Raw genomic sequence first — 41,151 nt, 5'->3', positions numbered from 1 at the left:
GATTGCCAAGCGGGTTGTCGGGCATTTGCTGTTCGGCCACCCGGGCAATGGACCCTTGCACAGCGGGCAAGCCACCTTGTGGCCCATGGCGGCCACTGCACGGCCTTCGACGGTGTAAAACGGAAAGCCTTCAAGCACGGTGCCGCCGTGGCTGGTGGTGTCGCCTTGGCGAATCATCAATGGCATGGTTTAACTCTTGTTCAGTCAATAACCAAGCAAGCTAACATGCCGAGTTTTGGATTGAAAAAGGTGTCACCACAAGCGGTGGGGTTGGGTTGGTTCTGGGTTAACCCTGACGCTTGCGTCTGCGCACCACCGCAATTCGAACGCCAACATTCCAGGCTAGCCGCACACTGAAGTAGCCCAGTATCGACAAGGTCACCATCAGCGCGGGCAGGCCCACTGCCAGCGAGGGGCCCATGGTCCACATCCAGTCCAGAATGGCGCGGGTGGAATCCCCCCAGGCGGACCAGTTCCAGTCGGGTGCGGGCTGAATATTGACCTGGCCCATTCCGCCAAGAAGAAGGTCACCATAAGCCACTGCAATCAGGTACAAAGGCACAATGGTGATCGGGTTGGTGTACAGGGTGACCGCAAACGCCACAGGCATGTTTACTTTCGCCACGAGCACCCAGATCAGCGAACCAAATATTTGAAATGGGCCAGGGATCAACCCGCAAAACAGGCCCGCAGCCACGCCGCCCGCAATACTTTTGCGGTTCAATGCCCAAATGTTGGGGTGCCCCAAAAAGCGTTTGAATGGCCGCGCCCACGCCAGCCGATCGAAATGATCAGGCGTGGGCAGGTACTTGCGAATTTTCCGACGAAACATGGCAAACTTTAAAGTATGTGGACCGACACGCACCTTCATCTTGATGCTTCTGAATACGACAGCGACCGCCTTGCGGTGGTTCAGCGTGCGCGTGAATTGCATGTTAACCGCTTTGTGCTACCGGCTGTGGGTGCATTCAATTTTGACACCGTAAAAGAATTGGCCCACAACACGCCAGGCGCGGTGTACTGCCTGGGCATACACCCCATGTTTGTGGACCGGGCACACGACGACGATTTGCTGACCCTTCAGAACAAAATCAAGGAATCATTCAGCGACCCAAAATTTGCAGGCATTGGTGAAATCGGTTTGGACGGCTTTGTGCCCGGCCTGAACTGGGACAAGCAAGTGCAGTTTTTTAATGCCCAGCTGAAACTGGCGCGCGACTTTGATTTGCCCGTGGTGATGCATGTGCGCAAAGCCCAAGACCCGGTGTTGAAAAGCCTGCGGGTGTACAAGCCATGCAGCGGCATTGCCCATGCATTCAATGGCAGCTTTCAACAAGCCGAACATTTTTTGAACCTGAACATGTGCTTGGGATTCGGTGGGGCCTGTACATTCACTCGCGCACTGCAACTTCGCCGATTGGCCGCTGAACTTCCCGAACATGCGATTGTGCTTGAAACAGATGGGCCCGACATTGCACCCGAGTGGATCAACAAACAACGAAACTCCCCGGAACACCTGCCGCGAATCGCAGAAACAATCGCGCAGCTGCGCAAGCTGACACTGCAAGAACTTTCCCGCCAAAGCGAAAGTAATGCAGAGCGGGCGCTGCCCGCACTCGCCCTGCAAGGCTAATCAAACCCATCACCCAAATTCAGTCACCATTGGCAAAATTACAAGCCTTGGTGCAGGCTCTTCGGCTTCAATTCATGCCATGGCCTTCAACCCGTGCCTACCCTGTCGCTGTTCACTCTGGCTTACCTGCTCAGCCTGCTGCTGTTTCACAGCCAGGCCGAATTGCCTTGGGTGTGGCACAGCATCAACCAACAGATTGGCAGCACCAACACAGTTCTGCTTGCGTGGGCTGGGTTGTGCTTTCTGCTGGGCCAGCAAAGTGGTGTGTGCAAGTCAAAAACTGAAACGATCATCTGGATTGCGCTTGGGCTTGTTACCGCACAACTCTGTGCTGGGGTTCAGGCTGCAGCACACCAACAAGCGCAAATCCCCCTGCACTGCAACAAGCAAATTATTGAATCCGAATTCAAACTGATTGAAAAAGCATTTCGCGACAAGGGTTCACAAACATGGATTGTCCAGCACACCCCGCACAATCCGCAAACACTCAGCGCCTGCCTGAAACCCGGCGCACGATTGCAAATATTCATTGAGAAAGCAGATGCCTACACCTCCCTTCTGCCTGGTCAGCACTTCAAGGCGAGCATTCGAATCAAACCACCCAAGGCACCTTTGCAACTGGCAGGTTTTGATGTGCACCGGCACTGGTTTGCCAATCAAATTGCGGGCACTGCCCAACTGAAAAGCGGCATTCAAATACTGCTAACCGATACACCCACAAACCCCGTGGTGTGGATGGAACGCTTGCGGCTGCACATCGCAAACTGGATTGTGTACACCTTGCAGGACCATCCGGAACAGGGCTTGGTGCTGGCCATGGTGGTGGGCGATCAAGGCTTGATCAGTGTGGAAGACCGCGAAATGTTCAACAACACAGGCATTGCCCATCTGGTGGCCATTTCCGGCTTGCACATCACCCTGTTTGCCATGCTGGCTGGCAAGGGCATGGGGCTACTGTGGCGGCGTTCAGCCTGGCTGTGCCTTCGTATTCCGGCACCGTTGGCTGGCAGCGCATTTGGTTTGCTGTTTGCATTGCTTTACGGGCTCGTTGCCGGTTGGGGGGTGCCTGCACAACGCACCGTGTTCATGCTGTTTGCACTGTTTGTGGGGCAATTGCGCGGCGGCATGCAAAGCAGTTGGGACACCTTCTTTTTGGCGCTTTTCCTGACCTTGGCCTTCGACAACTGGGCTGTGCTGGACGCCGGTTTTTTACTGTCTTTCGGCGCAGTGGCTGCGCTTGTGTTTGTAACCCAAGGGCACATACACGTGATCAAACCGCAGCATGAATTCATCGCCAATGCATTCAAGGCGCAGTACAGCGTCACCATTGCATTGCTGCTGCCATGCGCAGTGCTGTTTAACCAGCAATCCATCATCAGCCCTGTGGCCAATGCCTTGTCCATTCCGTGGATGAGTTTTGTAAGCACCCCACTGGCGCTGTTGGGTGGGCTGCTGCAACAAACATGGGCAGCGCTGTTGGCGGCAGACAGCCTGGCATTGCAGCGCAACTGGTTAAGCGCCTTCAACGAACTCAGCTGGGCGGCTTTGCCCATTCACAATCAACCGGGGTGGATCAATATTCTGGTGGCGCTGGGCAGCATCATTTTGCTGCTTCCACCGGGAATTATTAGCCGATGGATTGGACTGGCGTTGGTGGCTTTACTGGCCTGGCCCGCACCACGCCCTGCTGAAAACGACTTCTGGATGACGGCGATGGATGTGGGGCAAGGCACGGCCATCGCCATTCAAACCCGCAACCACCTGCTGATTTACGACGCAGGGCCAGCCTTCAATGAACGATCAAATTCCGCCCGGCGTGTTCTGCTGCCGTGGATGGCAGCGCACAACTACCGACATGCCGATCTGTTTGTGCTGTCGCACGACGATGCAGACCATTCAGGCGGCGCTCCGCTTTTCATCACCAAGGCACCCCCTTTGAAATTTGCATCATCCATTCCCGGCAACCACCCCTTGTATGAATTGGCCACGCAAAAACGTAGCGCGATCGAGAACTGCCACCGCATGAACAACTGGACATGGAATGGCGTGCTGTTTGAACCCATTGGCCTTGACACCCCCGCCGATGCACCACACAAACTACTGGCCAAAAACAACCAAAGCTGCGTTCTGAAGGTAAGCAATTCACTGCACAGTGTGCTGCTGACCGGCGACATCGAAGCCATTTCAGAAATGCAGTTGCTAATCCAACACGGTACTGAGAAACTGCACAGCAAAGTACTGCTGGTGCCACACCATGGCTCTAAAACATCATCGACCCTGCCCTTTCTTCAAGCAGTTCGACCTGAAATCGCCTTGATTCAGGCAGGCTGGAAAAACCAGTTTGGCCACCCGCACAGGCAGATCACTGAACGATACGAATCGAGCAACATCGAAGTGTTCAACACAGCCCAAAATGGTGCAATGAAATGGACATTCGGGCACAACAATCCAAACCCGCAGCCGATCCATGCCAGTGAAGCAAGGCAGCGCTATTGGCACATGCACGAAAGCAGTGCAAAAGCCCACCAAGACTGATAACTTTGGAGCTGGGCGCGGCACATTCATCCTGCATGCACTTGGCATGCTTCTTGTTACTCCAACAGAATACGGAACAGGAACAAACAACTTATGTCAGTAACACCTTTCGATGAAATGCTCGGGCCTGGCGGTGAAATTCGCCCGCATTATCAGGACTTTTCCCGCTGGCTCGACATGCAAGCCCCGGAAAAACTACAAAACAAGCGCGCCGAAGCTGACCTTATTTTCAGAAGAGTAGGAATTACATTTGCCGTGTATGGCGAAGAATCGGGCACAGAACGGCTGATCCCCTTTGACATCGTGCCACGGGTCATCAAGGCATCTGAATGGAAAACCCTGGAGGCCGGTCTTCGCCAGCGTGTTCAAGCCCTGAACATGTTTTTGAAAGACATTTACAACGAACAGAAAATTCTGGCAACGGGCATGATCCCACCCGAGCAGATTTTCAACAACGAACAGTACCGCCCTGAAATGCAGGGCGTGAAAGTGGCAGGCGACATATACGCCCACATTGCCGGGGTGGATGTGGTGCGTGCAGGTGAAGGCGAGTTTTATGTGCTGGAGGACAACTTGCGCGTGCCTTCTGGCGTAAGTTACATGCTGGAAAACCGCAAGATGATGATGCGCCTGTTCCCGGAACTGTTTGCCCGCAACCGTGTGGCCCCGGTTGAACATTACCCCGACAACCTGCTGGAAAACCTGCGCTCGGTTTCACCACAAAACAGCAACGAGCCCACCGTGGTGTTGCTAACCCCTGGCATGTACAACTCGGCTTACTTCGAGCATGCATTCCTTGCCCAGCAAATGGGCATTGAGCTGGTGGAAGGCAAAGACATGTTTGTGGACGAGGAAATGTTGTACATGCGCACCACCCAAGGCCCCACACGGGTGGATGTTATTTATCGCCGGCTGGATGACGACTTCATCGACCCACTCGCATTCCGGGAAGACTCACAACTAGGTGTACCCGGTTTGCTGTCGGTGTACCGTGCGGGCAATGTCACGTTGGCCAACGCAATTGGTACTGGCGTGGCCGACGACAAATCGATCTACCCCTACGTGCCTGATTTGATTCGCTTCTACCTGAGCGAAGAACCAATCATTCAAAACGTGCCCACCTGGCAGTGCCGCAAGCCCGACCACTTGAAGGAGGTGTTGGCCAAACTGCCTGAACTGGTTGTGAAAGAAGTACACGGCGCCGGTGGTTACGGCATGTTGGTGGGCCCGGCTTCCACAAAAGAACAGATTGAGCATTTCCGAAAAAAACTGGTGTCCGATCCAGCCAGGTTCATTGCCCAACCCACTTTGGCTTTGTCCACTTGCCCCACTTTTGTGGAATCGGGTTTGGCACCACGCCACATTGATTTGCGCCCTTTCGTGTTGTCGGGCAGCAAGGTCAGCCTGATCCCCGGCGGACTAAGCCGCGTTGCATTGCGTGAAGGATCACTTGTGGTGAACAGCAGCCAGGGCGGCGGCACCAAAGACACTTGGGTACTGGAACGATGAGGAGCAAACATGCTGAGTAGAACCGCTGACCACTTGTTCTGGATGGCCCGTTACATTGAACGTGCCGAGAACACCGCACGCATGCTGGACGTGAACGTGCAAACAGCCCTGCTTCCGCAAGATCCAGGGAACGCTGAGCAAGGCTGGCGGGCCATGCTGTCGATTTGCGAATTGACGGAAGCATTTTCAGAGCGCCACACCGAGGTAAGTGCAGAATCGGTGATCGACTTCATGGTGAAAGACCCCAACAACCCGTCCAGCATTTACTGTTGCCTGCAGGGTGCCCGTGAAAATGCACGTGCCGTGCGCGGCGCATTGACCACAGAAGTTTGGGAAACCAACAACACCACCTGGCTTGAACTGAAAAAAGTATTGTCTGAAGGCATAGTTGAACGCGATCCATCTGAATTTTTTGAGTGGGTGAAATTTCGCAGCCATTTGTCGCGCGGCGTCACCATCGGCACCATGCTGAAAGACGATGCCTTTCGCTTCATTCGCCTGGGTACTTTTCTGGAACGTGCCGACAACACCGCCCGCCTGCTGGATGTGAAATTCCACAGCATGCCCTTTAGCCCCCTGGCCAACTTAAGCGCCGCCGATCCGCATGCCGATTATTACCACTGGGCTGCTATTTTGCGCTCGGTGTCGGCGTTCGAGACTTACCGCAAGGTATACCGCGATGTCATCACGCCTGACCGCGTGGCCGAGCTGCTGATTCTGCGTGACGACATGCCACGTTCATTGCTGGCGTCATTGAACGAGGTGTGCGCAAACCTGGAGATGATAAGAAACGACTATTCCGCCAACACAGAACGCCGCGCGGGCAAACTGCGCGCAGAGCTTTTGTACAGCCAGATCGACGACATTTTACAGATGGGCCTGCACGCCTACCTGACCAACTTTCTGGAACGCGTGAACGATTTGGGCAACCGCATCAGCAAAGATTTCCTGGTGCCGCTTGAGGCATGAAACTACGCATTCAACACCACACCACCTACCGCTACACCTGGCCCGTGCTGTACAGCATTCAGCACGTACGCCTTACCCCGCAAGCAGGCAACCAGCGCATTGTCGACTGGAAGGTAAAAACCCCTGCAAAGCAACACAGCGCGCGCGATCACCACGGCAACACGGTGCTTACTTTTTCTGTGAACCATCAGCACCGTGAATTAACCGTGCAATCGAACGGGCAGGTTGAACTTGACGCGCTGCGCGATGGTTATTTACCTGCAGAATTGAAGGCACTCAACCCACTGGTCTATACACCCACCACCCCACTGACGCAGTTCAATCAGGAAATGGAAGAATTCGCAAGCTTCGTGAGCGACACCCACATTCCCTTTGCACACCGCATGCTGACACTGGCCCATGCCGTGGCAGACCGGGTGGCGTACACCAAAGGCAGCACCACAGTGGCCGATTCAGCCATGCAGGCATTTGAGAACGGTCAAGGTGTTTGCCAAGACCATTCACATGTGATGCTGGCGTGTCTGCGCGCGCACGGCATTCCCGCTCGCTATGTGAGCGGTTATTTTTTCAATCCCAATGTTGAGCAACACGACAGCCATGCCTGGGTGGAAGTATTTGACGAAAAAAGGCAACAGTGGCTGGGCGTGGACGCAACCCACAAAGCACTGGTGCACGCGAACCACTGCCGCCTGGCGGTGGCAAAAGATTTCATTGGTGCATCGCCGGTGCGTGGCATACGCACTGGGGGCGGGCAGGAAAGCCTTGATGTGCAGGTGACCATAGAAAGGGTTGGCTAGCTCGCCTGGTAGTTCGAGTGGTCCAATCGGCTTGGCTTTCAATTACTCAATTGCCGGTTAACAGCGCACTCGTCGTGGGTCACTTGCTGCCGATTGCGCATCAAACCCGCGGTGACCCTTCAAGTTCAGATCGGAGGTCACCGTTCAGGTGCGACACAAGTAACCCACGCCGAATTGGCTTGAACCTGGCACACTACTGCGCCACCCATCCGCCATCCATGTTCCACGCCGCGCCACGCACTTCCTGCGCATCGTCTGAACACAGAAACACCACCAGCCCGCCAAGCTGCTCAGGCGTTACAAATTCCAGTGAAGGCTGTTTCTCGCCCAGCAATCCAATTTTCGCCTGTTCAATCGAAACACCTTCTTTCTGCGCACGCGCGTCCACCTGTGCCTGCACAAGCGGCGTAAGCACCCAGCCTGGGCACACCGCATTGCAGGTGATGCCGGTTTTTGCGTTTTCCAATGCAACCACCTTGGTCAAACCCACAATGCCATGCTTGGCCGCCACATACGCCGACTTGTTGGCCGATGCAACCAAGCCGTGCGCCGAAGCAATGTTTACAATTCGCCCCCAATTGCGTGCCTGCATGCCCGGCAACACCAGGCGTGTTGTGTGAAACGCCGCGCTAAGGTTTATCGCAATCACCGCATCCCATTTTGCAGGGTCAAAACTTTCAACCGGCGCAACATGCTGAATGCCCGCGTTGTTCACCAGTACATCCACGCTGCCCAGCAGGGCTTGCGTGCTTGCCACCAAATCTTCAACCTCAGAAGGCTTGCTCAAGTCTGCTCCGTGATAACCCACCTTCACGCCATGCACAGAAATACTTTGTCTGGCTGCGTCAATCTGTTCGGGGGTGCCAAAACCATTGAGCATCACATTCACGCCCTTGGCGGCCAAACGCTGGGCGATACCCAAACCAATTCCACTGGTCGACCCTGTGACCAATGCATTCATGTTCTTAAAATCCACAGAGGAACCTCTTTCAATAATAAAACTCTGAAATACTGATCAAAACAATTACACGGAGGGTATTGAACAATGCTGACAGCGCGCTTTCACACCGTGCAATGGCTAAGCCCAACTGGCCTTCACAAACTAGCCTACCGCGAATGGGGCGATCCCGACAACCCACATGTACTGCTGTGCGTGCATGGCCTCACGCGCAGCAGCGCCGATTTTGAGGACCTTGCACAAAACCTGGGTCATGATTTGCGTGTGGTGGCCGCAGACATGCCAGGCCGAGGTGCGTCCGACTGGTTGCCCGACCCCACCCAATACGCAGTGCCCACCTACGTGAACGCCTGCGTGGCCTTGGTGGCCCGCTTGAACCCGGGCACACTGGACTGGCTGGGCACATCGATGGGCGGTTTGATCGGCATGGGCTACGCCAGCTTGCCAAACAACCCCATCCGCAAACTGGTCATGAATGATGTAGGCCCCACCCTGAACTTTTTTGCGCTGCAACGTATTGGCGACTATGTCGGCAAACCCATTCATTTTCAATCACTTGAAGATGCACGCACATACATTCGAACCATTTCCCAACCATTCGGCCCGCACAGCGAAGCCCAATGGAACGCATTGACAGATTCCGTACTGGTACAGAAAGACGGTCATTGGACAACCCACTACGACCCTGCCATTGGGCAGTCCTTCCAGAACCTGTCAGAATCTGCCACCCACTTGAATGAAACTGCGCTGTGGGCAGCCTATGACGCCATCAAGGCCGAGACATTGGTAGTGCGTGGGGAACATTCGGATTTGTTAAGCCACAAAACTATAGAGGAAATGCGTCAACGTGGCCCAAAACCGCACGTTATCGAGGTGACCGGCGTGGGCCACGCGCCTACTTTCATGCAGAACGATCAAATTCGCATGGTTCGTGATTTTTTGTTTTAAACTGGTTTCATTAAGTTTACCCAAGCACCTATGGTTTCAGTTTCTTCAACATTGGGTTCAGAAAAAAAAGGCACTGCTTCAGCACCTGCCTTGGTGTTACTGAACAAATTCGACGCTGCGCGCGTTGAGGAAGCACTGAACTACGCGCGCATTCATGCCGCGGACCGTGTTCTGGACACGCAGGAGTCCGCCATTGTTCACATGCTTGCCGTGGCCGATCTTCTCGCCGAATTAAGGGCAGATGCCAACACCCGGATTGCCGGTGCGTTAGGCCCCCTGGTGTTCTTTGACAAACACCTTGAAAGCCACATGGAGAAAAAGTTTGGCGACGAGGTGGGCCGCATGCTGGCCAGCCTGCGCAAGCTGTTCAAAATGCGCTCGATGGTGGGGCCAAGCGCCACCCGCAACACGATTGAAACATTGCGCTGGGCCGATCAAATTGAAACACTGCGCAAAATGTTGCTGGCCATGTCCACCGACATTCGCGTCATCATGATTCGCCTGTGTTCACGCTTGCAAACACTGCGACATTTCACCAGCCACGACGACATCAAGAACGAAACAGGTTCACTGTGGCCCTATGCAATATCGCATGCGCAAGAAACACTCGATCTGTACGCGCCCCTGGCAAACCGCCTGGGTCTGTGGCAATTGAAGTGGGAACTTGAAGATTTGTCCTTTCGCATATTGCAGCCCCGCACCTACAAAAACGTAGCGAAAATGCTGGATGAAAAACGCACTGAACGTGAAGCGTTCATTGAGTCAGCCATGGCCTGCATCAAGGAAAACCTGCTGCTCTCAGGCATTCACTGTGAAATCACGGGCCGCCCCAAACACATCTACAGCATCTGGAACAAAATGCGTGGCAAGGGCCTCAGTTTCGACAAGTTGTACGATGTACGCGCCTGTCGCGTAATTGTAGACACAGTCGACGACTGCTACACCACCTTGAGCATCGTTCACAATTTGTGGACCCCAATCCCCGAAGAATTCGACGATTACATCAGCAAGCCCAAACCCAATGGCTACCAAAGCCTGCACACCGTGGTGCAGGACGAAACCGGCAAAACGCTCGAGGTACAAATTCGTACAGAATCCATGCACCAGTTCGCGGAATACGGCGTGGCTGCGCATTGGCGCTACAAGGAATCGGGAAAAGACGGCTACACGGGTGAAAGCCGTGCAGAAGGCCAGTTTGAAGAACGCATTGCCCTGCTGCGGCAGCTGTTGGCCTGGCAAAAAGACGTGACCGACACCATGGGTGAAGCCAGCGACTGGGCGCAGGAAATGAAAACGAGCGCCCTGAATGACAGGGTGTACGTGTTCACGCCCCACGCCAAAGTGGTTGAACTGCCCACGGGCAGTACACCGCTTGATTTCGCCTACCATGTGCACACCGAACTGGGCCACCGCTGCCGTGGTGCAAAAGTAAACGGGCAAATGGTGCAATTGAACACACCGCTGGACAATGGGCAAACCGTTGAAATTGTCAGCGCACGTGGCGATGCCGCCACAGGGCCATCGCGTGACTGGCTGAACCCGACGCAAAAGTATTTGGTCAGCCACCGGGCACGCCAAAAAGTAAAACAATGGTTTGCGCAACAAGAGCGCAAGGAAACCCTGGAACGGGGCCGTGCAATTGTTGAACGGGAACTGCAACGCATCGGGCAAACAGCCCAAAACCTGGACACACTGGCGCACAAGCTGGGGTTCGACAAACCCGACGACCTTTACGTGGCACTGGCCCGCGAAGAAATTCGCCCGCGTGCCATTGAAAACGCGCTTCGCAGTGATCAGCCCCCAAGCGGCCCATTGTCAGAAGAAGAACAACTCGAAGTTCTTAACAAAAGAAAATCGGGCAGCACCGCCAAGGAATCGGGCGTACTGGTGGTAGGTGTCAGCACATTGATGACCAACTTGGCGCGCTGTTGTCGCCCTGCCCCGCCCGACCCCATCATCGGCTTTGTAACCCGCGGCAAAGGTGTATCCATTCACCGCCTGGGTTGCTCCAATTTGGCCGAAGTCATGCGCCGCCAACCAGAACGGCTGATTGAAACAACCTGGGGTGAATCTTCAGGCCTGCATTACCCTGTAGACATTGCCGTGACAGCCAACGACCGCCAGGGACTGCTGCGAGACATCACTGAAGTATTTTCGAAAGACAAAATCAACGTGATCGGCGTACAAACAGAAACCCAGCGTGGCGTTGCCAAAATGCAGTTCACAGCGGAAGTAGGCAGTGGTGAACAACTGCGTGGGGCGCTCAGCCACCTGCTGGAAATCAATGGCGTGTTTGAAGTAAGGCGCCGCTGAAAGTCGCAACTGCTTTCATGACTCAGGAAGGATCTGCCAGGCCAGACCCATTCTGTTCCACATACGAAGCAGCCAGTGTCCGCAAAAGATGATTTTGTGAATTCATCTGCCGGGCACCCGAGGGTTTCCTGCGCGTGTAGTTGCCCTGCGCATCCATGGTCCAGGCCAGAATATTGTCAGCCAACAACATTTTCAAACCCTCGTCGATTACCCGTTTCTTCAGCTTCCTGTCAGTAATCGGAACCGCCAATTCCACGCGGCGGAAGAAATTTCGGTCCATCCAGTCTGCGCTGGAAATGTAAACCTCTTCATCCCCATCGTTACTGAAATAAAACACGCGGCTGTGTTCCAGCAAACGCCCAACAACTGACCGAACCGTGATGTTCTCGCTCAAACCCGGCACACCAGGGCGCAAGGCACATACCCCCCTCACAATCAAATCAATTTTTACGCCGGCCTGTGAGGCGGCATAAAGCTCGTTGATCAAATGTGGTTCCAGCAGCGCGTTCATGCGCGCCATGATGCGGCACTTCTTGCCAGCCTTGGCCAGCTCCGCTTCCTTGCGCACCGCAATCACCACGTTGCTGTGAAGGTTGAACGGGGAATTCCAGATTTTATTGAGCTTGCGAGCACGGCCCAAACCCGTGAGGTGGTTGAACACCTCGTGCACATCATGCCCCAGTGCTTCATCGCACGAAAACAAACCAAAATCGGTGTAAAGCCGTGCTGTTTTTGGGTGGTAATTGCCAGTGCCCAAGTGCACATACCGACGCAACAACACCTTGCCGGTTTCCGTTTCCTCCCGGCGCACTACCATCAGCATTTTGGCGTGGGTTTTCTGTCCCACCACGCCATACACCACATGGGCCCCCACACGTTCAAGCTTCGATGCCCAATTGATGTTGGCTTCTTCATCAAACCGCGCCATCAGTTCCAGCACCACGGTCACCTCTTTGCCGCTGCGCGCCGCAGCCATCAGGCTTTCCATCAACACAGATTCGGTACCTGTGCGATAAATGGTCTGCTTGATGGCCACCACGTCCGGATCAGTTGCTGCCTTTTTAATAAACTCAAGCACCGGACTGAAGCTTTGATAGGGGTGATGCAGCAACACATCGCCCTTTTGAATGGCTTTGAAAATATCAGGCTGTTTGATCAACGCCTCAGGACGACCGGGCGTAAACGGTGTGAATTTCAAATCCGGGCGATCCACCCACTCGGGCAGCTGCATCAGCCGCACCAAATTCACAGGCCCGTTCACGCGGTAAAGAGCCTGTTCAGGCAAGCCGAACTCCTTGAGCAAACGGGCTGTCATGTCTGGCGTTGTTTGATCTGACACCTCCAGGCGAACAGCATCGCCAAAGTGGCGCTGCGACAACTCCCCCTGCAAGGCCACGCGCAGGTTGGTGATTTCTTCTTCATCCACATACAGGTCGCTGTTGCGGGTCACACGGAACTGATACACGCCATGCACTTCCATACCCGGAAACAATTCCGGAATGAAAGCCTGCAGAATCGAGGTCAGCATCACGAAGCCATGTTCATAACCAGACAGGTGCGACGGCATGCGAATCAATCGCGGCAAAGCTCGAGGTGCCTGCACAATGGCCACATTCGACGCGCGCCCGAATGCGTCGTGCCCTGTCAACTCGACTGCAAAATTCAATGACTTGTTCAGCACCCTTGGAAACGGATGCGCAGGGTCCAGACCAATTGGCGTGAGCACCGGCAACACTTCGTGCCTGAAATACTGGCGAGCCCAATGCGCCTGCTCTTCGTTCCAGGTGGCAAGGGTCATCAAGGCAATGCCCTGATTACGCAGGGCGGGCAGCACCAAATCGTTCAACAAACAGTACTGTTGCGCCACAATTTCCTGAGACAGCGCCGACACCCGTTGCAACGTTTCCAGCGCACTCAAGCCATCATCGTCTTTAAATTCCGGGTTCTGGCGAATTTGCTCCTGCAATCCGGACACCCGGATTTCAAAAAACTCATCCATATTGCTGGACACAATGCAAAGGTATTTCAACCGTTCCAGCAAAGGGACTCGCTCGTCTTCTGCCATGGCCAACACCCTGCGATTGAAAGCCAAAACCCCCAATTCACGGTTTAAGTACAGATCCTTGTTGGGGGCTACATCAGAAACAGCAGCAACTTTCAAACAAAACTCCAAAAAACGGTGCAATTACCCTTGATGGTATTTCAAAAATATGACAAACATTTGAAAGTCGTCAAATGCCGACACACAAAGCCAGTGTGCCGCATTTGTGGCATCCTAGCGCCTGACCTGAACCATAGACTACGCAATGTCCAAGCCTCGCCAGTTGATTGCCGCCGTTGACATGGGCTCGAGCAGCTTTCGCATGATTGTTGCCCGAGTCGAAGAGCTCAACGGTCAATCACAAATTTACATCATCGACACCCTGCGCGAGCCCGTCCGTTTGGGTGCGGGGCTGAATGCCCAGAAATGCCTGGACGATACCTCTCAAGAACGCGCCCTGGGTGCCCTGAGCCGCTTTGGCGAACGACTTCGCTCATTCAAACCCGGCGAAGTAAGGGCAGTGGCTACAAATGCAGTGCGTGTGGCCCGCAATGCCAGCGAATTTATCGCCAGGGCCGAGACCGCACTGGGCTTTCCCATCGATGTCATTTCCGGTGTGGAAGAAGCACGCCTGGTGTATTGCGGCGTGGCGCATCAATTGCCAATTGGCCAAGGCCGGCGGCTGGTTGTCGACATTGGTGGTGGATCCACCGAATTCATTATTGGTGAAGACTACGAGCCCGAGGCCATGGAAAGCCTGTACATCGGCTGTGTGAGCACAGCCCAGCAGTACTTTGCAGATGGCAGCATCACCCCCAAAGCCATGAAAAACGCCATCATGGCAGCCCGAAAGGAAGTCGCCGTGTTGCGCAGGCAAATTCTTGACATGGGCTGGACCCATGCCATCGGCTCTTCCGGTACAGCCCGCGCGCTGGCGGAAATTTGCGTGTCCAACGGCTTTACCCAGCACGGCATGTCTGCCGAGGGGCTACAGCTGATCCGGGAACATGTCACTGCAGCAGGCCACCTGGACAACGTCACCCTGGAAGGTTTGAAAGTGGATCGCCTGCCCATGATGCCCGGTGGGCTGGCCGTGATGAGTGCCGTATTCGAGGAACTGGAAATCGGGCACATGGATGTGACCGATGGCGCGTTGCGCCAAGGCTTGCTCTACGACATGCTGGGTCGCCAGCACAACGACGACATGCGCGAAATTACCGTAGCGCAGTTCATTCACCGTTACAAAATCGACGGAAAACATGCGGGCAAAGTCATGGCACTGGCTGAATTGCTGTTCAGACAACTGACCCGGCAACTTCCGGAACTAAACGAACAATTGCCAATGCTGCAATGGGCCGCCATGCTGCACGAAATTGGCCTGTCTATTGGCCACAACGGCCACCACAAGCACGCTGCTTACATTCTCAGCAACGCCGACATGCCCGGTTTTTCAAAACGCGAGCAAATGATGTTGTCCACCTGGGTGCTGGCCCACAACGGCAAACTGGGCAAGGTCAGTGACATTGCGAATACTGCCATTCAATGGGCTGCGCCCATGTGTCTGCGTCTGGCGGCCCTGTTTTTGCGCCGCCGCGAGGTGGAAGCCCTGCCGGAACTGAAAGTCAAACTACTGGGCAACGGCATTCAGATCAGCGTGCCCAAGAACTGGCTATTGACCCACCCTTTGACCCAATACAGCCTTGAAACAGAAGTGGAGCAATGGCTGCGAATCGGGCTTCAACTCGAGCTGCTGACTCGACGGTAGCCCAGCCAACTCCGACGAGATGGCTGGAGCACCAGACGATGGCCGTTCAAATAAACCCAAAATGCCGCGCATACCTCGGACTCATGCGGTCGATTGACAACAACATCATGAAATCGGCTGTATTGAAATCAGGATCCCAGGCCGGCTCACCACACACCACAGCACCAAGGCGCAAATAACCTTTTACCAAGGGTGGCGGTTCAATTTCCACATCACAGCGCAGGCGCTCAACCGGCAAACGGTTTTTAGGAAACACCTGGCAACTGGCCTCCGCCAGGTGGGGTTCCAGCTGCTTGAACAGGCTTGCGGCCTGATGACCACCATCGCGCAGGCTAACGCTTGCACAGCCAATCAGGTGCTTGTAGCCACCCAGCTTCATGTACTGGGCTATACCGCTCCACAGCAACATGATTGCAGCACCGCTGCGGTAATCCGGGTGCACGCAGGATCTGCCCACCTCGACCGTCGTTTTGCGCAAGCGCTCGATCCGGTTCATGAAAAACTCGGTTTCGGAATACCAGCACTTCAAGCGCGCCGCATTTTCAGGCGCAAGAATGCGGTAAGTGCCCACCACTTCGCCAGTTTGGCTGTTTCTTACAAGAAGGTGATCACAGTAGGCATCAAACACATCATGATCAATCCCGTTACTACCCAGATCTGCACCATATTCTTCAGAAAAAATGTTGAATCGCAGTTTTTGGGCTTCCAGTACTTCAGCAGCTGTTTTGGCCAGGCACACCTCCAGCGAGGGCGCCTGCGCACGGGCCGGGCTGCTAAGGTAAAGGGCGTTGCGCAAAGCATCCTGCTTGGTTACATCCTGCTTGATCGCTTCCATCCGAGGGTCCATTTTTCATTTCGATGACACGAAATGTACGGACCGGATATGACAGATCAATAAAAGAAATATGAAGAAAAGGTGACTGAACTGAAAATGTTACTTGACAAGCTTCAGGAAAAGCCTAAACTGACTTCAGCAAAAAAAATTTGGCGCTACTTCAGGTCAGTTCAATTCAGGCAAACCGCTTAAGCAATAGTTCTGTTTCTCGAATTTCACCCAGTTTTTTAGCTATTTTGTTCAATTCAGAAATCCAGGATATTGCTATGTCTGATACCGTAACCGGTCAAGTTAAATTTTTCAACGAATCCAAAGGCTTTGGCTTCATTTCCCGTGAAAACGGTCCTGACGTGTTTGTTCACTTCAGTGCCATTCAGGGCAACGGCTTCAAAACCTTGGCTGAAGGCCAAAAAGTGTCTTTCACTGTGACCCAAGGTCAGAAAGGCCCACAAGCTGAAAACGTAGTAGCGCTGTAATACTCGCGCCTATGTGAAAAAGCCGCCCTAGGGCGGCTTTTTTTATGTTCCATCATTTTACTACGCCCATCGCATCGGGTTTCGTCGGCTTCCCAGGCGCTCTAACGGTCTGCCAATGTTCCCATCCCACCCCTCCAGCCGACACGCACCTTTGGCCACCCCCATCAAAACAGCCGCAGGAATGGCAACCAGCAACATTTGCGCCGCTGTGCTAATAATTGAAATGCCCAATGAAAGGCAGCCCAATGGAATTTCCAATGGAAATTTTACCGCCGTGGGCAAGTCTTTTCCCCCAAAGGCAACACCATTGCCCGCAGCCAAACTAATTAAAAGAAAAGCATCCACCCCCGCCCAAATCGAACTTGCAATGGCTCGTCCAATACTGAAACTGGTCACACGCGAATTCGGGATATTGAAAGCATATTCTGTGACTAGACCAGCCAACCATGTAATTGGTCGGGTCAATTGGTAATTAAACGAAAGCAGCACTGCATGATTAAATACTCGCAGCCCTTCGGAGAACCTCGCAATGCCACGGGTCAAAGGACCATACTGATGGGCGTTGTTCAAAATATTGTCGGCACTGTACCGCATTTTGCTAGCCATGGCTGGGTTGGCTTTGTCTTTATCCCTGCGACCCAGGTACTCCTTCGAACTCAGGTAATTGAGCTTGTTTGCTCCCTTGGCGCACCCCAAAACATTCAAGACACTGCCGGAACCCTTCAACACTTTTTCGCGCAAGAATTCTGCACCACGTTCAATGTGATGGCGTACATCCTTAAAGTTATCGTTTGGATCTGCGTGAATGGCCGTATGTTCAATCAGATTCGTCAATGCCACGAAATGATTTTCACGGGCCAGCAACTTAGCTTTGTCGACCTTCGAATCAAGAAAACCTGACCCCGATCGCCCGCAATCCTGTTCTGTAAGATACGAACCAATTGTTCCCTGCATGGCCCGCTTCGCGTCATTCGCTGTTCTATTTTGACGAACATCCTGAAACAACCTGTTCAGTAAACTGGGATTTCCGTCCTCATCTCGATAACTGGCCGGGATCTTTTTGTTGAGCGCTTTGGTGATCAGCATCACCCCGCCCTGCTTGTCTTTTGCGTCATTCAAAAGCAAGTACAAACGATGTATGTGCTTGTCGTGATTGAATTGAATGGTATTCATTAATGCCGGGCTTAATCTTGATCTGCTTGCCACAGAACGACTGCTGGCAACAAAGGCAAGGGACACAAGGGCGGAAACCGCAGACACAGCACTAAAACTGCACACCAGCGCCAGTATGTCTTTTCGAATGGCTTCGCCGACCCATTTGAACGCCCTGCCAGAGCCCTCGATGAAAACGCCCCTTCCGAGCAACGACACCAGGCCAGCGACAACAGGTAAGGCCGCAAGTACGCGCAGCTGGCTACCCATGGCCTTGTCATCACGATTTGGAGTAAATAAATTCCTGCTGACCTTTAACAGCAAGCCTGTGGGTGCAGCACCCAACTCGGTCACGCCATTGGCATAATGCGCCCAACGGGAAAGCTTCGCTGCGCGCTTATCACCAGATGACAAACCGAACCGTGGGTGACTAAACTGGGGATTAAAACGTAGGTTGTCTTGACAGTAAAAACGGCTTTTAACCCGGGTGTTATCTGACAAGTCGGGGGCATCGCCATCAGACAAACCATGGCGATTCGCCCGATATTTCTCTGCCATGACTGCCGCAGTGACGCGCTGGCTGCTTTCATAAGCGGCCCGGTGATATCGGGCATCCGCGTTATTGCCTTCAATAACAGTTCGCGTACGGGCCAACCAACCTGTGCGTACAAACAAACCGTTTCCCAGTGGCTTATAACCTGCCTTGCGAATCGTGTGGTTGACACACTTTGACAGTGAGAAATCCTGGTCATCAAGCGAATACCGACTACCCGGACGCGGCATGAGGTCCGATTGCGGCGAGGCCGACGATGGGATACCAACCATTAATGCTTCCTTTTCTCGGAATCAAGACAAGGACTGACAGTGTTTTATTTTTCACTAAATTGACATGAATAAGGCAAAGTGGCAAAAAACACACTTTTCAGTCACTCACATGAGGGGTACCACGGCATTTAAATCACACCCAGTCGCTGTTGGGCGAACATCCAGCCTGTCCAGCGGCATGTTCATGCGGTTGACCCAAAGTGTAGGCAACCCGAACCAGCTGGCCCCACAGGCGTCCCAACAATTGCTGGAGACAAACAGGGCTTCTGAAGCGCGAAGACCAAAATGATCCAGCCCCATCTGATAGACCGACGCATGTACCTTGAAAGTTTGTAATGTCTCCACAGACAGTACCGCATCCAGCAGAAGGTGGAAATTCGCACTGCGAACTGCGCTATTCAACATTTCACTGTTGCCATTGGACAAAATGGCAGTCTTTACCCCCCGATCTTTTAAGTTTTGCAGCACTGCGCGGTTTTCAGGGTACGCCGCCAAGCTGGAATACACATTGAGCAAGGTGCGTTGGCGCTCTTGCGTCAAGTCAAGCTTCAATGCCTCGCAACTGTATTGAAGCGCGTCCACCGTGATGTCCCAAAACGGTTTGTAGCGCCCGGCCATGGCACGAAGGCGCGTGTATTCAATTTGTTTGTCACGCCACAACACCGACAACCGGGCGCCATGTCCTGGAAAAATCTGTTCCGCCGTGCTAGACACGGAGTACACATCGAACAAAGTGCCGTAGGCATCAAAAAGTACCAGTCTGGGTGTGCCCATGTTTTCGATCTCGCGTTGCGTAAAACACACCCTCCAGTTTATTCAATAAAATCATCCTACTCTTTCAGTAAATCGAATACATTTTTACTTTTTTGGCAAAAGCATGGATCACTTCAAACAAATTACAACTTTTGCTTCCGTGGCGACAAAGGGCAGCCTGTCAGCTGCCGCGCGTGAAGAAGGCGTGGCACCTGCGGTCATTAGCAGGCGGCTGGACGCACTGGAAGAACGGTTGGGCGTGAAGCTGCTGCTGCGGACCACACGGTCACTCAACCTGACATATGAGGGCTCTGCCTTTCTGGAAGACTGCCAACGCATTCTGAACGATCTGTCCAATGCAGAAGCCAGTGTCAGCCTGGGTGGAATCAAAGCCAGCGGGCACCTTCGAATTTCTGCACCGGGCGGATTTGGCCGGGAACACGTGGTTCCACTGGTGCACGATTTCGTACGTGAACACCCGGAAGTAACCGTGTCGCTGGATTTGTCTGACCGGGTGGTGGATTTGCTCAACGAGAACATGGACTGTGCAGTGCGCATCGGGGTGCTGCCCGATTCAAGCCTGGTGGGGGTGAAGCTTGCGGACAACCAGCGGTTGGTGGTTGCCACACCCACATACTTGCAACGCAATGGTACCCCACTGCACCCCCAGGAACTGGTCAAACACAATTGCCTGAACTTGATCAGCTCGGGGGCGCCCAGTGGCTGGTTATTCACGATTGATGGGGAACCCACCCAGATCCGCGTGAGCGGGAACCTGGCTTGCAATGACGGATCCTCGATTCTGGATTGGGTCCTGGACGACGCCGGCCTGGCCTGGCGCAGCCGTTGGGAAGTACAACGGCACCTGCGCAATGGCAAGCTGGTCACGGTGCTTGACAATTTCGTAGCACCCCCCAATGCAATCTATGCTGTATTTCCCCAACGCAAACACCTTCCCCTGCGGGTGCGTTTGTGGATTGATTTTTTGAAACACCGCTACAGCGTTGACTCTTACTGGAACCCATGAAACGTGAGGGCGATAAACCGCAGAAAGCCCCCTTTAATCGTTGAATTGAGTAATTCGCCCATGTAACAGAATCAGGGTAGAGCCATGTTTCTATGAGCACCGCTCGCCCATTTCCAAATTCTTCCACAGGTTGTTTTCAGGTGACTGCTACCAAACGCCGCTACCCATGGTTTCTTGCTGGCGCAATGCTTTGTGCATTGGGTTTGGTATTGCTTGCGGTGGTCACAACCGATTTGCGCAAAATCAACGAATCCCTGGAGCAAGATACCCGTACCCAGATTAGGCTGCTGCGCGACATCCTGCACGACGAGATCAGTTCGGTGGTCCGCTCGTTCGATGCGGCCACATTGCAATTGTCAGAACATATTGAAGTCAACAACATCAAGGAAATTCACCAGCAACTCGATTTGCTGAAAATCGCGCTGCCCTCCGTGGCCGACATCATCGCCCGAAACCCGTCAGGTGCGGTAATAGGAGAAACCGTTCATGATCACGACCTGATCAACACGCAGCCCGACATGCCAGGCAACCCATCACTAAGTAGCGACAAACGGCTTATCTCATTTGAGAAGTTGTTCAACGCGCAGGGACAGCTTGTGCTGGTCATCAACTACCAGATAAAGGATGCGCACGGCGAATTGCTGGGACTTATTCAGGGACGATTCAATACAAATTACCTGCAGCGCAAACTGGCCTCGCTTCGGTTAAATGACCACATGCGCAACGGTTTCGCGTTGCAAGACGGCACAGTGCTGCTGCTTGAACCGAAACTAAAAAATATCCGCGACTTGACACTGTCTTACTCTTTGTCAAATAACGACGGTTTGGTCGATAACGGCCTGTTTCAAGATCATTTGTTTGCCAGCGAACTTCTTGCACAACCACACGAATTGGAGCAAGACATACCGCTGTACTTGATCACCTGGGCAGATACCCGACCAATGATCGCGGCCTGGAAAGAAAAAACCATCAAGCTTATCCTGGCGTATTCTGCGTTTTGCATCATCGTCTTGCTCATGGTGCGGGCGCGCATCATCCAGCAGCTGGAGCGGTTTCTGGCATCAGAACAGGCTGTTGCAGACCAGCACTTAAATGATGAACGCTTCAAACTTGCCACCGAGAGCGCTGGCATTGGCGTGTGGGAATACAACCTGGAAGACAAAAACATTCGCTGGGACAAGGCCATGCGAAAAATATACGGCGTGCGTGAAGAACAGGAGTTGATTGGCCACAAGGAATGGCTTGATTACCTTGATCCAGAAGACATCAACAAATTGGGAACAGTGCTGAAAGAGGCAAAGAACGCCCGGGATGCCTTTGAGTTCAGTTTCAGTATCCGCCGCGCAAGTGATGGGAAAGTTCGCAATATTCAGGCCCGCGCAAAAACACACAGAAATGCCGAAGGCATTCCATACCGGATCATTGGTGTGAATGTCGATGTGACAGTTCAACGCCAGTTTGAAGACGCATTGCGGGAGGCAGAGGAGCGATTCAGATCCTCTTTCGAATGGGCTGCAATCGGCATGGCCATCCTCGACTTCAAGGGCAAGTTCCTGCAGGTAAACAAAGCGTTGGCGGATATTCTGGGCTACAGCGAATCGGAGTTGCTGACGTTCAGCTATGACGCCATTACCCACCCACAAGACATCATGCAACACACCGACATGGTTCGGGAAGTGTTGAAGGGTCGCCGACACAACTATCAACTGGAAAAACGTTACATTCACAAAGAAGGTCATGTGGTGTGGGTCTTTCTGTCGGTGTCCACAGTGCGCAATGAAAAGGGACGCGTGCTTTACTTTATTTCCCAGATTCAGGACATCAACGAACGCAAACGCAACGAAGCCACATTGATAGAACGGGAGCATTTTCTGCGCACTTTGTCAGAATGCCTGCCAGGATTGGTGTCGTACTGGGGCACTGATTTGCGTTGCCAGTTCGCCAACAGCAACCATGAAAAATGGTATGGCATTGTTGCGGACAAAATGCGCGGCCAACACATGCGCAAGATATTGGGCGACGATCTGTTTGATCACGACCACACCCATGTACTGGGTGTGTTAAGCGGCACAAAACAGCGATTCGAACGCTGCAAACCACTGCCCACAGGCGGCCATTCAGACATGCTGGTGCACCTTATCCCGGATGTGCTGTATGGCAAGGTTGAAGGGTTCTTTTCCATTTCCACCAACATCACCGACTTCAAGGCGCAACAGCGGGAACTGGAGCGCATCAACCACATACTGACCGAACGCACCGAACAAGCTGAGGCAGCCAGCAAGGCCAAGGGTGCATTTGTGGCCAACATGAGCCATGAAATTCGCACCCCGATGAATGCAATCATGGGTTTGCTTCAGTTGCTGGAGGACACCGAACTACAGGCCAAACAACGCGATTACCTGAACAAGATTGGCTCGGCAGCGGATGTACTGCTCAACGTGTTGAACGACATTCTGGACATTTCGCGCGTTGAGGCCAACAAGCTGGAGTTGAGCAACAGCCGATTCCTGCTGGATCAGGTATTAAGCAAAACTACCGACCTGTTTGGCTACAGGGCAGTAGAAAAAGCAATACAACTGCACTGCACGAAAGACGCCAGCTGTCCGGTCAGCCTGCGGGGCGACCGGTTGCGGCTGGCACAGATCCTGAACAACCTGCTGTCCAATGCCTTGAAATTCACTGACAAGGGCCACATCCATTTACAAGTTCAAAGTACCGACAACGGCAGGCAACTGCTGTTCAGCGTTAAAGACACAGGCATTGGCATGAGTGAAGAACAATGCGCGGAACTGTTCAAACCTTTCAGCCAGGTTGATGACAGTTCATCACGCCGATATGGCGGTGCGGGCTTGGGTTTGTCCATCTGCAAAAACCTGGTGGAACTGATGGGCGGAAAAATATGGGTGGAAAGCACACCCACGCAAGGATCATCATTTCACTTCACGGTGAATTGTGTAGAGCCGGAATTCACCATTCAGCCCGAAGACCTGTATGCGCTGAAGTTGTTGCATCAATCCCCATCAACAGCCCAAGGGCCTGTTGCCCCACCCCTGTTGAAAAAACATGTGTTGGTGGTGGACGACCACCAGCTCAACCGCATGGTTGCCTCTGAAATGCTAAAAAAATGGGGCGCAAAAGTGAGCCTGGCGGTGAACGGCGTTGAGGCCGTTCAAGCCTGTTTGTCTGAACAATTTGACATTGTATTAATGGATCTTCAAATGCCTGAAATGGACGGATTTGAAGCCACCCGACAAATTCGGGAAAATATGGGTAATGCAGCCCCCCCCATTGTTGCGGTGACAGCGTCCGCCAGCAAACAGGATCGTCTTGAAATTCTGAATGCGGGCATGTGCGAGCACTTGATCAAACCCTTCAAAAAAGAAACCTTGATCCAGATCATTCTGGATATACAAAACCAGAACTCGTCACAGTCGTCATCGCTTTAGGGCTGGTGACTGGTGCATTGGGAGTGAGCGCGCTTGATACGCGCTTGCTATCATTGGAGAAAACCACAAGGAAATCTCCCCACCATGCCCCATGATGTCTCCCTGATCGCAACACTCGCCTTTGGCTTTGGCCTAGCCCTGATCTTTGGTTTCATCGCAGAAAAACTCAAAGCCCCTGCCCTGCTGGGTTATCTGGTCGCGGGCTTTCTGATTGGACCAGCCACCCCCGGATTTGTAGCAGACCAGGCATTGACCAACCAATTGGCCGAAGTGGGTGTAATGCTGCTGATGTTTGGCGTGGGCATGCACTTCTCACTGAAAGACCTGCTGGCGGTCAAAAAAATCGCTGTGCCTGGTGCCATAGTTCAAATGGCAGCCGCCACCTTGCTGGGCATGGGTGTTGCGCACTTTTGGGAATGGCCCCTGGGGCAAAGCCTGGTGTTCGGTTTGGCTTTGTCGGTGGCCAGCACGGTCGTATTGCTCAAGGCGCTGGAGGCACGCGGCATGCTGACCAGCGCCAACGGCCAAATAGCGGTAGGCTGGCTGGTGGTCGAGGACCTGGCCATGGTACTTATTCTGGTGCTGCTGCCACCACTGGCTGGCATTTTGAAAGGCGGCACACTCGATGCGGAAACCAATCTGGTATTCGACATTGGCTTTACATTAATCAAGGTTGCCTTGTTTGTAGCGCTCATGTTGGTGGTGGGCAAACGGGTCATTCCCTGGATGCTTTGGCACATCGCCAAAACAGGTTCCCGCGAACTGTTCACCTTGTCCGTCATTGCCTTGGCAATCAGCCTTGCTTTCGTGGCGGCTGGTTTGTTTGATGTGTCGTTTGCCTTGGGTGCTTTTTTTGCAGGCATGGTGATGCGGGAATCGGAATTAAGCCACAGGGCAGCCGAAGAATCGCTGCCTCTGCGGGACGCATTTGCAGTGCTGTTCTTTGTATCCGTGGGCATGTTGTTTCAATTCAACGTCCTGCTTGACTACCCGATGCGCGTGTTGGCTGTGGTGGCCATTATTGTGCTGGGCAAATCGCTGGCGGCGGGTGCCCTGGTGCTGCTGTTCAAATACCCCTTGAAGAGCGCACTCGTGATCGCGGCAAGCCTTGCGCAAATCGGCGAGTTCTCATTCATCCTGATCGGCCTTGGTTTGTACCTTGGCCTGGTTGATGTTCAGGTTCAAAGCCTTGTGGTGTCGGGCGCAATTTTGTCGATTGCATTGAACCCGCTGGTGTTTTCCGTGATTCCGAAGTTGAACGACGGCATGGTGAAGAAGTTTCAATGGGTGCGCAACCTGAACGCACGCAGCCATATGATGGAAGAACTCCCACAACAAACCGACAGAGAATGCCTTAGTGGCCATGTGGTGTTGGTGGGCAATACTGCGTTAAGCAGGCGGCTTTCCAGATCATTCAAAACACACCATATTGCCCATGTGGTGGTGGACACCAGCCGCGAAGTGGTCGCCAAACTTCGCAGAAACAGCATTGCCGCCGTGTCGGGAGAATTTGCCGATCCGGTTACGCTTGTTCAAGCCCACACAGCCAATGCTGACAGCTTGATCATTGCCACAGGTGAAACGCCGGGCCTGACACAGATGATTGAAAACGCAAGAATGCTGAACCCGGGCATTCGGGTTTTTGTACAGGCCTACTCGAAAGAAGAAAAAGAATTTTTTGCTGCAATGAATGGGGTTCAAGCATATCGATGGGAAGACACTTTAAGCGATGTCATCTTGCAGGATTTAATAAAAAACCGTTCCCGCGCATAGCCGATTTTTATTTCAAATTCGTGAATTTCCACAAATGACGGAGTGCAAAACCACCCCGCATTTCAAAGCTTTGAAAAACCGTCGAACTGCTGATAATTGACAAAATTTCAACCTTTGTCATGCAGGAATTTCGATGCTTCAAACCATACAATCAAAAATGTTGCTGGGCTTTGCCATGTTGATCGCTTGTGCCGCCGTGGGGGGCGGTCTGGGTTTGTGGAACATGCAACGCATTCAGGTTAGCGGACTGAACAACACCGACAGTTTTAAAACATTGCAGCATGTCAGCACGATTCGGGAAAGCCTGGTGTTTATCGAATCTGGCCAGCGGGGCTATTTGCTGACCGGGCAGGATTCTTATTTGTCGACTTACCAATTCGGCAAAAAACGTTATCAGGGAGAAATTGACTACCTTTCCGAACGCATGGCTGGATCAGCTGAAACATTTGCGTGGGTTGATGAACTGCAAACGTTGTATGCACCCTGGCTGACTTTTTCAATTGATGAAACCATCAAGCTGCGTCAAAGCCTGGACAACGGCGAAATTGACCAAGCGGATTTTCTGAACATTTTCTCGGCAATGTCTGGCAAACCCATCATGGACAAAATGCAGGCTTTGCTGGACCAAGTTGAGCTGGCGGAAAAAACCATGCTCAAGAAACGAACCGATCAGTCCGTTCAAACATACATCAACTCGCTTTGGGCGGTGGGCACTGTTGTGATGCTATCCATTCTGACAGGTATGTTGATCACGCTTCGATTAAGCAAGTTGCTGAGAACAAAACTCGCTACAGCCAACCAGCACATTCGTGAATTGGCCAATGGTCAACTTGGTCGCACCATTCAAACACGAGGTCATGACGAGATAGATATTCTTCTACTCGAATTGTCGAAAGCGCAAACCAATTTGCGGGTGTTGATCAACGGCATTCGTCAATCGGCCCAGGAACTGGACGGCAACTCAAACCAGGTGTCCAGCCTTTCTCACGCCATGGCCAAGGCCAGTGACGCGCAAGCCGAAGCCACATCTACCATGGCTGCTGCGGTAGAAGAACTCACCGTCAGCATTTCCCATATTTCAGAAAATACATCGCAGGCCAGCGGCACTGCTCACACAGCCAGACATGCAGCTGAAAGTGGTATTGCCACATTGAAACAGGTGGTAAGCGGCATTGAACGGATCGCGCACTCGGTCGATGAAAGTGCCTCGACGGTTCAAACACTGGAAGCCCGGTCCAGCGACATATCCGAAATTATTTCGACGATCACGGAAATTGCCGAGCACACCAATTTGCTGGCCTTGAATGCTGCGATTGAAGCCGCCCGAGCCGGAGAGCAGGGCCGTGGATTTGCGGTAGTGGCTGACGAGGTTCGAAAACTTGCGGAACAAACCAAAACCGCCACACACCGGATATCGGAAATGATCTACGACATTCAACGCATGACTCAGGGTGCAGTGGGCAGCATGGGAAATTCAGTGAAACTGGTCCAGGCTGGTTTAAACCAAGCGCACCAAGTGAACGCAACAATACTGGACATCAAGAACCATTCGGAACGGGTGTCGGAAGCGATTTCAACCATTGCGGTGTCCATGAAAGAACAGTCTCAGGTCAGCATTCAAATCAGCCAGAACGTGGAAAGGGTTGCAAGAATGACCGAAGAGAACACGCAGGCCGCACAAAACAACACGCAGGTGGCACAGCAACTTCATTCTGTTTCAAATGTGCTGATGCATGCGATCAGTACATTCAAATAAAAAGCCCGGTAAGTTTCTCACCGGGCTTCAGCACTTGCTGTTGGGCCTTTTGTAAAGGCCCAGCAAGGGGAAAAATGCTCTTGATTTGGTTTTTTGAGCTTGTCTCCTCTCCCCCCTCAGTCGGTCAACCTATCCACCCCTCTTGGGGTGGGAGACTGCCAAGATTGCCGACAAATTCAATTCAACCAGCAAATCAGTGGAACTGTTCTTCTTCTGTAGAGCCTGTCAAGGCTGTTACTGAAGATGCGCCACCTTGAATTACTGTGGTTACATCATCAAAGTAACCTGCACCTACCTCTTGCTGGTGAGATACGAAAGTATAACCCTGTTCGCGTGCTGCGAACTCAGGTTCTTGAACCATATTTACATAATGCTTCATGCCTTCGCCTTGTGCATATGCGTTGGCGAACTTGAATGTGTTGTACCAGTTCACGTGAATACCAGCCAATGTGATGAACTGGTACTTGTAACCCAAGGCTGACAGGTCTTCCTGGAAAGAAGCAATCTGGCTGTCGTTCAGGTTTTTCTTCCAGTTAAACGATGGTGAGCAGTTGTAGCTCAACAGCTTGCCTGGGTTCTTTTCCAGAACGGCCTGCGCGAATTCGCGGGCAAAACCGATGTCGGGCGTGCCTGTTTCACACCATACCAGATCAGCATAAGGTGCATAGGCGATACCGCGGCTGATGGCTTGTTCCAAACCGTTCTTCACGCGATAGAAACCTTCAGGAGTGCGCTCGCCAGTCAGGAATGGTTTGTCGTTTGCATCGAAATCAGAGGTCAGCAGGTTCGCGGCTTCAGCGTCGGTACGGGCCAGAACGATTGAAGGAACGCCCATAACGTCGGCAGCCAAACGTGCAGAAATCAGCTTTTGAATGGCTTCAGCGGTTGGAACCAGAACCTTGCCGCCCATGTGACCACACTTCTTCACAGCGGCCAATTGGTCTTCGAAGTGAACACCAGCTGCACCAGCGGCAATCATGTTCTTCATCAGTTCGTAGGCGTTCAGAACACCACCGAAACCAGCTTCACCGTCAGCAACGATGGGCAGGAAGTAATCGATTGCGTCAGCGGCTTTCATTTTGCCGTCGCAAATGTTCTTCCACTGAATTTCGTCAGCGCGCTGGAATGTGTTGTTGATGCGGCGAACCATTTTTGGCACTGAATCGTATGCGTACAGTGACTGGTCGGGGTACATTGTTTCAGAGCTGTTGCCGTCGGCAGCTACTTGCCAGCCTGACAGGTAAACCGCTTCCAGACCGGCTTTGGCTTGCTGCATGGCCTGGCCAGCAGTGATCGCGCCAAAGGCGTTTACGTAGCCTTTCTTGGCTGTGCCATTTACTTTTTCCCACAGCTTTTCAGCACCGCGCTTGGCCAGTGTGTACTCTGGCTGCAGTGAACCACGCAGGCGTACCACGTCTTCAGCTTTGTAGCCGCGCTTTACCAGCTTCCAGCGTGGGTTGGTTTCCCAATCTTTGTTAAGTTCCTGAACCTGTTGGTCAAAAGATTTCATTGTGATGTCCTCAAAGGCGATAGAAAAAGAAAACGGTTCGCTTGATGGGCTGCTTGCGGTGGGCTTCGCGGGTTTTTCGCGGGTATCACTAAGGCAAGTGGCATCGATCAGGTGATGAACCGTATCTTACAGATCATTTCGCAGAGCAACAAGAGTTATATCTTATACAAGACTTTTTTTCGTATCCTTTTAAATCAATAACTTAAATTACTTTAATCATGATGTGAAATACATTTTCTCTAAATGAAAAAGAGGGTGCACTCTAAACCGTGCAGGTGCACATTTATTCTTAGTCCAGTTTGCTGTCTGAAATCAGCACCCCATCCTCATCGACATACACCCAGTTGCCAGGTCGCACAGTGGTAAAGCTCAGGGCAACTTCAATGTTCTCGTGGCCAGTACCGCGCTTCTGGCTTTTCATCGGGTGAGTACCCAATGCACGAATACCCACATCGCATTCATCCAATTCCAGCGTGTCGCGCACACAGCTATACACCACAATGCCCGCCCAGTTGTTTTCCTCTGCCAGCATGCCCAAGTTGCCACCAACCAAGGCGCAACGCATGCTGCCACCACCATCCACAACAAGCACCTTGCCCTGTCCGTCTTTTTCAAGTGCGCTGCGCACCAGTGAATTGTCTTCAAATACTTTCAAGGTGTGCGCCTGCCCCATGAAACTGCTTTTCATGCCCCAGCTTTGAAACATGGGCTCAACAACACGCAAAGTGCCTGCAGCAATTTTGTCTTCGTTGGCATCGCAAAGGTCGGTGGTGGGGGTCATGGGAAGCTCCAGGAATTAAGTGAATCAATCAGCAGTCAAAATTTAAACATGAAATGCAGGCGCCAAACATGGTTGACCAGATTCAATGCTGATTTCTGAATTCTCTGGGTGAAACACCCTGCCATTTCATGAAGGCGCTGGTGAAACTACGGCGATCGGAGTACCCCAGATTTGCTGCAATGGTTTCAATATCCATGACCGAACCCCGCAGCATTTCACAGGCCAATTCATGGCGCACGCTGCTTAACAGATCCACATAAGACTTCCCCTCATTTTTCAATCGACGCTGCAGGGTTCGTGGATGAACCTTCAACAGTTCACTGATCACATCCATCGGCTCACCCAACAAGCTAAGCCTGGATTTCAACAGACGACGAACCTGTTTTTCAAGGGTTTGTTCTTCCACATCCGGCAGCAATCGGTTCAGGATTACCGCCTGCGCCTTGTGATGCGCCGAAGGAATTCCACCGGGCAATGGCAAGTCAAGTGCGGAGGAATCCACGATCAAACGGTTGTGTGCCTGCTCAAAAAGTACCGTGGTTTTCAATAAAAACTGATACTCCGCCATGTCGGTTAAAAGTGGATGCTTGAACTCAATGCGCTTGATCAATTGCTCGTGCGGACTTAGCAAGCGGATAAATTTCAACACCGCTGACATGGTGGCCTCCACAAAACCCGGCAAGTCTTTGTGCGTATCACTGGGGTCTGGAACCATGACCTCCAGCCCCAGCTCATGCCCAAGATGCACCGTTTTGAAATGCAAATTGGGATGCAGCAATTTGGGCGACCAATCCAGAACACGCATGGCTTCCTGCGGCGTGGACGCACTGGTCACAAAAGTGGCCAGCTCCGGCAATCCATCGAAGTTGAATGAATCGCCAAACACCAGCGGAAAGTGGTGGCTGGGCTGGCGCGAATCCACCGCCTTGAACAGTGAATTAAAACAGGGCAAGGACATTCTTCTTCGCGGGTCGCCGCTCATGTCAATCTCAAGTTTCAGTTCCTGCATCACACTGTTCAGGTCAATGTCGCAACGCCGCGCAGCATTCGCCAAGCTGGCAAGCATTTGAAAGTTGATGGTTTCCACCCGGTCTCCTGCGATCAGTTTTTTTCACGTTGTCGTGAATTCTTCCTTTTTTGTCATTTCAAATCATATCGTGTGATGTGGTGATTCGGTAATCTTTATTCACACAAGGCAGCAGGAGGCAACAATGACAACAACATCGTACAAAGAAGACATTGTGGTTCGCAAAGACCTGGATTTCGGCATCATGGATGAAGACATTCCAAAGTACTGGATGAATGGTGATGCGTTCAAGACCCGGGTGATCGATGGCGTGCAAATGAGTTTTCCGGATGGGGAACGTTACTTCATTTCGAGCGTGCGCAACTTCAAAGACAAAATCAGTGATCCTGAACTGCTTCAAGCGGTAAAAGATTTTTCATTTCAGGAAGGCCAGCACGGCAAGGTGCACACCGATTACAACCAGCGCCTGAAACAACAAGGCGTGCCGGTGAACAAACTGTTGCACGTGATCACGAAGATCATGAACCACCGTTTGAAGGTGCTTTCACCCGAGTACAACCTGGCCATGACAGCGGCACTGGAACACTTCACTGCGATGATGGCCGAGATGTTTTTTTCCAGAAAAGAAGTGATGGCCGGCGCGGACCACCGCGTGCGTGCCATGCTGGCCTGGCATGCCGTTGAGGAAATGGAACACAAGGCCGTGGCATTTGACGTGTTGCAGAAGGTGGCCAAAGTAGGCTACTTCAAACGCAACTTGGCCATGGCGCATGCCATGTTCAACTTCACCTTGCACACGCTGGTATTTACCTGGATTATTTTGGGCAGCGATGGCTTTAAAGGCTGGACCCGATTCAAAATGTATTCGAAAGGCTTGGTGTGGTTGCTAGGCCCGAAGGGCTTGTACAGCAGCCTGCTACCGAAGTTGTTGAATTACTTCAAGCCAGGCTTTCACCCCTGGCAAGACCCTACAGTGCACAACTACGGGGTGTGGCTTGAGGTATTTAACAAAACCGGCAACCCTGTTGAGGCGGGCGAGGCGATGTACGCCGCGGCGCATTGAAGGCTCGCCGTTCCCTGTCGGGGATGGATTAGGCGCGGAGTTAAGCGACTTCGACAAGCGAAGTTCAGTGCACCACCCGCTCGAAGGTAAACTCACCATCCTTGAAGTCCACCGGCACCACATCACTCGGCCCAAACTTGCCTTCAAGAATCATCCTCGACACCGGGTTCTCAATGATTTGCTGAATGGCCCGCTTCAAGGGGCGTGCACCATACAGTGGATCAAACCCTGCCTTCACGATTTCAAGCAGAGCCGCCTCAGTGACCTCCAATCGCATGTCGCGGCTAACCAGTCGCTGCTGCAAACGCTGCAGTTGAATACGGGCAATGTTCGCGATGTGCGCATTGTCCAATGCATGAAACACGACCAACTCATCCACCCGATTAATGAATTCCGGGCGGAAGTGAAGTTTGACCTCTTCCATCACAGCGGCTTTGATCACCTCAGTATCCTGCCCAGCCAAACGCTGAATTTCATGCGAACCCAGGTTCGATGTCATCACAATCACTGTATTTTTGAAATCCACGGTGCGGCCCTGCCCATCAGTCAAGCGACCATCGTCAAGCACCTGCAACAGCACATTGAACACATCGGGGTGGGCCTTTTCCACCTCGTCCAGCAAAATCACGCTGTAGGGTTTGCGGCGCACAGCTTCGGTCAAATAACCGCCCTCGTCGTAACCCACATAGCCTGGGGGCGCCCCCACCAAGCGGCTCACGGTGTGCTTTTCCATGAACTCACTCATGTCGATGCGAATCAAATGGTCTTCCGAATCAAACAGGAAACCCGCCAAGGCCTTGCACAATTCCGTTTTGCCCACACCCGTTGGACCCAAAAACAGAAATGAACCCAAAGGCTTGTTGGGATCAGAAAGGCCAGCCCGCGAACGGCGAATGGCATCGGCAACCAAAGTAACGGCTTCGTCTTGACCCACTACACGCATATGCAGCGCGGCTTCCATTTGCAGCAATTTGTCACGCTCGCCTTGCAACATTTTGCTGACCGGAATCCCCGTTGCACGGCTAACCACCTCTGCAATTTCCTCGGTGCCCACCTGCGTGCGCAATAGCCTGTTGGGTTTCTTCTCAGCACCCTCGTTGTCTTTAACATCGTTCAGCTTTTTCTCCAGATCAGGCAATTTACCGTACTGAAGTTCAGACACTTTTTGCCAGTCGCCTTTGCGCTTCCATTGTTCAATTTCAGCACGAATGTGATCAATCTCTTCCTTGATGGCAGCGCTGCCCTGCACAGCCGCCTTCTCTGATTTCCAGATTTCGTCGAGATCTGCATACTCACGTTCAAGGCGAACAATTTCCTCTTCGATCAGGGCGAGGCGCTTCTTGGAAGCGTCGTCCTGCTCGCGCTTCACAGCCTCGCGTTCAATTTTCAGCTGAATGATCCGACGATCCAGCTTGTCCATTTCCTCAGGCTTGGAGTCAATTTCCATTTTGATCCGGGCGGCAGCCTCGTCGATCAGGTCAATGGCCTTGTCGGGCAAGAAGCGGTCGGTGATGTAACGGTGACTTAACTCTGCAGCGGCCACAATCGCTGGGTCGGTAATGTCCACGCCGTGGTGCAACTCATAGCGTTCTTGCAAGCCGCGCAAAATGGCGATGGTGCTTTCAACACTGGGCTCGCCCACCAACACCTTCTGGAAGCGACGCTCAAGTGCCGCGTCTTTTTCAATGTACTTGCGGTATTCATCCAGCGTGGTGGCACCAATGCAATGCAATTCACCACGGGCCAGTGCAGGCTTCAACATATTGCCGGCATCAATCGCGCCCTCGGCTTTGCCTGCACCCACCATGGTGTGAATTTCATCGATGAACACAATGGTTTGCCCCTCATCGGCGGCCACGTCTTTCAACACGGCTTTAAGGCGTTCTTCGAATTCACCGCGGTACTTGGCACCAGCCAGCAACAGTGCCATGTCCAATACCAACACACGCTTGTTTTTTAGCGTATCGGGTACTTCGCCATTCACAATGCGCTGGGCCAAACCTTCCACAATGGCGGTTTTACCCACACCAGGCTCGCCAATCAACACCGGGTTGTTCTTGGTTCTGCGCTGCAAAATTTGAATGGCTCGGCGAATTTCATCGTCGCGACCAATGACAGGATCAAGCTTGCCCATGCGTGCGCGCTCGGTTAAATCAATGGTGTATTTTTTCAAGGCCTCGCGCTGACTTTCGCCTTCGGCACTGTCAACAGCCACACCCCCGCGCACCTGCTCAATGGCGGTGTTCAGGGATTGGGCATTCAAGCCCGCTTCTTTCATCACTTTGGCCAAACCCGTGCTGTCTTGCAAACAGGCCAGCAAAAAAAGTTCACTGGCAATGAACTGGTCACCACGCTTCTGGGCTTCCTTGTCAGTCAGGTTCAAGGCCGCTTGCAACTTGCTGCCAATCTGGATTTGCCCGGCGTTGTTGGCCACCTGCGGCAAGTTGTTCACCTCGGCCTCAACGCCTTTAATCAACACCTGCGGGTTGCCGCCAGCCTTGCCTATCACGCCGCGTACCGAGCCCTCGCCCTGCTTGAGCATGGCCAACAACACGTGTGCAGGTTCAACGGTGGGGTTGTCCTTTCCCACGGCCAGGCTTTGGGCGTCGGCCAAAGCTTCCTGAAACTTGGTGGTCAGTCGATCTAAACGCATGTGTGCAAACCCTTTTTAACAATTTTGAGTCACAATACTGATGAACAGTATGTGTGGGCGAGCGTGTAATTTTCAAGATAACGCCAACACAAAAGATACGCACCATTTTTCAAGCACGCCAACATGCAAATCAAACAGTTACAAGTGGCTTACGCACCAGAACACGATCGCATACTGATACGAATCAATTCTGCTGAGAATCAGGAAGTGCGGGTGTGGTTGACGCGCCGCATGGTGCGCATGTTGATACCCAGTCTGGATGAAATGATGCAAAAACTGCTGGCCAGCGACCGCCCCTTGAACGATGCGGGCCGCAAGGCACTACTGGAAATGAGCCGGGAAGTGTCGCTGTATTCTGCGGATTTCAAAAGCCCGTTTCAAGACAAAAACACCACCACGCCGCTGGGCGCAGACCCACTGCTGATTACTCAAATTGAACTTCGCCCAAGCGGTGAAGCGCACAACACGGACCTGGTATTAAAACTGGTGGCTGGCAGCGGCAAGGGGTTCGAGATGCGCATGGCCGAGCAATTGCAGCACGGCTTTGCAGATTTGCTGATTAAAACCTGTGTGCAAGCCGATTGGGGGCTGCATTTCAAAATTGTGCCCAGCATTATTGAACGACCGGAAACACGCCACTTGAACTGAGTCAACCTGACCCACCTAGCTGGTCAGAAACATTTCCTGAAGGTCATTCAGAAAACGAAAACCCAACCCGGTGGGCTTAAACAGGCCGGGCTGAGTTTCAATCAAACCCTTCGCCAACGCCTGTTTCAGTGGTTTTTGCAAGTCGCTTAACGGCCTGCCGCAACGCTCGATAAACCAGCTTTCGGGTACACCGTCGCTTAAGCGCAAGGCGTTCAGCATGAACTCAAATGGCAGGTCTTTCACTGTCAGGGTGCGCACCTCCAGGGGCTGCGCCGCACTTTCCATAGCCTCCATGTAGGCTATGGGGTTGCGGTGACGGGTTTCTCGTTCAATGCGGTTGGGGTAACTTATTTTTGCGTGCGCGCCCGCACCAATGCCCAAGTAATCACCAAATCCCCAGTAGTTCAGGTTGTGCTGGCAGCGATGCCCTGGTTTGGCAAAGGCTGAAATTTCATACTGTTCAAAGCCCACCGCCTTTGCAGCCTTGTGAACGGCCTCTTCAATGTCGATCAAGGTGTCGTCATCGGGCAAAGGGGGTGGCTTGGCTGCAAACAGGGTGTTGGGTTCCATCGTGAGCTGGTACAGGCTCAGGTGGGTGCTGTTTAGCGCCACGGCCTGCGCCACATCGGCCAGTGCCTGCTCCACGTTTTGATGGGGCAAGGCGTACATCAAATCAATATTCACTTCATCAAACAAAGCCACGGCACTTCGCACGGCGGCCACCGCCTGCCCACTGTTGTGCACCCTGCCCAGGGCTTTCAAGTGAGAGTCCGAGAAACTTTGTACGCCAATCGACAAGCGATTAACACCTGCTTTGCGAAACCCTTCAAACCGCGCTTGCTCGAAGGTGCCCGGGTTGGCTTCCATCGTAATTTCACCGCTTTGCGGCATGCCCAGGCGGGCACGCACTGCGCCCAGCAATTCATCAATCAATTCAGGGGCGAACAGGGAAGGCGTGCCACCGCCAATAAAAATTGAATACAGTTTGCGGCCCCAAATTTTGGGCAGTTGCTGGTCAAGATCAGCGACCAAGGCATTCAGGTAGCGGCGTTGCAGGTCAAGGGGTAAAGATTCTGCAAACCCCTGTTCACCAGTGACGGCTTGGCTTGTATTGGATACCACTGGCACGCCCACTTCACGCAGCTTGCTTTCAGGGGCCAAATGGCTGTTGAAGTCGCAATACGGGCACTTGCGCACGCACCAAGGCAGGTGAATGTAAAGTGCCAGCGGCGGCATGGCGGCAAACTGCAATTCACTGGGCATGAATACACGGCCCGCCAAGTTACCGGCCGATGTTGCCATGAAAGAAGGCTTATCGCCGCTGCCCTGTTCCACTTAAGTGCCTGCCTTCTTCAAACCCAAGCGCAGCTGTAATTCCAGCAGCAAGGCCTGTGTAGCCTGTGCCCGGTGGCTGAATGTATTTTTCAATTCCTTGGGCATTCGCGCGGCGGTGCATTGGTGTTCAGGCAACCAAAAGTGCGGGTCGTAGCCAAAGCCGCGTTCACCTTGCGGGGTGTCAATCACCTCACCCCACCACATTTTCTGGGCAATCGTGGGTGTTGGGTCGTCGGCATGGGCCACCCACACCATGGCGCACACGAAATAGGCGCGGCGGTCCTCAATGCCCTTGAGTTGCTCAACCAGACAGGCATTGTTGTTGGCATCACTTTTTTCTTGCCCAAACAAGGTGGCATAGCGGGCAGACAACACACCCGGCGCACCGGAAATGGCCGGCACGCACAAACCGGAATCGTCGGCCAGCGCGGGGCAGCCAGTCAGTCGGCTGGCGTGGCGGGCCTTGGCCAGCGCGTTCTCGACAAAAGTGTGAAAGGGTTCCTCGGCATCGGGCACGCCCAGTTCACCCTGGGCCACCCAGTTCACACCCCAAGGGGCAAACAGGTCTTGAAATTCACGCAGCTTGTCCTTGTTGCCGCTGGCCAGTACCCATTCGTTGTTCGATGCCATTGCCTTATTTCCCAACTTTTTTCCTTATGCCCGTAACGCCGCTTTCTGCAAACGAACCAGCTCAGTGATGCCAGCTGCTGCGGAATCCAGCATGCCGTTCAATTCATCGCGGCTAAAGGCGTCGCCTTCAGCAGTGCCCTGCACTTCCACAAAACCGCCTTTCTCGGTCATCACCACATTCAGGTCGGTTTCGCAGGTGGAGTCTTCGTCGTAATTCAAATCGAGCACCACCTGACCATTCACCACGCCTACTGAAACCGCAGCAACAAACTGCTTGATCGGGTTTTCAGCCAAGGCACCGCTGGCCAACAGTTTGCCAATTGCATCGGCCACGGCCACCATTGCACCGGTAATGGACGCCGTGCGTGTGCCGCCGTCGGCCTGAATCACATCGCAATCAATTTTCAGGGTGCGCTCGCCCAGTTTGTTCAAATCAACCGCTGCACGCAATGCACGGCCAATCAAACGCTGAATTTCCTGCGTCCGGCCGCTTTGCTTCCCACGCGCGGCTTCGCGGTCCATTCGGGAATGGGTGGAACGGGGCAACATGCCGTACTCGGCAGTCAGCCAACCCTGGTTCTGGCCTTTCAAAAAGCCGGGTACTTTGTCTTCAACACTGCAGGTGCACAGCACATGGGTGTCGCCAAACCGAACCATCACAGCACCCTCGGCATGCTTGGTGTAATTGCGCTCCAGGCTGATTTCGCGCAGGGCGTGGGGGCTTCGTCCATCGGGGCGGGCTGTGGTGGTGTTCATTCAAATTCTCCAGTGCGTATCCGTTTATCGTGCACGCATTATGGCGCATCTTCCAGGTCGAGAAACAATTGGGCCGGCCCTTTAAGCGCTGCATCTGCCGGAGTAACCAAATGGCTGGCCCGAATGCCCAGCAGGCGAATGGTTGAATGCGGGCCTTTTTCCTCAAAAGGAATTTTCTTCAGGCAGGCTCGCGCGGCCTGCAAAATATCCGCTACCGTGGCCACTGTTTCGCCGGTGGTCACATCGCGGGTCAGCGATTTGAAATCGGCAAAACGCACTTTCACGCCGATTGTTTTGGCCAGGCGTTGCTTGCGGGCCAGGTCTTGCGACAACTTGTCGGCCAAATGAAGCAACACCTGGGTTAATTTGTCGCGCTGCCTTCGCACATGCATGTCGTTCTCAAACGTGGTTTCGCGGCTAATGCTTTTGGGCTCGGAATACAGACTTACTTCCCGGCGATCAATTCCGTGGGCGCTTTCGTGCATCCAAAGCCCGTATCCTTCGCCAAATCGCTCACACAGTAATTCCATCGGCTGGGCCGCCAGTTCGGCGATTGTGTTCACACCCATGGTCTTGAGTTTTTCCTGCGCTTTGGGCCCCACGCCGTTGATTTTGCCCACAGACAGCGGCCAGATTATTTCCTGAAACTGAGCAGGCCGCACCACGCTTAGCCCATTGGGCTTTTTCAGATCGGAAGCAATTTTGGAAGTCAGCTTGTTTTCCGACAAACCCACCGAACAGGTCATGCCTCCGGTGGCTTGAGTTACCGCTGTTCTAAGCCGTGCGGCCAGCGCGATGGCGGCATCGAAATCACCGCCTGTTTCGTCGCTCAGGTCAATGTAAATCTCGTCGATTCCACGGTCTTCCACATTGGGCGCCAGTTCCAGCACGGCAGCCTTGAATTGTCGGGATAAGGTTTTATACCAGTCAAAATCGGCAGGCAATAAAATGGCGTGGGGTGCCAACCTGGCCGCTTTCATGGTGGGCATGGCTGAATGCAAGCCCAGTGCGCGGGCCTCGTAATTGGCGGTGGTCAGCACACCGCGCCCTTCGTATTGTGCCAAGGTGGGGAACTGCTGCCCCGGCAAGGGCTGCATGCCACGGCGGCCACCCACGGCCACCGGCAAACCCCGCAGGGCCGGGTTGCGCACCAATTCGGCATTGGCGTAGAAGGCGTCCATGTCCAAATGGGCAATGATTCGACCCGCCAAACACACCCCCACAGAAAACAAGCTCCAGCCCAGAGTTTACAATCCATGCACCACCGACACACACGCACAGGCCGCAAATGAGCAAGGACAGCAAAAACACCGCCACAGTACACAGCATGACAGGCTTTGCCAACGCCCAAAGCACCACCCGGGCAGGCACCTTGAGCATGGAACTGCGCAGCGTCAATTCCCGTTTTCTGGACTTGAACTTTCGTATGGCCGACGACATTCGGAATGTAGAACCGCTGATTCGTGAAAAGCTGATGAATGCCCTGAGCCGGGGCAAAGTGGAATGTCGAATTTCATGGGGCCGGGCGGAAGGTGAAAAACGCATTCCGAAAGTGGACCTTGAACAGGTGAAACAACTTGCAGCCCTGGAAGCCAGTATTCAAAGCGCCTTGCCCAAGGCCAACGGCTTTCGCATAACCGAGGTACTGAACTGGCCCGGCGTGGTGGAAGACAACAGCCTGAGCGGTGAAGAACTACAGGAAACCATCGCCAAACTTTGCGACCAAGCGATTGATGCCTTGAAGCGAAGCCGCGAACGTGAAGGTGCAGGCCTTGCGGCCGTGCTGCTGGAAAAAGTAGACGGAATGGAAGCGATTGTGAACAGCCTGCTGCCCATGCTGCCCCAGTTTTTGGCCCACTACGAGGGCAAAATTCGGGAACGCATGACCGAGGCCTTCGACAAAATTATTTCTGACAAAGCCAGCCACCTGACCGTGGGAGACCTGGAAGAGCGCATTAAACACGAAGTGGCCCTGCACAGCGTGCGCATTGACGTGAAAGAGGAAGTAGAGCGCCTGCAAACCCACTTTACCGAGGTACGCCGAATTTTGAAAAAAGGTGGCGTAATCGGCAAGCGGCTTGATTTTGTAACCCAGGAATTGAATCGTGAAGCGAACACGCTGGGCAGCAAAGCCCACGCCATTGCCCAAACGCAAGCCAGCATTGACCTGAAAGTGCTGGTTGAGCAGTTCCGCGAGCAAATTCAAAATATTGAGTGAAGTACGCTAGATTGGTACAAGCAATGATTTGGCATCCCGGTTCTGCCGGATTGGCCCAACAATGCTTTTGGCTTAAAATCACACATTCGCCACGAACTTCGCCCCAGCTGCATGAGCAAACTTGAACAACCCCAGCACGCGCCCCACTATTCCGGCAGCCTGTTCATCGTCAGCGCACCCTCGGGTGCGGGGAAATCGTCTTTGGTCAAGGCCTTGCTCGCCGAAGTACAAGGCGTCGGGCTGTCAATTTCCAACACCACACGCAAAGCCCGAACTGGCGAAGTGGATGGAAAGGACTACCACTTCATTTCCCAGCCAGAGTTTGAAGCCCTGCGTGATCAGGACGGTTTTCTGGAATGGGCCCATGTGCATGGCAATTATTACGGCACCTCCAAATCCTGGGTCGAAGGCCAAATGGCAATAGACAGGGATGTATTGCTGGAAATTGACTGGCAAGGCGCGGAACAGGTGGTGCGCAAGGTTGACCACGTGGTTTCCATTTTTATTTTGCCGCCCAGCATGGAAGAACTCGAAAAACGGCTGCGTGGGCGCGGTACAGACAGTGAAGAAGTGATTTTGAAGCGAATGGGTGCCGCACAACTCGAGATCGAGCAGGCGAGGCGCTTTGATTATGTTATCCTTAACGATGATTTCACACAGGCTCTTTTGGAGCTGAAATCGATCGTCTTCGCATCCCGTTGCCGTTTCAATCAGCAAATGGCGCGCCACGGGGCGCAACTCAAAAGTATTGGACTGTAAGGACACCAGATGGCCCGCATCACCGTTGAAGATTGCTTGAAAAAGATCCCGAACCGTTTCGACATGGCCCTGTGCGCCACTTACCGCGCCCGCATGCTGGCCCAAGGCCACACTCCAAAGGTAAAGTCTGACAAAGACAAACCAACCGTAACTGCCCTGCGTGAAATTGCAGCGGGTGAAATTGGAATCGAAATGCTGAAACGCGTGCCCATCTAAACCGGGCTGCATTGCTTTTCAAAAAGCCCGAGACCGGTACACGG

33 protein-coding genes and 2 pseudogenes are annotated in these 41,151 nt (G+C 53.1%); 20 read left to right on the top strand and 15 right to left on the bottom strand.

From position 1 onward, the window contains the following. A partial coding sequence (locus tag V7028_RS11180) for a PAAR domain-containing protein (protein ID WP_442918733.1) occupies positions 1–186 on the bottom strand: 186 nt, incomplete at its 3' end. A gap of 100 nt (positions 187–286) precedes the next feature. Next, positions 287–832, bottom strand: a complete 546-nt coding sequence (locus V7028_RS11175; RefSeq protein ID WP_334120161.1) for a DUF2062 domain-containing protein — start codon at positions 830–832, stop codon at positions 287–289. Positions 833–847: 15 nt separating this feature from the next. Between V7028_RS11175 and V7028_RS11170 the strand changes: the two genes are divergently transcribed. The 5 genes from V7028_RS11170 (at position 848) to V7028_RS11150 (ending at position 7,443) form a co-directional block, all read left to right on the top strand. Further along, a complete protein-coding gene (locus V7028_RS11170) occupies positions 848–1,633 on the top strand; it encodes a TatD family hydrolase (RefSeq protein ID WP_334120160.1) in 786 nt (261 codons plus the stop codon). Positions 1,634–1,726: 93 nt separating this feature from the next. After that, entirely contained in the window at positions 1,727–4,168 is a 2,442-nt protein-coding gene (locus tag V7028_RS11165; protein ID WP_334120159.1) for a DNA internalization-related competence protein ComEC/Rec2, read from the top strand. A 93-nt stretch (positions 4,169–4,261) separates the two neighbouring features. Continuing rightward, positions 4,262–5,677, top strand: a complete 1,416-nt coding sequence (locus tag V7028_RS11160; RefSeq protein WP_334120158.1) for a circularly permuted type 2 ATP-grasp protein — start codon at positions 4,262–4,264, stop codon at positions 5,675–5,677. 9 nt (positions 5,678–5,686) lie between these two features. Beyond that, complete coding sequence (locus V7028_RS11155; RefSeq protein WP_334120157.1) at positions 5,687–6,646, top strand: alpha-E domain-containing protein; 960 nt, start codon at positions 5,687–5,689, stop codon at positions 6,644–6,646. Next, entirely contained in the window at positions 6,643–7,443 is an 801-nt protein-coding gene (locus V7028_RS11150; protein ID WP_334120156.1) for a transglutaminase family protein, read from the top strand. Before V7028_RS11155 ends, V7028_RS11150 begins: the two co-directional genes overlap by 4 nt. 193 nt (positions 7,444–7,636) lie before the next feature. On the opposite strand, the gene V7028_RS11145 is transcribed toward V7028_RS11150, so the two are convergent. Next, positions 7,637–8,404 (bottom strand): 3-hydroxybutyrate dehydrogenase, encoded by a 768-nt coding sequence (locus tag V7028_RS11145; protein ID WP_334120155.1) that lies wholly within the window; start codon positions 8,402–8,404, stop codon positions 7,637–7,639. Positions 8,405–8,488: 84 nt separating this feature from the next. Between V7028_RS11145 and V7028_RS11140 the strand changes: the two genes are divergently transcribed. Both V7028_RS11140 and V7028_RS11135 read left to right on the top strand, forming a co-directional pair. After that, a complete protein-coding gene (locus V7028_RS11140; RefSeq protein WP_334120154.1) occupies positions 8,489–9,349 on the top strand; it encodes an alpha/beta fold hydrolase in 861 nt (286 codons plus the stop codon). Positions 9,350–9,379: 30 nt separating this feature from the next. Continuing rightward, positions 9,380–11,662 (top strand): RelA/SpoT family protein, encoded by a 2,283-nt coding sequence (locus V7028_RS11135; RefSeq protein ID WP_334120153.1) that lies wholly within the window; start codon positions 9,380–9,382, stop codon positions 11,660–11,662. Positions 11,663–11,684: 22 nt separating this feature from the next. On the opposite strand, the gene ppk1 is transcribed toward V7028_RS11135, so the two are convergent. Continuing rightward, the gene (gene ppk1, locus V7028_RS11130; protein WP_334120152.1) at positions 11,685–13,823 is read right to left on the bottom strand and encodes a polyphosphate kinase 1; all 2,139 of its coding nucleotides are present in this window, start codon (positions 13,821–13,823) and stop codon (positions 11,685–11,687) included. A gap of 145 nt (positions 13,824–13,968) precedes the next feature. Here ppk1 and ppx point away from each other — a divergent pair, with 145 nt between their 5' ends. Further along, positions 13,969–15,468, top strand: a complete 1,500-nt coding sequence (gene ppx / locus V7028_RS11125) for an exopolyphosphatase (RefSeq protein WP_334120151.1) — start codon at positions 13,969–13,971, stop codon at positions 15,466–15,468. Between the two features lie 46 nt (positions 15,469–15,514). On the opposite strand, the gene V7028_RS11120 is transcribed toward ppx, so the two are convergent. After that, complete coding sequence (locus tag V7028_RS11120) at positions 15,515–16,303, bottom strand: GNAT family N-acetyltransferase (protein WP_334120150.1); 789 nt, start codon at positions 16,301–16,303, stop codon at positions 15,515–15,517. Positions 16,304–16,569: 266 nt separating this feature from the next. Between V7028_RS11120 and V7028_RS11115 the strand changes: the two genes are divergently transcribed. Continuing rightward, positions 16,570–16,779: a cold-shock protein gene (locus V7028_RS11115; RefSeq protein WP_334120149.1), complete on the top strand. Its 210-nt coding sequence runs from the start codon at positions 16,570–16,572 to the stop codon at positions 16,777–16,779. A 60-nt stretch (positions 16,780–16,839) separates the two neighbouring features. On the opposite strand, the gene V7028_RS11110 is transcribed toward V7028_RS11115, so the two are convergent. Continuing rightward, complete coding sequence (locus V7028_RS11110) at positions 16,840–18,756, bottom strand: hypothetical protein (protein ID WP_334120148.1); 1,917 nt, start codon at positions 18,754–18,756, stop codon at positions 16,840–16,842. Between the two features lie 105 nt (positions 18,757–18,861). Next, positions 18,862–19,530: a haloacid dehalogenase type II gene (locus V7028_RS11105; RefSeq protein WP_334120147.1), complete on the bottom strand. Its 669-nt coding sequence runs from the start codon at positions 19,528–19,530 to the stop codon at positions 18,862–18,864. Positions 19,531–19,633: 103 nt separating this feature from the next. Between V7028_RS11105 and V7028_RS11100 the strand changes: the two genes are divergently transcribed. The 6 genes and pseudogenes from V7028_RS11100 (at position 19,634) to V7028_RS11085 (ending at position 27,511) form a co-directional block, all read left to right on the top strand. Continuing rightward, entirely contained in the window at positions 19,634–20,536 is a 903-nt protein-coding gene (locus V7028_RS11100) for a LysR family transcriptional regulator (RefSeq protein ID WP_334120146.1), read from the top strand. A 92-nt stretch (positions 20,537–20,628) separates the two neighbouring features. Beyond that, positions 20,629–22,374 (top strand): annotated as a pseudogene (locus tag V7028_RS15325) (PAS domain S-box protein); the annotation flags it as partial. A 114-nt stretch (positions 22,375–22,488) separates the two neighbouring features. Next, positions 22,489–22,683, top strand: a pseudogene (locus V7028_RS15320) (hypothetical protein); the annotation flags it as partial. Then, complete coding sequence (locus V7028_RS15315) at positions 22,660–23,982, top strand: ATP-binding protein (RefSeq protein ID WP_442918734.1); 1,323 nt, start codon at positions 22,660–22,662, stop codon at positions 23,980–23,982. The pseudogene V7028_RS15320 and the gene V7028_RS15315, both read left to right, overlap by 24 nt. 84 nt (positions 23,983–24,066) lie before the next feature. Next, positions 24,067–25,755: a cation:proton antiporter domain-containing protein gene (locus tag V7028_RS11090; RefSeq protein ID WP_334120144.1), complete on the top strand. Its 1,689-nt coding sequence runs from the start codon at positions 24,067–24,069 to the stop codon at positions 25,753–25,755. A gap of 133 nt (positions 25,756–25,888) precedes the next feature. Next, positions 25,889–27,511 (top strand): methyl-accepting chemotaxis protein, encoded by a 1,623-nt coding sequence (locus tag V7028_RS11085; protein ID WP_334120143.1) that lies wholly within the window; start codon positions 25,889–25,891, stop codon positions 27,509–27,511. Positions 27,512–27,704: 193 nt separating this feature from the next. On the opposite strand, the gene aceA is transcribed toward V7028_RS11085, so the two are convergent. From aceA to V7028_RS11070, 3 genes are all read right to left on the bottom strand, one after another. Then, positions 27,705–29,021 (bottom strand): isocitrate lyase, encoded by a 1,317-nt coding sequence (aceA, locus tag V7028_RS11080; protein ID WP_334120142.1) that lies wholly within the window; start codon positions 29,019–29,021, stop codon positions 27,705–27,707. Positions 29,022–29,310: 289 nt separating this feature from the next. After that, the gene (gene rraA, locus V7028_RS11075) at positions 29,311–29,802 is read right to left on the bottom strand and encodes a ribonuclease E activity regulator RraA (RefSeq protein WP_334120141.1); all 492 of its coding nucleotides are present in this window, start codon (positions 29,800–29,802) and stop codon (positions 29,311–29,313) included. Positions 29,803–29,884: 82 nt separating this feature from the next. Then, complete coding sequence (locus V7028_RS11070) at positions 29,885–30,889, bottom strand: helix-turn-helix domain-containing protein (RefSeq protein WP_334120140.1); 1,005 nt, start codon at positions 30,887–30,889, stop codon at positions 29,885–29,887. 124 nt (positions 30,890–31,013) lie between these two features. On the opposite strand from V7028_RS11070, the gene V7028_RS11065 reads away from it, so the two are divergent. Next, positions 31,014–31,892, top strand: a complete 879-nt coding sequence (locus V7028_RS11065; protein WP_334120139.1) for a metal-dependent hydrolase — start codon at positions 31,014–31,016, stop codon at positions 31,890–31,892. 64 nt (positions 31,893–31,956) lie between these two features. On the opposite strand, the gene clpB is transcribed toward V7028_RS11065, so the two are convergent. Beyond that, positions 31,957–34,545 carry an ATP-dependent chaperone ClpB gene (clpB, locus tag V7028_RS11060; RefSeq protein WP_334120138.1) on the bottom strand — a complete coding sequence of 863 codons (2,589 nt, stop codon included), beginning with the start codon at positions 34,543–34,545 and terminating at the stop codon, positions 31,957–31,959. A gap of 123 nt (positions 34,546–34,668) precedes the next feature. On the opposite strand from clpB, the gene V7028_RS11055 reads away from it, so the two are divergent. Then, positions 34,669–35,193 carry a hypothetical protein gene (locus tag V7028_RS11055; RefSeq protein ID WP_334120137.1) on the top strand — a complete coding sequence of 175 codons (525 nt, stop codon included), beginning with the start codon at positions 34,669–34,671 and terminating at the stop codon, positions 35,191–35,193. Between the two features lie 15 nt (positions 35,194–35,208). Here V7028_RS11055 and hemW read toward each other — a convergent pair whose 3' ends face one another. From hemW to dinB, 4 genes are read right to left on the bottom strand one after another with little or no spacing between them, the layout of a single operon-like run. Continuing rightward, entirely contained in the window at positions 35,209–36,495 is a 1,287-nt protein-coding gene (hemW, locus tag V7028_RS11050) for a radical SAM family heme chaperone HemW (protein WP_334120136.1), read from the bottom strand. Between the two features lie 33 nt (positions 36,496–36,528). Continuing rightward, the gene (gene rdgB, locus V7028_RS11045; protein ID WP_334120135.1) at positions 36,529–37,158 is read right to left on the bottom strand and encodes an RdgB/HAM1 family non-canonical purine NTP pyrophosphatase; all 630 of its coding nucleotides are present in this window, start codon (positions 37,156–37,158) and stop codon (positions 36,529–36,531) included. A 24-nt stretch (positions 37,159–37,182) separates the two neighbouring features. Then, positions 37,183–37,914 carry a ribonuclease PH gene (gene rph, locus V7028_RS11040; RefSeq protein WP_334120134.1) on the bottom strand — a complete coding sequence of 244 codons (732 nt, stop codon included), beginning with the start codon at positions 37,912–37,914 and terminating at the stop codon, positions 37,183–37,185. 38 nt (positions 37,915–37,952) lie between these two features. Beyond that, positions 37,953–39,131 carry a DNA polymerase IV gene (gene dinB, locus V7028_RS11035; protein WP_334120162.1) on the bottom strand — a complete coding sequence of 393 codons (1,179 nt, stop codon included), beginning with the start codon at positions 39,129–39,131 and terminating at the stop codon, positions 37,953–37,955. A gap of 71 nt (positions 39,132–39,202) precedes the next feature. Between dinB and V7028_RS11030 the strand changes: the two genes are divergently transcribed. The 3 genes from V7028_RS11030 (at position 39,203) to rpoZ (ending at position 41,107) form a co-directional block, all read left to right on the top strand. Beyond that, positions 39,203–40,132, top strand: coding sequence for a YicC/YloC family endoribonuclease (locus V7028_RS11030; RefSeq protein ID WP_334120133.1), 930 nt, complete (start codon positions 39,203–39,205; stop codon positions 40,130–40,132). 111 nt (positions 40,133–40,243) lie between these two features. Further along, on the top strand, positions 40,244–40,891 hold the full coding sequence (gene gmk / locus V7028_RS11025; protein WP_334120132.1) for a guanylate kinase: 648 nt from the start codon (positions 40,244–40,246) through the stop codon (positions 40,889–40,891). 9 nt (positions 40,892–40,900) lie between these two features. Continuing rightward, positions 40,901–41,107 (top strand): DNA-directed RNA polymerase subunit omega, encoded by a 207-nt coding sequence (gene rpoZ / locus V7028_RS11020; RefSeq protein WP_008251793.1) that lies wholly within the window; start codon positions 40,901–40,903, stop codon positions 41,105–41,107. Positions 41,108–41,151: the final 44 nt, after the last annotated feature.

Origin of the sequence: Limnobacter sp. (assembly GCF_036846585.1) — a bacterium.
Lineage (GTDB): Bacteria > Pseudomonadota > Gammaproteobacteria > Burkholderiales > Burkholderiaceae_B > Limnobacter.
The sequence above is the reverse complement of the archived record's forward strand: the minus strand, read 5'-3'. Positions and strand labels throughout refer to the sequence as shown.

Coding starts and splice junctions, on each gene's coding strand:
- V7028_RS11175 (WP_334120161.1), bottom strand. CDS start 832: ATGTTTCGTCGGAAAATTCGCAAGTACCTGCCCACGCCTGATCATTTC.
- V7028_RS11170 (WP_334120160.1), top strand. CDS start 848: ATGTGGACCGACACGCACCTTCATCTTGATGCTTCTGAATACGACAGC.
- V7028_RS11160 (WP_334120158.1), top strand. CDS start 4,262: ATGTCAGTAACACCTTTCGATGAAATGCTCGGGCCTGGCGGTGAAATT.
- V7028_RS11155 (WP_334120157.1), top strand. CDS start 5,687: ATGCTGAGTAGAACCGCTGACCACTTGTTCTGGATGGCCCGTTACATT.
- V7028_RS11150 (WP_334120156.1), top strand. CDS start 6,643: ATGAAACTACGCATTCAACACCACACCACCTACCGCTACACCTGGCCC.
- V7028_RS11145 (WP_334120155.1), bottom strand. CDS start 8,404: ATGAATGCATTGGTCACAGGGTCGACCAGTGGAATTGGTTTGGGTATC.
- V7028_RS11140 (WP_334120154.1), top strand. CDS start 8,489: ATGCTGACAGCGCGCTTTCACACCGTGCAATGGCTAAGCCCAACTGGC.
- V7028_RS11135 (WP_334120153.1), top strand. CDS start 9,380: ATGGTTTCAGTTTCTTCAACATTGGGTTCAGAAAAAAAAGGCACTGCT.
- ppx (WP_334120151.1), top strand. CDS start 13,969: ATGTCCAAGCCTCGCCAGTTGATTGCCGCCGTTGACATGGGCTCGAGC.
- V7028_RS11120 (WP_334120150.1), bottom strand. CDS start 16,303: ATGGAAGCGATCAAGCAGGATGTAACCAAGCAGGATGCTTTGCGCAAC.
- V7028_RS11115 (WP_334120149.1), top strand. CDS start 16,570: ATGTCTGATACCGTAACCGGTCAAGTTAAATTTTTCAACGAATCCAAA.
- V7028_RS11110 (WP_334120148.1), bottom strand. CDS start 18,756: ATGGTTGGTATCCCATCGTCGGCCTCGCCGCAATCGGACCTCATGCCG.
- V7028_RS11105 (WP_334120147.1), bottom strand. CDS start 19,530: ATGGGCACACCCAGACTGGTACTTTTTGATGCCTACGGCACTTTGTTC.
- V7028_RS11100 (WP_334120146.1), top strand. CDS start 19,634: ATGGATCACTTCAAACAAATTACAACTTTTGCTTCCGTGGCGACAAAG.
- V7028_RS15315 (WP_442918734.1), top strand. CDS start 22,660: ATGCTGGTGCACCTTATCCCGGATGTGCTGTATGGCAAGGTTGAAGGG.
- V7028_RS11090 (WP_334120144.1), top strand. CDS start 24,067: ATGCCCCATGATGTCTCCCTGATCGCAACACTCGCCTTTGGCTTTGGC.
- V7028_RS11085 (WP_334120143.1), top strand. CDS start 25,889: ATGCTTCAAACCATACAATCAAAAATGTTGCTGGGCTTTGCCATGTTG.
- aceA (WP_334120142.1), bottom strand. CDS start 29,021: ATGAAATCTTTTGACCAACAGGTTCAGGAACTTAACAAAGATTGGGAA.
- rraA (WP_334120141.1), bottom strand. CDS start 29,802: ATGACCCCCACCACCGACCTTTGCGATGCCAACGAAGACAAAATTGCT.
- V7028_RS11065 (WP_334120139.1), top strand. CDS start 31,014: ATGACAACAACATCGTACAAAGAAGACATTGTGGTTCGCAAAGACCTG.
- clpB (WP_334120138.1), bottom strand. CDS start 34,545: ATGCGTTTAGATCGACTGACCACCAAGTTTCAGGAAGCTTTGGCCGAC.
- V7028_RS11055 (WP_334120137.1), top strand. CDS start 34,669: ATGCAAATCAAACAGTTACAAGTGGCTTACGCACCAGAACACGATCGC.
- hemW (WP_334120136.1), bottom strand. CDS start 36,495: ATGGCAACATCGGCCGGTAACTTGGCGGGCCGTGTATTCATGCCCAGT.
- rdgB (WP_334120135.1), bottom strand. CDS start 37,158: ATGGCATCGAACAACGAATGGGTACTGGCCAGCGGCAACAAGGACAAG.
- rph (WP_334120134.1), bottom strand. CDS start 37,914: ATGAACACCACCACAGCCCGCCCCGATGGACGAAGCCCCCACGCCCTG.
- V7028_RS11030 (WP_334120133.1), top strand. CDS start 39,203: ATGAGCAAGGACAGCAAAAACACCGCCACAGTACACAGCATGACAGGC.
- gmk (WP_334120132.1), top strand. CDS start 40,244: ATGAGCAAACTTGAACAACCCCAGCACGCGCCCCACTATTCCGGCAGC.
- rpoZ (WP_008251793.1), top strand. CDS start 40,901: ATGGCCCGCATCACCGTTGAAGATTGCTTGAAAAAGATCCCGAACCGT.